At 62.3% G+C, this 57671-nt stretch carries 30 protein-coding genes (2 of these 30 running past the window's edge); 15 read left to right on the forward strand and 15 right to left on the reverse strand.

Annotated features, from left to right (window positions below):
- The 5 genes in view from LOY31_RS11615 to pepN are tightly spaced (at most 30 nt apart) and all read left to right on the forward strand, a layout consistent with a single transcriptional unit that may run on beyond the window.
- Positions 1-694 carry the 3' portion of a metallophosphoesterase gene (locus LOY31_RS11615; RefSeq protein WP_169432621.1) on the forward strand. It extends 281 nt beyond the left edge of the window, so the window shows 694 of its 975 coding nt (coding positions 282-975); its start codon lies off the left edge, out of view; its stop codon occupies positions 692-694.
- Positions 691-1560 (forward strand): rhomboid family intramembrane serine protease, encoded by an 870-nt coding sequence (locus tag LOY31_RS11620; RefSeq protein WP_258713296.1) that lies wholly within the window; start codon positions 691-693, stop codon positions 1558-1560. Before LOY31_RS11615 ends, LOY31_RS11620 begins: the two co-directional genes overlap by 4 nt.
- A gap of 30 nt (positions 1561-1590) precedes the next feature.
- Positions 1591-1851, forward strand: a complete 261-nt coding sequence (locus LOY31_RS11625; protein WP_007956913.1) for a YeaC family protein — start codon at positions 1591-1593, stop codon at positions 1849-1851.
- On the forward strand, positions 1848-2678 hold the full coding sequence (locus LOY31_RS11630) for a DUF2797 domain-containing protein (protein ID WP_258713297.1): 831 nt from the start codon (positions 1848-1850) through the stop codon (positions 2676-2678). The genes LOY31_RS11625 and LOY31_RS11630 overlap by 4 nt, the downstream gene beginning before the upstream one ends.
- Positions 2679-2688: 10 nt before the next feature.
- Entirely contained in the window at positions 2689-5346 is a 2658-nt protein-coding gene (gene pepN, locus LOY31_RS11635) for an aminopeptidase N (protein ID WP_258713298.1), read from the forward strand.
- 68 nt (positions 5347-5414) lie between these two features.
- Here the strand turns inward: pepN and katG are convergent, their stop codons facing one another.
- On the reverse strand, positions 5415-7682 hold the full coding sequence (gene katG / locus LOY31_RS11640) for a catalase/peroxidase HPI (RefSeq protein WP_258713299.1): 2268 nt from the start codon (positions 7680-7682) through the stop codon (positions 5415-5417).
- 326 nt (positions 7683-8008) lie between these two features.
- Between katG and LOY31_RS11645 the strand changes: the two genes are divergently transcribed.
- Positions 8009-10045, forward strand: a complete 2037-nt coding sequence (locus tag LOY31_RS11645; protein ID WP_258713300.1) for a TonB-dependent receptor — start codon at positions 8009-8011, stop codon at positions 10043-10045.
- 49 nt (positions 10046-10094) lie between these two features.
- Here LOY31_RS11645 and LOY31_RS11650 read toward each other — a convergent pair whose 3' ends face one another.
- Complete coding sequence (locus tag LOY31_RS11650) at positions 10095-12305, reverse strand: LTA synthase family protein (protein WP_258713301.1); 2211 nt, start codon at positions 12303-12305, stop codon at positions 10095-10097.
- 287 nt (positions 12306-12592) lie between these two features.
- Between LOY31_RS11650 and LOY31_RS11655 the strand changes: the two genes are divergently transcribed.
- Positions 12593-13624: a sterol desaturase family protein gene (locus LOY31_RS11655; protein ID WP_258713302.1), complete on the forward strand. Its 1032-nt coding sequence runs from the start codon at positions 12593-12595 to the stop codon at positions 13622-13624.
- On the opposite strand, the gene LOY31_RS11660 is transcribed toward LOY31_RS11655, so the two are convergent.
- Positions 13605-14048, reverse strand: a complete 444-nt coding sequence (locus LOY31_RS11660) for a GFA family protein (RefSeq protein ID WP_085608947.1) — start codon at positions 14046-14048, stop codon at positions 13605-13607. The two genes, LOY31_RS11655 and LOY31_RS11660, sit on opposite strands and share 20 nt — an antisense overlap.
- A gap of 127 nt (positions 14049-14175) precedes the next feature.
- Between LOY31_RS11660 and LOY31_RS11665 the strand changes: the two genes are divergently transcribed.
- Entirely contained in the window at positions 14176-15066 is an 891-nt protein-coding gene (locus tag LOY31_RS11665) for a LysR family transcriptional regulator (protein ID WP_258713303.1), read from the forward strand.
- 103 nt (positions 15067-15169) lie between these two features.
- On the forward strand, positions 15170-16183 hold the full coding sequence (locus LOY31_RS11670; protein WP_134022834.1) for an ABC transporter substrate-binding protein: 1014 nt from the start codon (positions 15170-15172) through the stop codon (positions 16181-16183).
- A gap of 60 nt (positions 16184-16243) precedes the next feature.
- Here LOY31_RS11670 and LOY31_RS11675 read toward each other — a convergent pair whose 3' ends face one another.
- The 4 genes from LOY31_RS11675 to LOY31_RS11690 all read right to left on the reverse strand — a co-directional run bounded on the left by LOY31_RS11675 (position 16244) and on the right by LOY31_RS11690 (position 17988).
- On the reverse strand, positions 16244-16441 hold the full coding sequence (locus tag LOY31_RS11675; protein WP_085608944.1) for a helix-turn-helix transcriptional regulator: 198 nt from the start codon (positions 16439-16441) through the stop codon (positions 16244-16246).
- Positions 16438-16812: a hypothetical protein gene (locus LOY31_RS11680; RefSeq protein ID WP_007956899.1), complete on the reverse strand. Its 375-nt coding sequence runs from the start codon at positions 16810-16812 to the stop codon at positions 16438-16440. The genes LOY31_RS11675 and LOY31_RS11680 overlap by 4 nt, the downstream gene beginning before the upstream one ends.
- A gap of 82 nt (positions 16813-16894) precedes the next feature.
- Positions 16895-17356, reverse strand: a complete 462-nt coding sequence (locus LOY31_RS11685; protein WP_085608943.1) for a MarR family winged helix-turn-helix transcriptional regulator — start codon at positions 17354-17356, stop codon at positions 16895-16897.
- Positions 17357-17535: 179 nt separating this feature from the next.
- Complete coding sequence (locus tag LOY31_RS11690) at positions 17536-17988, reverse strand: Ohr family peroxiredoxin (protein ID WP_007956895.1); 453 nt, start codon at positions 17986-17988, stop codon at positions 17536-17538.
- A 265-nt stretch (positions 17989-18253) separates the two neighbouring features.
- On the opposite strand from LOY31_RS11690, the gene LOY31_RS11695 reads away from it, so the two are divergent.
- Positions 18254-18670, forward strand: a complete 417-nt coding sequence (locus LOY31_RS11695) for an organic hydroperoxide resistance protein (protein ID WP_007956881.1) — start codon at positions 18254-18256, stop codon at positions 18668-18670.
- Positions 18671-18753: 83 nt separating this feature from the next.
- Here the strand turns inward: LOY31_RS11695 and LOY31_RS11700 are convergent, their stop codons facing one another.
- The 5 genes from LOY31_RS11700 to LOY31_RS11720 all read right to left on the reverse strand — a co-directional run bounded on the left by LOY31_RS11700 (position 18754) and on the right by LOY31_RS11720 (position 22761).
- Positions 18754-19230 carry a copper chaperone PCu(A)C gene (locus LOY31_RS11700; protein ID WP_007956880.1) on the reverse strand — a complete coding sequence of 159 codons (477 nt, stop codon included), beginning with the start codon at positions 19228-19230 and terminating at the stop codon, positions 18754-18756.
- Positions 19230-19835, reverse strand: a complete 606-nt coding sequence (locus LOY31_RS11705; RefSeq protein WP_039770777.1) for an SCO family protein — start codon at positions 19833-19835, stop codon at positions 19230-19232. Before LOY31_RS11705 ends, LOY31_RS11700 begins: the two co-directional genes overlap by 1 nt.
- Positions 19836-20018: 183 nt before the next feature.
- Complete coding sequence (locus LOY31_RS11710) at positions 20019-20339, reverse strand: hypothetical protein (protein ID WP_221533113.1); 321 nt, start codon at positions 20337-20339, stop codon at positions 20019-20021.
- A 149-nt stretch (positions 20340-20488) separates the two neighbouring features.
- Positions 20489-21904: an AdeC/AdeK/OprM family multidrug efflux complex outer membrane factor gene (adeC, locus tag LOY31_RS11715; protein ID WP_221533114.1), complete on the reverse strand. Its 1416-nt coding sequence runs from the start codon at positions 21902-21904 to the stop codon at positions 20489-20491.
- A gap of 62 nt (positions 21905-21966) precedes the next feature.
- The gene (locus LOY31_RS11720) at positions 21967-22761 is read right to left on the reverse strand and encodes a helix-turn-helix transcriptional regulator (protein ID WP_085608940.1); all 795 of its coding nucleotides are present in this window, start codon (positions 22759-22761) and stop codon (positions 21967-21969) included.
- A gap of 492 nt (positions 22762-23253) precedes the next feature.
- On the opposite strand from LOY31_RS11720, the gene LOY31_RS11725 reads away from it, so the two are divergent.
- The 5 genes from LOY31_RS11725 to LOY31_RS11745 all read left to right on the forward strand — a co-directional run bounded on the left by LOY31_RS11725 (position 23254) and on the right by LOY31_RS11745 (position 54318).
- Positions 23254-29664, forward strand: coding sequence for a non-ribosomal peptide synthetase (locus LOY31_RS11725; protein ID WP_258713304.1), 6411 nt, complete (start codon positions 23254-23256; stop codon positions 29662-29664).
- Positions 29665-29849: 185 nt separating this feature from the next.
- Entirely contained in the window at positions 29850-42848 is a 12999-nt protein-coding gene (locus tag LOY31_RS11730; protein WP_258713305.1) for a non-ribosomal peptide synthetase, read from the forward strand.
- Entirely contained in the window at positions 42845-51145 is an 8301-nt protein-coding gene (locus tag LOY31_RS11735; protein ID WP_258713306.1) for a non-ribosomal peptide synthetase, read from the forward strand. The genes LOY31_RS11730 and LOY31_RS11735 overlap by 4 nt, the downstream gene beginning before the upstream one ends.
- 66 nt (positions 51146-51211) lie before the next feature.
- Positions 51212-52360 (forward strand): macrolide transporter subunit MacA, encoded by a 1149-nt coding sequence (gene macA, locus LOY31_RS11740; RefSeq protein ID WP_085608936.1) that lies wholly within the window; start codon positions 51212-51214, stop codon positions 52358-52360.
- A 2-nt stretch (positions 52361-52362) separates the two neighbouring features.
- The gene (locus tag LOY31_RS11745) at positions 52363-54318 is read left to right on the forward strand and encodes a MacB family efflux pump subunit (RefSeq protein WP_221533118.1); all 1956 of its coding nucleotides are present in this window, start codon (positions 52363-52365) and stop codon (positions 54316-54318) included.
- A 65-nt stretch (positions 54319-54383) separates the two neighbouring features.
- On the opposite strand, the gene LOY31_RS11750 is transcribed toward LOY31_RS11745, so the two are convergent.
- The 3 genes from LOY31_RS11750 to glcE form a co-directional block, all read right to left on the reverse strand.
- The gene (locus tag LOY31_RS11750; RefSeq protein WP_221533119.1) at positions 54384-55154 is read right to left on the reverse strand and encodes a helix-turn-helix transcriptional regulator; all 771 of its coding nucleotides are present in this window, start codon (positions 55152-55154) and stop codon (positions 54384-54386) included.
- Between the two features lie 959 nt (positions 55155-56113).
- Positions 56114-57346 carry a glycolate oxidase subunit GlcF gene (gene glcF / locus LOY31_RS11755; protein WP_221533120.1) on the reverse strand — a complete coding sequence of 411 codons (1233 nt, stop codon included), beginning with the start codon at positions 57344-57346 and terminating at the stop codon, positions 56114-56116.
- Positions 57347-57349: 3 nt separating this feature from the next.
- Positions 57350-57671, reverse strand: the final stretch of a protein-coding gene (gene glcE, locus LOY31_RS11760) for a glycolate oxidase subunit GlcE (protein WP_221533121.1). Its footprint extends 743 nt past the window's final position; the window shows 322 of its 1065 coding nt (coding positions 744-1065); its start codon lies off the right edge, out of view; it ends in the stop codon at positions 57350-57352.

Below are 57671 nucleotides of genomic sequence, written 5' to 3' on the forward strand. Positions count from 1 at the left end.
CGGCAGCGGCAAGCAGTTCGTCCGTGAACACACGCCGCGCCATGCCCGTCTGCTGCATGAAACCTTGACTCAGTTCGAAGACCATCCGGGCGACTGGCACGACTTCCAGCAGTGGTTCTACCAACTGCCGCTGTTCGTCGATGCCGGACGTTTCCGCGTGGTGCATGCCTGCTGGGATGCCGGCCTGATCGAGCCGCTGCGCGCGCTGTTCCCCGATGGCTGCATCGATGAGCACTTCCTCCAGGCCTCGGCCGTGCCCGGCAGTTTCGCCTGCACCGTGTTCGATCGCCTGCTGCGCGGCACTGACATGCGCCTGCCGGATGGCCTGACCATGACCAGCGGCGATGGCCTGGTGCGTTCGTTCTTCCGCACCAAGTTCTGGGAAGACGACCCGCAAACCTATGGCGACATCGTGTTCCAGCCCGACGCACTGCCCGAACCGGTGGCGCAAAAGCCGCTGACCTCCAGCGAAAAGAATTCCCTGCTGCGCTACGGCGTCGATGAGCCATTGCTGTTCGTCGGCCACTACTGGCGCAGCGGCAAACCGGCGCCGATCCGCCCGAACCTCGCGTGCCTGGATTACAGCGCGGTGCTCTACGGCAAACTGGTGGCCTATCGTCTGGATCAGGAAACCCGCCTCGATCCGCATAAATTTGTCTGGGTCGACGTCGAGCGGCCGGAGGTGCTGCGATGAGTGCCATAGCCGTCTTGCGTGTGCCGTTGGCGGCGGACCTGAGTGGTTTCGTCAAACTGCTGCAACGCATGCAAGTGCCCCATCGCGTCAGCGAAGAGGCGGGCGAGCAGGTGTTGTGGGTGCCCTCGGAAATCAGCGACGACGTACGCTCGCTGTACGAGCGTTTCCCGGCGGGCGACCCGGATCAGCAACTGGAAATTCCGGTGGCGCCGACGTTCAAGCGCCCGAGCTTTGCCGAGCAACTGAAACACGCCAAGGCCACCGGGTTCATTCTGCTGCTGAGCCTGATCGTCGGCGGGTTGACCTTTCTCGGCGATAACCTCGAGACGATGCGCTGGCTGACCTTCCTCGATTTCCGCGTAATCGGCGACTACATCCATTTCACACCGCTGGCCGACAGCCTGGCGGCGGGGCAGTGGTGGCGCCTGTTCACGCCGATGCTGATTCACTTCGGCATCCTGCACCTGGCCATGAACGGCATGTGGTACTGGGAACTGGGGCGGCGCATCGAGTCGCGCCAGGGCAGCGTCAACCTGATCGGCCTGACGCTGCTGTTCGGCCTCGTTTCCAACTATGCGCAGTTCGCGTGGGGCGGCCCGAGCCTGTTCGGCGGCCTGTCTGGCGTACTTTACGGGCTGCTCGGTCACTGCTGGATCTTCCAGCTGCTGGCGCCGAACCCGGCCTATCGCCTGCCGCGCGGCGTGCTGGTGATGATGCTGGTGTGGTTGCTGGTGTGCATGTCCGGGCTGATCTCGATGATCGGTTTCGGCGAAATCGCCAACGCCGCCCACGTCGGCGGGTTACTCATCGGATGCTTCACCGGTTTGTTGGGCGGTTTGTACAACCGCCGTAAACTGGCCGCCTGAATTTTTTGAATAAAGAGCACGGAGACCCTGATGTCCTCTTTTAACGATTTGATCAAGAACATCACCCCGGATATCTACCAGAGCCTGAAGCTGGCGGTAGAGATCGGCAAATGGTCGGACGGTGGCAAACTCACCGCCGAACAGCGTGAACTGTCGTTGCAGGCGATGATCGCCTGGGAAATGCAGAACCTGCCCGAGGAAGAGCGCACCGGTTACATGGGCCCGCAGGAATGTGCGTCGAAGTCGATCGAAGTGCCGAACATCCTGTTCAAGTCGGACGCCATCCATTGATCGAGATCGGCCGCGGTGCAATCAGCAAAATGTCGGCGCGCCTGGACGGGCCGAACGTGCAGTACGCGTTTCGTCTGGATGACGTCGAGGTGCCGGTCAACCCGTTGATCGGCAGCACGGTGCGTCTGGAATACCTGGGGGCGATTCACTGCACCCATTGCGGGCGCAAGACCAAGACCAGTTTCAGTCAGGGTTACTGCTACCCGTGCATGACCAAACTGGCCCAGTGCGACATCTGCATCATGAGCCCGGAACGCTGCCACTTCGAGGCCGGCACCTGCCGGGAGCCTGAGTGGGGCGAGAAGTTCTGCATGACCGACCACGTCGTCTACCTGGCCAATTCGTCGGGGATCAAGGTCGGCATCACCCGCGCCACTCAACTGCCGACCCGCTGGCTCGATCAGGGGGCCAGTCAGGCGTTGCCGATCATGCGCGTTTCGATGCGGCAGCAGTCGGGTTTCGTCGAAGACCTGTTCCGCAGTCAGGTGGCGGACAAGACCAACTGGCGCGCCTTGCTCAAGGGCGACGCGGCGGCGGTGGATCTGGCGCAGGTGCGCGATCAACTGTTCGAAAGCTGCGCCCCGGGTCTGCAAGGTTTGCAGGAGCGATTCGGTCTCCAGGCCATTCAGACCATCGCCGATGTCGAGCCGCTGGAAATCCGCTACCCGGTCGAGCAGTACCCGGCCAAGATCGTCAGCTTCAACCTGGACAAGAACCCGATTGCCGAAGGCACGCTGCTGGGGATCAAGGGCCAGTACCTGATCTTCGACACCGGCGTGATCAACATTCGCAAGTACACGGCCTATCAGCTCGCCGTGCATCAATAAGGACTTCAGCATGCGCACCGAACAACCGAAGATGATTTACCTGAAGGACTATCAGGCGCCCGAGTACCTGATCGATGAAACACACCTGACCTTCGAGTTGTTCGAGGACCACAGTCTGGTCCACGCGCAACTGGTGATGCGCCGCAACCCGGCCCGTGGCCCGGGCCTGCCGCCGCTGGTGCTCGATGGCCAGCAGCTGGAACTGCTCTCGGTGACCCTGGCAGACCAGGAACTGAGCGCCGACGATTATCAACTGACCGAGAACCACCTGACCCTGCAACCGGCCAGCGAAACCTTCACGGTCGACACCAGCGTCAAGATCCACCCGGAAACCAACACCGCACTGGAAGGCCTGTACAAGTCCGGCACGATGTTCTGCACCCAGTGCGAGGCCGAAGGCTTCCGCAAGATCACCTATTACCTCGACCGCCCGGACGTGATGAGCAAGTTCACCACTACCGTGGTCGCCGAGCAGCACAGCTATCCAGTGCTGCTGTCCAACGGCAACCCGATCGCCAGCGGCCCCGGCGAAGACGGCCGGCACTGGGCGACCTGGGAAGACCCGTTCATGAAACCGGCGTACCTGTTTGCGCTGGTGGCCGGTGACTTGTGGTGCGTTGAAGACAGCTTCACCACCATGACCAATCGCAACGTGGCGCTGCGCATCTATGTCGAGCCGGAAAACATCGACAAGTGCCAGCACGCGATGAACAGCCTGAAGAAGTCGATGCGCTGGGACGAAGAGGTCTACGGTCGCGAGTACGATCTGGACATCTTCATGATCGTCGCCGTGAACGACTTCAACATGGGCGCGATGGAGAACAAGGGCCTCAACATTTTCAACTCCAGCGCCGTGCTGGCTCGCGCCGAAACCGCCACCGACGCCGCGCACCAGCGGGTCGAGGCGATCGTCGCCCACGAATACTTCCACAACTGGTCGGGCAACCGCGTGACCTGCCGCGACTGGTTCCAGCTGTCGCTGAAAGAAGGCTTCACCGTCTTCCGCGATTCCGGCTTCTCCGCCGACATGAACTCGGCCACGGTCAAGCGCATTCAGGACGTGGCGTACCTGCGTACCCACCAGTTCGCCGAAGATGCCGGCCCGATGGCCCACGCCGTGCGTCCGGACAGCTTCATCGAGATCTCCAACTTCTACACCCTGACCGTGTACGAAAAGGGCTCGGAAGTGGTCGGCATGATCCACACCCTGCTGGGCGCCGAAGGCTTCCGCAAGGGCAGCGACCTGTACTTTGAACGCCACGACGGCCAGGCCGTGACCTGCGATGACTTCATCAAGGCCATGGAAGATGCCAACGGCGTCGACCTGACCCAGTTCAAGCGCTGGTACAGCCAGGCCGGCACACCGCGTCTGGCGGTGAGCGAGTCTTACGACGCCGCTGCGAAAACCTACAGCCTGACCTTCCGCCAGAGCTGCCCGGAAACCCCGGACAAGGTTGAAAAGCTGCCGTTCGTGATTCCGGTGGAGCTGGGCCTGCTCGACAGCCAGGGCAACGAGATTGCCCTGCGTCTGGCCGGCGAAGCCTCGGCCCAAGGCACTAGCCGAGTGATCTCGGTGACCGAAGCCGAGCAGACGTTCACCTTCGTCGACATCGCCGAACAACCGCTGCCGTCCTTGCTGCGTGGCTTCTCGGCGCCGGTGAAACTGAGCTTCCCGTACAACCGCGATCAGTTGATGTTCCTGATGCAGCACGACAGCGATGGTTTCAATCGTTGGGATGCCGGCCAGCAACTGTCGGTGCAGGTGCTGCAAGAGTTGATCGGCCAGCAGCAGAAGGGCGAAAGCCTGGTGCTCGACCCACGTCTGGTTTCCGCGCTGCGCACCGTGCTGTCGGACGAGTCGCTGGATCAGGCAATGGTCGCGGAAATGCTCTCGCTTCCGGGTGAAGCCTATCTGACGGAAATCAGCGAAACGGCTGACGTCGATGCGATCCATAACGCCCGCGAGTTCGCCCGCAAGCAACTTTCGGAAGGTTTGTTCGAAGCGCTGTGGTTGCGTTACCAGGCCAACCGTGACCTGTCCAAGCAAACTGCTTACGTGGCCGAGGCCGAGCACTTCGCCCGTCGCGCGTTGCAGAACATTGCCTTGTCGTACCTGATGCTCAGCGGCAAACCGGAAGTGTTGGCGGCGACGCTGGAGCAATTCGACAGCGCCGACAACATGACCGAACGCCTGACCGCACTCGCGGTGCTGGTCAACTCGCCGTTCGACGACGAGAAGGCCAAGGCGCTGGCCAGTTTTGCCGAGCACTTCAAGGACAATCCGCTGGTCATGGATCAGTGGTTCAGCGTGCAGGCGGGCAGCACCTTGCCGGGCGGTCTGGAGCGCGTGAAAGCGCTGATGCAGCACCCGGCGTTCAACATCAAGAACCCGAACAAGGTGCGCGCGCTGGTCGGTGCGTTCGCCGGGCAGAACCTGATCAACTTCCATGCGGCGGACGGTTCGGGTTATCGCTTCCTCGCGGATCTGGTGATCGAACTGAACGGCTTCAACCCGCAGATCGCTTCGCGTCAACTGGCGCCGCTGACACGCTGGCGCAAGTATGACGGCGCTCGTCAGGCGCTGATGAGGGGGGAGCTGGAGCGGATTCTGGCTTCGGGGCAGCTGTCCAGTGATGTGTACGAAGTGGTCAGCAAAAGCCTTGCCTGACGCTGTTTCAGGGCAATAAAAAAACGCCGCTCAATGAGCGGCGTTTTTGTGCCCAGATGAAAAAGCCCTTATTGCCGCAAATCAAACCGATCCAGATCCATCACCTTCGCCCAAGCCGCAACGAAGTCCGTGACGAACTGCTCCTTCGCATCGGAACTGGCATATACCTCGGCCAGCGCCCGCAGTATCGCGTTGGAACCGAACACCAGATCGACCCGGGTCGCCGTCCATTTCACGCTGCCGGTTTTGCGATCCCGGCCTTCGAACTCGGTTTTCGACGTCGGTTTCCATTCCACACCCATGTCCAGCAGGTTGCGGAAGAAGTCGTTGGTCAGTGAACCGGGCTTGTCGGTAAACACCCCGTGTTTCGTCTTGCCGACGTTGGTGTCCAGTACCCGCAGGCCGCCGATCAGTACGGTCAGTTCCGGTGCCGAAAGGGTCAGCAGTTGCGCCTTGTCGATCAGCAATGCCTCCGCCGGTACGCGATAGGTGTTGGGGGCGTAATTGCGGAAGCCGTCGGTGTGCGGTTCGAGGAAACCGAACGATTCGACATCGGTTTGCTCCTGAGTCGCATCGGTGCGCCCCGGATTGAACGGCACGGTCACCGTGTGCCCGGCGTTTTTCGCCGCTTGCTCGACACCAGCGTTACCGGCCAGCACGATCAGGTCCGCCAGCGAGACTTGCTTGCCTGCCCCCCCGGCGTTGAACTCGTTCTGAATGCCTTCGAGGACTTTCAGCACCTTGTCCAGTTGCTCCGGTTGGTTGGCCTGCCAGAACTTTTGCGGTGCCAGACGCAGACGTCCGCCATTGGCGCCGCCGCGTTTGTCCGAACCCCGGAAGGTCGATGCGGCCGCCCACGCGGTGGAGACCAGCTCCGAGACGGACAGCCCCGACGCCAGTACTTTGCCTTTCAGCGCCCTGATATCGCTGTCATCCACCAGTGGATGTTTGGCTTCGGGAATCGGGTCTTGCCACAGCAGCTCTTCCTGCGGCAATTCCGGGCCGAGATAACGCGAGAGCGGGCCCATGTCGCGGTGAATCAGTTTGTACCAGGCCCGGGCGAAGGCGTCGGCCAGTTGATCGGGATTGGCCAGGAAGCGCCGCGAAATTTTCTCGTAGGCCGGGTCGAAACGCAGGGCCAGGTCAGAGGTGAGCATGGTCGGGTCGATGCGTTTGTTCGGGTCGTGGGCGTGGGGAATGGTGCCGGCCCCGGCGCCGTTTTTCGGTTTCCACTGATGGGCGCCGGCGGGGCTCTTGGTCAGTTCCCACTCGAAGCCGAACAGGTTTTCCAGGTAGTTGTTACTCCACTTGGTCGGGGTGGTGGTCCAGGTGACTTCCAGGCCGCTGGTGATGGTGTCGGCCCCTTTGCCGGTGCCGAAGGTGCTTTTCCAGCCCAGGCCTTGTTCTTCAAGGCCGGCGGCTTCCGGTTCCGGGCCGACGTTATCGGCGGGGCCGGCCCCGTGGGTTTTGCCGAAGGCGTGGCCGCCGGCGATCAGGGCGACGGTTTCCTCGTCGTTCATGGCCATGCGGCCGAAGGTTTCGCGGATGTCCTTGGCCGAGGCCACCGGGTCGGGATTGCCTTCCGGACCTTCCGGGTTCACGTAGATCAGGCCCATCTGCACGGCGGCGAGCGGGTTCTCGAGGTTGCGTTCGCCCTGATTGGTGCGGCTTTCCTCATTGCCGTGTTCGGCGGGCTCCGCGACCAGTGTGCCTTCGCCCGGCGGCTGCATGGATTCCGGATCCTTGCCGTAGCGGTTGTCGCCACCCAGCCATTTGTTTTCCGAACCCCAATACACATCTTCGTCCGGCTCCCAGACGTCCGCGCGGCCGCCGGAGAAACCGAAGGTCTTGAAGCCCATGGATTCCAGCGCGACGTTGCCGGTGAGAACGATCAGGTCGGCCCAGGAAATGTTGCGGCCGTATTTCTGCTTGATCGGCCACAGCAGGCGGCGGGCCTTGTCGAGGCTGACGTTGTCCGGCCAGCTGTTGAGCGGGGCGAAGCGTTGCTGGCCGGAGCCGGCGCCGCCACGGCCGTCAGCGGTGCGATAGGTGCCGGCGCTGTGCCAGGCCATGCGGATGAAGAGCGGGCCGTAGTGGCCGAAGTCCGCTGGCCACCACTCCTGGGAGTCGGTCATCAGCGCCGTCAGATCGCGTTTGAGGGCCTGGAAATCCAGGCTTTTGAAAGCCTTGGCGTAGTCGAAGTCCTTGCCCAGCGGATCGGATGCGGGCGAGTGCTGACTCAGGATTTTCAGGTTCAGTTGATTCGGCCACCAATCGCGGTTCGTCGTGCCACCGCCGGCGGCGTGATTGAACGGGCATTTCGATTCATTTGCCATGTTCGGGTCCTTATCAGGTCTTCTGCGGCCGGCTCGTGCCGACTTCGGAGTAGTAAGGCTAGACCCGACTCGGCGAGTCAGCTAATAGGCCGACTATTGGTGCGTGATAGGCGCAGTCTCTTACGCGAAGTCTCGTGATCCGGTGCCGGGCAGGGCGTTAAAACACCCGTGCTTGAGCGATGGTTTGCAATTTTGTGGCAGAAACGTGATGGCCATTAGAAATGTTATTGTATAACATAAAAATGATTTCATCTGATCGATGCCGGCAACACACCCTCTGTAGCGCCGGCATTGATCCTCACTTTTCTGCCTGACGGATTTCTGAAATGCCTTCCCGTTTCCACACCTTCCAACCCCGCCTGACGCTCATGGCCTCGGCGCTGCTGATCGCTTCGCCCGCATTCGCCGCCGACCCGCTGGAACTGCAACCGCAAGTCATCACCGGCAATCCGCTGGGCAGTCAGACCGTGGCCTCGCCCTCGACCGTGTTGAGCGGCGATGACCTGACACTGCAGCAAAAGGGCAGCCTCGGCGAAACCCTGAACAAGCAGCCGGGCGTGTCGTCGTCCTACTTCGGCCCGGGTGCCAGTCGCCCGATCATTCGCGGGCAGGACGGCGACCGCATCCGCATCCTGCGCAACGGCGTCGGCGCGCTGGACGCCTCGTCGCTGTCCTACGATCACGCGGTGCCGCTGGACCCGGTCAACGTCGAGCGCATCGAAATCGTCCGTGGCCCGGCAGCCTTGCTGTACGGCGGCAGCGCCATCGGCGGGGTGGTCAACACCTTCGACAACCGCATCCCGACCGAAGCCATCGAAGGCATTCACGGTGCTGGCGAGTTGCGCTATGGCGGCGCCGACACCACTCGCAGCAGCGCCGGCAAGCTCGAAGCCGGTAACGGCCAGTTCGCCTTGCACCTGGACGCCAGCGCCCGCGAGTTCAATGACCTGAAGATTCCCGGCTACGCCAAGACCAGTCGTGAGCGGGCGAACGACGATGGTGATTCGAAGAAACATCGGCTGGCCAACAGCGACGGTCGTCAGGACGGCGGTGCGGTGGGCGGGTCGTACACCTGGGATGACGGTTACGCGGGGCTGTCGTACAGCAATTACGATTCGAACTACGGCTCGCCGGCCGAAGACGATGTGCGCATCCGCATGGAGCAGGAGCACTACGCGTTCGCTTCGGAAATCCGCAACCTCGACGGCCCGTTCAGCTCGGTGAAACTCGACGCCGGTTACACCGATTACCAGCACCGCGAAATCGAGGGCGGCGAGGTCGGCACCACGTTCAAGAACAAGGGCTACGAGGCGCGGGTCGAGGCCCGGCATCAGCCGCTGGGGCCGTTCAACGGGGTGATTGGCGCACAAGTCAGTCGCAACGAATTCTCGGCGCTGGGCGAAGAAGCCTTCGTGCCGCACACCGATACCGATGCCGGTGCACTGTTCATTCTTGAAGAGCTGCAAGCCACGGATCGCCTGCTGTTCACCCTCGGCGGACGCCTCGAACACACCACCGTCGATCCGGACGCCAAGGGCAACGAGCGTTTCGCCAATGCCGATCGCTCCAGCAGCTTCACCGCCGGCAGCCTGTCATCCGGTGCGGTGTACACTCTGACGCCGGTCTGGTCGGTTGCCGCCACGCTGGGCTACACCGAACGCGCGCCGACGTTCTATGAGCTTTACGCCAACGGCGCCCACGTCGCCACCGGCACTTATGAAGTCGGGGATGCGGGGCTGTCGAAAGAGAAAGCCGTCTCCAGTGACCTGGCCCTGCGTTTTGACAACGGTACGCACAAGGGCAGCGTCGGCGTGTTCTATAGCCATTTCTCCAACTACATCGGCCTGCTCGGGACAGGGCGCACGCTGAATGACGAAGGGGAGGAGGACGCCGACGGCATCCCCGAATACACCTACTCCGGCGTGCGGGCGCGCTTTAGCGGCATCGAAGCGCAGGATCGCTGGACGCTTGGCGAAAACGCTTACGGCAAGTTTGCGCTGGAGCTGTCGGGCGACTACACCCGCGCCAAGAACCTCGACAACGGCCAGGACCTGCCGCGCATCGCACCGCTGCGGTTGAACACCGGGCTGTTGTGGGAGCTGGATCGCTGGCAGGCGCGCATCGATGTGGAACACGCCAGTTCCCAGCACCGGGTGCCGGACAATGAAAGCAGCACCGACGGCTACACCACGCTGGGAGCGAATGTGGGTTATCACTTTGATGTCGGCCAGAGCAAATGGCTGGCTTTCGTCAATGCCGAGAACCTGACCAACCAGACCGTGCGTTATGCCAGCTCGATCCTGCGCGATATTGCGCCGGCAGAAGGGCGCAGCATTCAGGTCGGTCTGCGCACCACGTTCTGATCGTTCACACCGGACAAGCGCCAGCGTCGTTGCGACGCTGGCGTCGACCTCAACTCGATTGAGCGGTGTCTTCTTCCGGGATCTCGTCCAGCAGATCCTGTTGCCCCGGCAGTTCGGTGATCACGCTGAAATCACTGACTTCCACGGCGCCCAGGCCATACCCCAACAAGTGGAACGAGAACGCCTTGCGCGGTTGCGGGTTGTCGAAGCTGAAATCCATCTCCAGCGGCTGATCCGCCGTGGCGACCATCTCGGTCGGCAGGCCCAGTTGCACGTCCTGTTCGAACTCCTTGGCCTTGAGCTGAATGTACGCCGCCTGCTGCGGATCCACCGAACGCACGGTCAGGCGCACGCGGGTGTGGGAGCCTTTTGGCATCTCCAGGTATTGCGCGCCGATCAGGTTGTCAGCCCAGTCATCCTTGATCTGCGCTTGCAGCGGAATGACGTTGGCGCTGCCGAACTGATAGCGCTGGTTGAGCGGAGTACGCAGCAGCGACAGGTCCAGGGCCGAGGCGCGGGCGGCGATGTCCCGGGCATTCTGGCCGCTGGCGTTGCCCTTGAACGTGGCGCTTTCGGCGATGAATCCTTCACTGGCGTAATTGCGGCAGCGGCGCGGCATGTCGCATTCGGTCAGCAGGCCGCGACCGTCGTGATAGCGCAGCTTGCCGTTGGTGAACGACATGATTTCGCGGCCCGAATCGTAATCGCGAAACAGCGAGCGACCGCTGAGGGCGGAAGGCACGGGAAAGTCGAAGTAATCCAGAATCGACGCGCTCAGATCGACGTGACCGTAGACCCCGGCGTTCAGGCGCGGCAGTTGCGCCTGCTCCGGCGCGAGGGTCAGGTTGAAGCCCCAGGACGACGCGAGGCGCACACCGTCGATGCCGTGGGATTCGTCCGAGGTGATCACCACCAGCGTGTCTTTCAGCACGCCCTGGCGTTCGAGGCCGCTGAGAAACTGTTCCAGCGCATCGTCCAGATAACCGACGGCGGCTTGCTTCGGCGTGTCGTAGCGTTGCAGGTATTCCTCCGGCGCGGAGTAGGGCTGGTGAGTGCCGACTGTGAGCAGCGTGAGCATCCACGGCTGCTTCTGCTTTTTCAGGTCGCCGACGTATTTCAGCGCGCCTTCGAAGAACGCCTTGTCATCCTTGCCCCACGGGAATTCCAGGTAGTTGGCGTTGGTGAACCAGTCCAGGCCATGGGTCGCATCGAAACCGATGTGCGGCATGATCTTGTCTTTGGCCATGAACCGCAGCCCTGCGCCTTGCAGGTAGTGCGTGGCGAAACCGTGCTGACGCAACTGGGCCGGCAGACAGGCCTGATTGCGCTCGTGCTGGGTCAGCATTTCCACGCCTTTGGGCGTGCCGTTGTCGAGTTTGTCGTAATCGCCGCAGAGCATGGCGTACAGACCGCGAATGGTCTGGTGGGTGTGCAGCACGTAATCCGGGGTGTTCATGCCGCGCTCGGCCCAGCGGCTGAGGTTGGGCATCAGGTCTTCCTGATAATGGCTGCCGATGGCTTGGCGATTGGCGCCGATGTAGGCACCGGGAATGCCTTCGAGGGCAACGATCAGCACATTGCGCGCCTGGCCCTTGGCCGCCAGCAACGGGTGACCGTTCAGATCGACATCGGTGAGCCCGGCCATGGGCGGGGGAGCGAATTGAGTGTCGCCGTCCAGCCATTCTTCAGCCTGCATCTGCACGTCGGCGACCTGCGCGGCCAGCAACTGGTGAGGCAGGTTGTACAGACGCCACGGGTCGGCATCGCTCGGGGCCAGATGCTGAGCGCCCCAGTACGCGGAGAACAGCAGCACCGGCGTCGCCCAGGCTGCGCGGGGCAGAGCGGGGGCGGTTGTCGCGCGTCGAGTCCAATGACTCAGCAACCACAAGACCAGAGCCACCAGCAGCGCAACCGCCACGCCGGGGTGGGCGAAGCCGCCGCCGGTGGAGTTCTCCACGAACTGCGGGTCGATCAGGTAATGCAGGTCCGCCACGGTCGGCAGGCGGCCGACCGCGCTGACCAGTTCAGCGGTCGCCACCGCCAGCAGTCCCCAGAACAGCAGCACCGGCAGCGCCAGCCACCAGGGACGACGATGCAACAGCACCACCAGCAGACTGCCGATGGCCAGATCCGACAGGTAACCGAACAGGCTCGACCAGCCAAGTGCCGCCCGCAGGCACACCGGTACAATCAGTACCAGGAAAACCAGAGAAAGAACACGGGCATCCAGACGCCGCAACCGTTGAAAAAGAGCGCTCACAAAAAGACCTTCCAGCCATCAAATCGTCATAAAAGTGTGGGCGATGATACCAAGGGTGGGCTGTCTGATCGCCTTTTTAAACGGCTGGGTGAACCGGTCCCGGAAGGCGCGGTTAGCAACCCGGATGAGCTGGGGCCTTGCTCGGCGACCGTCCTGGCGGTTTTCCGTCCCGAGCGCGGTGACGGTTTTATTGTTTCAGGCTGTTTAACCGGCCTTTGATCCGTTCGTGCTGCATTTGCGAACCAGTGCGATTTACAATGCGCGACCTCTGATGGAGATCAAGCTCCGTGGATGTCCTCACGCAACTCTTTGCGCAGCTCAGCCGCTGGGTGATCGATCCGGTCACCGAGCAGTTCCTTGGCCTGTTCGATTTGAACGGTCGCCTGGGTGTGGTGTTTCTGCTCACGTCCTACGGCGTGGCTTACGGCCTTTATCGCCACCGAAAATCCCGACATCTGACGCAGGCCCGATCCTTCTGGCAATTTGTCGGCGGCGGTCGCGTTCACGGGCATCGTTCGGCCTGGCTGGATTACCGTTATTACTTCATCAAGGCGATTCTTCGGGTGACGCTGGTGTTGCCCGTGGTCGGCCTTGTCGATCCGCACATTCTGCGTTCAGGTGATTACGCGCAGTTTTTCACTCAGCTGTGGGGCGCGCGCGAGCAAGTGCCGGATCACCCGATGATCGCGCTGTTCTACGGACTGGGTGTGTTCCTGTTCAGGGATTTTCTGCATTACTGGATTCACCGCGCCTTCCACTCCCGCTATCTGTGGGAATTTCACAAGGTTCACCATTCGGCGCCGGTTCTGGTGCCGGCCACCGCCAGCCGGATTCACATTGTCGAATCGATTGTTGAACGAACCGTCATCACCGCTGGCCTCGGCGCGTTTGCCGGTGTGGTCTGGTACGCCTGCGGCGGCGAAGTCAGCCGCTATACGCTGTTCGGCGTGACGTGGCTGGTGCTGATCATCAACAGCCTGGGTTCCAATCTGCGCCACAGCCATGTCTGGCTGTCGTTCGGGCCGGCGGTCGAGCATGTGCTCAACAGCCCGGCCCAGCACCAGATTCACCACAGCGACGCACCGCGACATTTCAACAAGAACTTCGCGATCAATCTGTCACTGTGGGACTGGCTGTTCGGCACGCTGTACGTCACCACTCCAAAGCCCGAAGTGCTGCGCTTCGGCACGGGCGAGCAGGACCGCACGCGTTATCTGACGTTGTACAGCCTGATCGTCACCCCGTTTGTGGACACCGCGAAGCGTTTGTCGTCGAACGCCGACGGGCTCAGAACCCGGTTCAACCAGCGTACGCCATGAGGGCTTCACCGAAGGCTTGCGGGGTCGGGCTTTGCGGCCAGCTCGGCAGCCCCTCGGGCAGCGTCAGCCAGGGTTGTTTGTGACTCACCCAGATGTGCGCCATCGGTTGCAGTGAGCGACTTTCATCGAGCGTGCCGGCGCGCAGCACTTTCATCCCCGGCGCGGCCGTTGTGGTGTTGAACAATCGCGTGTGGCAGACGCTGCACAGCTGATGTTCGGCGTGCTGCCCATTGAGATCGTAGGCATAAGTGGTCAGTGGCCCGGTCAACGTCAGGGCGTCGGCGGGCAGCAGGGCGTGCAGGGCAAAGGCGCTGCCGCTCCAGGTCTGGCAATCCGTGCAATGGCAGGCGTAGATCGCCGGCGGCACGTCGGTGTTCAACTGATAGCGGACGGCACTGCAGCGACATTGGCCGGTGAGTGTCATGGGCAAGGCTCCTTCAACTGCGGGTTCGATGCCGGGCGCAAGGCCCGTGCGGTATGCTCGCGCAGCATGCCGCAGACCCCGGTGAATGAACATCGGCCAAAACTGCCCAACCGCTCACAGGAAATGTATGAACGCTCCACAACTTCAATGGGAAACCCAGCGCGCCTTTCTCGCGGTATTGCGCACCGGCAGTCTGTCGGGCGCCGCGCGCTTGTTGGGAATCGCCCAGGCCACGGCGCGACGGCGGATCGAGGTGCTGGAGCAGAGCGTCGGCGTCAGCCTGTTCATTCGTTCGCCCTCGGGGCTGTTGCCGACCGAGACCGCCAGGGAGTTGATCGGCCACGTCGAAGCCATGGCCCTGGCCGCCAACGCCTTCAACCGCGCCGCTTCCGCCGACGTGGCGCAAACCGGCGGCACCGTGCGCCTGACGGCCGGCAAGCTATTGGGCGTCGAGATCCTGCCGCCGATGTTGCGCCGTTTACGTCAACAGCACCCGCAATTGGCGCTGGAACTGAACGTGTCGAATCGTCTGCAAACCCTCTCACGGCAAGAGGCCGACGTCGCCGTGCGCATCCGCCGCCCGACCGAAGCGTCGGTGGTGGCGCGCAAGGTCGGCGACCTGCACGTCGGCCTGTACGCCACGCCGGAATTGCTGGCGGAGCAGGGCGTGCCTGAAACGCCTGAGGACTTGCGCCGTTTTTCGCTGATCGGCCCGGATCGCAATGCGGGCGAGATCGAATTCCTGCGCGAGCGCGGCTTCGATTGTTCAGCCGAGCACACGGCCATCCGCACCGATGATCATCTGGCGCAATGGGCGGCGTTGCGTGCCGGGCTGGGGATTGGCGTGAGTTCCCGGCAACTGGCCGAGCGCCATGGTCTGATACGAGTTCTGCCCGCAGACGTGGATTTTACGGTGGATGTGTGGATCGCCATGCATCAGGACATGCGCCGGGTGCAGCGGGTTTCAGCGGTGTTCGATGGCTTGGGCGCGGACTTGCAGGCGTTTCTGCAAGACTGACATTCAGGTGATATCAATATGCGATAACGGTATTTAAATTTCGTTTTTTATAGCGATAGAGTCCGGCCTCACAGATTTCCCGGTAAATCACTACGAGGTTGTCATGGCCCTACCGTTCAAACGTTCTGCACTGACGCTGCTGGCGGCTTCGCTGGCTGGTGCGCTGCTCGGCAACACTGCTCAAGCCGAAGGCAAGATCAGCATCGCCCAGCAATTCGGCATCGGATATCTGATTCTGGATGTGGTGCGCGATCAGCACTTGATCGAGAAACACGGCAAGGCCCAGGGCCTGGACATCAAGGTCGACTGGAACAGCATTTCCGGCGCCACCGCCATGAACGAAGCGCTGCTCACCGGATCCCTGGACGTGGTCTCGGCCGGCGTGCCGCCGATGCTCACCGTGTGGGATCGCACCAAGGGCAAGCAGAACGTCAAGGCCATCGCTTCGCTGGGCTCGATGCCTAACTACCTGCTGACCAATAACCCGAACGTGAAAACCCTCAAGGACTTCAGCGACAAGGATCGCATCGCCGTACCGGCAGCGGGTGTGGGCTTCCAGTCCCGCACGCTGCAGATCGAAACGGCCAAGGAATTCGGCAATGACCAATACAAGAAATTCGACGACATCTCCGTCAGCCTGCCGCACCCGGATGCCACGGCCGCATTGATCGCCGGCGGCTCGGAAATCAACGCGCATTTCTCCAGCCCACCGTTCCAGTACCAGGCGTTGCAGAATCCCAACGTACATAAAGTGCTGAGTTCCTACGACGTGCTCGGCGGCCAGGCCACGTTCAACGTGCTCTACACCACGGAAAAATTCCACGACGAAAACCCGAAAACCTACAAGGCGTTCTACGACGCCCTGGCCGAGGCCGAGAAGATCATCAAGGCCGACAAACCTGCGGCGGCCCAGGCCTATATCCGTGTCGAGCAGTCGAAACTGCCGTTGGCGCTGGTGGAGAAAATCGTCACCGACCCGGAAATCGATTTCACCGTGGTGCCGCAACGCACCTTTATCTATGCAGAGAAATTGCAGGAGCTGGGTGTGCTGAAGAACAAGGCGGACAGCTGGAAGGATTATTTCTTTGAAGAGGCCCATGGCGGGGCAGGGAGCTAAACACTCGTCTTTTCTGAACAGTCCACCCGGCAGCCCGTGCTGACGGGCGGGCTATTCGTATCAATTCATCGAGTCATCAAAGATGCTCTCAATCGGCATCTCGAACGCCCGGGCAATCTGGAATGCCAGAGGCAGGCTCGGGTCGTAGCGTTCGTTTTCAATCGCATTGATGGTCTGGCGCGAAACGTTCAAGCGTTCGGCCAGATCCACCTGCGACCACTTGCGCTCGGCGCGCAGCTCCTTGAGCCGGTTCTTCATTGGTAGCGGCGCCGCGCGATGCGCAGGCCGATCATCCACATCGCACCCATCACCGGCCAGACCCAGAACCACGGGATATGGGGGGCGCCGACGTTCTCCAGAAAACCGTAGCTGAAGGTCAGCAAGGCCGAGGCAGCGAAGGCGAAGCCGAGGGCTTCGAACTGGATGCGCAGATACATTTCGTCCAGACGCCTCATGTCGCGTACCACGCTCCAGCACACCAGTGCGGCCGGAATCATCGGCGTCAGAACAATGAGCGTGCGCAGGTAAATGTTGGCGTCCTCCAACGACTGCAGCGCAACCGTCGAGGCAATCAGCACGACGGCATACAGCACCAGCGCGCCGCCCATTTCGAGATGGAATCGATTCATGCTTCACTTCCTGTGTAAAAGACCCTTTACATAGTTACTGAAGCCACTAGTTATGTAAAGCACGCTTTCCATCAGGACTCGATCAACCCTCGGCATTCATCGACCGGATCAGGTTGTTGCGCAACTTGACGATCGATTTCTGCATCTGCGTGAACTCTTCCGTGGTCAGTCCCGTCGCCTCGAACAGGCTCGTGCCCGAAGACACGTTGCGCAAGTCACGGCCACTCTGGGTCAGGCTGATCCGCACCTGGCGTTCATCTGCCGGGTCACGCTGGCGTTGCACATAACCCATGGCCTGAAGTTTTTTCAGGATTGGCGTGAGGGTGTTCGATTCCAGGAACAGCTTCTCGCCCAGGCCGCCGACGGTCTGGTTGTCCTGCTCCCACAGGGAGACGATGGTGATGTACTGGGTGTATGTCAGACCGAGTCGTTCGAGGATCGGTTTGTAGGCCTTGCCGAACGCCAGGTTGGTGGAGTAGACGGCAAAGCACAGGAAATCGCTGAGTTTGAGATCGGTTGGTGCGGTATTGGCGGTGGAATTCATGTTCATCCTCGTGGGTCGGGTGACCGGTGAAACGTATGGGGCGAACTATACGTCGGATGCGATTCTATCGGGAGTGTTGATCATGTTGCCTGAGGTAACCGGTTCGCCATTCTCAGCGCGAACCGGTTAGTTATTCCTTATGCGCCTAAATCGCATGCGATGAGTTTTGTACCAAAAAATTACTCGGTGATGACGTTCAGTGCCACCTCGATGTTGCCGCGAGTCGCCTTGGAGTACGGGCAGATCTGGTCAGCGGTGTGGGCCAGGTTTTTCGCGATGTCCTCAGCGATGCCCGGGACGCGCAGGGTCAGGCGAGCCTGAAGGAAATAGGCGGGGCCGGTCTGGCCCAGATCCACTTCGATGTCTACCGACATGTCGGCCGGCAGCACCACGCCCAGGTCATTGGCCACCAGGCCGACGGCGGCGGTGTAGCAGGACGACCAGGCACCGGCGAACAGTTGCTCGGCGGTCGGGTGGGGCAGGACGTTGGCAAACACGTGCGCCGGTTTGGCACTGCCGGGCGTCGAGAGCTGAATGTCCAGATTGCCGTTGTGACCACGGGAGGTGAGACCGGCGCTGCTGGCGGTGGTGTGGGTTTTGCCGGTGGCCAGGACTTTTTCAATTTTGCTCATGGGGGAATCCTCAAGGTGTTGTGATTGGTTGTGATCGTATACGGTTAGATCGTATGCGATGTAATAATAATCCTCTCGCCCTCTGGTTCTGTCAACCCGCTTGGCGGTGCCAATACGACCGGCGGTTATCCGCACGTCCGCCGGCCGGGTGAGCGGCAAACCCGCGTCTATAGTGAGAGGGCTGTGTGAAACGGGTGGCGCACCTCAAGGCTGCGACGGGAGGCGCCGAGTGAACAATCTGCTGTTTTTCATTCAGGAGATCGCCATGAGTCAGATCGAAAAAGTCCTCTACACCGCGAAAACCCACACCACCGGCGGACGTGACGGCGCATCGCGCAGTTCCGACGGGATCCTCGATGTAAAACTGTCGTCGCCCGGTTCCAGTGGCGGCGGGACCAATCCGGAACAATTGTTCGCCGCAGGCTGGTCGGCGTGTTTCATTGGCGCGATGAAAGCGGTGGCGGGGCAGCAGAAAATCAGCCTGCCGGCAGACCTGGCGGTGGATGCCGAAGTGGACCTGGGCACTAATTCGGGAGGGTATCTCCTGCAGGCGCGACTGAATGTAAGCCTGCCGGGAATGGAGCGTGGCGCGGCGCAGCAGCTGGTGGATGCGGCGCATCAGGTGTGCCCGTACTCCAAGGCTACGCGCAACAATATCGAGGTCGAATTGAAACTGGTCTGATATCCAGATGCAAAAGGGGCGGCATGATCATCGATCATGCCGCCCCTTTTGTTTTTTGAAACCGTAGATCTGTCAGTCAGCGATCAATGCATCTTGCTGTGATCGTGGCCTTCCATGGTCAGCGCCTTGACCGGTGCTTTCACTTCAACGGTTTCTTTTTCGCCCTTGGCGTTTTCCACGGTCAGGGTCAGCGGCACGCTGTCGCCTTCCTTCAGCTGAGCGGTCAGGCCCATCAGCATCACGTGGTAGCCATTCGGGTCGAAGTTGACGGCCTTGCCCGCTGGCAGGTCGACCGATTTCACCGGGCCCATGCTCATCACGTCGTTCTTCATGGTCATTTCATGAATCTGCACGTCCTTGGCCGCAGGCGAGGCAACGCTGAGCAGCTTGCTGTCGCTGTCGGCGGTGACGGTCATGAACGCGCCGCTGGCCGACTGGTTCGGCACGGTCGCGCGCACCCAGGCATCGTCGACTTTGGTCTGCGCCGATACCTGGAAAGCCAGGCCCAGCAGGGACAGGCCCAGTGCGGCACGTTTGATGTTGTTCAGAAAAGGGTTCATCAGCAGACCTCCATGACGGTAAGCAAATCTTCCGTGCACTCTTGTGCAGAAAGCGATTGAGACAGACCCACGCGCAACGTGCCCCGGGTGTCGTAGACATAGCTGGTGGCGGTGTGGGAGAGGGTATAGGTGTCGCCGGCCGGGACCTTTTCGTAGAACACGTCGAATTCCTTGGCGGTGGCCTTGGTTTCTTCGAGGGTGCCGTACAGCGCGACGAAGCTTGGATCGAAAGTCTTGACGTAGGCGTCGAGGATTTCCGGGGTGTCGCGTTCCGGGTCGAGGGTGATGAACACCACTTGCAGGATGTCGCCGTCCTTGCCCATCAGCTTCTTGATTTTCGCGGCGCGGGCCAGCGTCGTCGGGCAGATCGCCGGGCATTGGGTGAAACCGAAGAAGATCATCGGCATCAGGCCGCGAAAGCTCGAGAGCGTCACGGTGTTGCCTTCGGTGTCCTTGAGCTTGAAGGTGCGTCCGAGGATCTTGTCGCTCAGATCCTTGCCGTACTTGTACGACAGTTCGCCGCGGGTGTCGCAGCCGGCGAGCAGGCCGAGACCGAGTACGCCCATTCCCGCAAGCACCTTGCGGCGAGTCAACAAAGCCGTCATTTCATACCGCCCTTTGGAGCCCGCCAGTCGGCAGGACAGGCAGGCGGGTTAACCGTAAAAGCGGCGCATGATACCAAAATGATCCGCTGCGCCGGTTTTCGATCGCCGGGCAATGTGGGATCTGGCGACAAAAGGTGTAAGAAAAAATGACGCAGGGTAAGGAGTGCGATCTCACTGGTTGTATCAAGGGACGATTTTCATATCGTCAGCGATTACAACTCCGCTGGGCGATGATCGGAACAGGCAGTTGACGACAGCGCCCAGGTTGTTCATCAAAAACCATATGGGAAGTGTGCATTCCATCATCGGAGTACTCAGGAAATTCGTCATGTGCAGATCTACCGAACTGTTAGCTCCCGTAAAGATAAGTCTCTCTATGTTTGAGTCGGCCGGGGCTTGAATCTTCGCTCCGGGCGGGCTAATCCGTGCCACTGAGAGAGTCTTTGTCACAGCATCGAAACCTTCGATGTTGTAGGGCAGGAATTTCGTGATTTTATCCGCCATCGAATGTGCTCCCTTCGTTGATCTCGGCAAATTCCGAGTAAAGGGAGCATATGATTCCACCTATTTACCTTCTACTGTCATTTCTGACAGTTGCTCAGACTGATAGGAAATGGTGGGCAACTCCATTTATTGGCTTCGAATATATAGCGTTACTGATGATTTGATCCCTCACCAGCACTCCAGCCACCACCCAGCGCGGTGTACAGGTTCACTTGCGCCACCAGTTGCGCCAACCGGTCGGTAATCAGTCCTTGCTGGGAACTGAACAGCGAACGCTGGGCATCGAGGAACGTCAGGCTGCTGTCGACGCCGCTTCGATATCGGTGCTGCGCCATGTCGTAGTAGTCCTGGGTCGCCTGCACCAGATCGCGTTGGGCCTGGAGTTGTTGTTCGTAGGTCTGGCGCGCCGCGAGGCCGTCGGACACTTCCTGGAATGCCGTCTGAATGGTCTTTTCGTACTCGGCGACGGTGATGTCTTTTTGCAGCTTCGCGTAATCAAGGCTCGCACGCAGACTGCCGGCGTTGAAGATCGGCAGGTTGATCTGCGGCTGGAACGTCCAGGCCCCGGAGCCGCCCTTGAACAGCCCGGAAAGGTCGCGGCTGGACGTCCCGGCATTGGCGGTCAGGCTGACACTCGGGAAAAACGCCGCCCGCGCCGCGCCGATGTTGGCATTGGCGGCGCGCAGCTTGTATTCGGCCTGGAGAATGTCCGGCCGGCGTTGCAACAAATCCGACGGCAACCCGGCCGGCACGGTTGCCACCAGATCACTGTCCAGCGGACGCGCTGGCAGGTGCTCGGGCACCGGCGCGCCCACCAGCAGCGTCAGGCTGTTCAAGTCCTGGGCAACCTGACGCTGATAACGGGCCAGGCTCGCGCGGGTGCTGTCGACACTGGTCTGCGCCTGAATCTGGTCCAGCGCCGAAGACTTGCCGGCCTCGCGGTTGCGGGTGGTCAGGTGCAGGCTTCGTTCGTCGGCGGCCAGCGTCTCCCGGGCCAGCGCCAGCAACTCCTGATCGGCGCGCCACGTCAGGTAGGCGTTGGCGACGTTGGCCACCAGACTCAATTGCGCACTGCGCCGGGCCTCTTCGGTGGACAGCCAGGTCAGCAGCGCCTGCTCGCTGAGGCTGCGCACCCGGCCGAAGAAGTCCAGTTCATAGGCGCTGATGCCCAGGTTCACCGAATAGGTCGAGGTGATCGCCGCCTTGGTGCGGGTCACGCTGGACGGCACCCGCTGACGCAATTCGTTGGCGTTGGCCGACACCGCCGGCAGCAGATCGGCACGCTGGATGCGGTACTGCGCCTGAAACGCCTCGACGTTCAGCGCGGCCACCCGCAGATCACGGTTGTTGACCAGTGCGCTTTCGATCAATTGCTGCAACGCCGGGTCATTGAACAGCGCGCGCCAGTCCTCGACCCGGGGTGTGACCGGGGATTGCGCGGCATACGCCGGACCTTGGGGATACTGCGCCGCGCTCGGCGATGCCGGTCGCTGATAATCGGGAATCAACGAACAACCGCCCAGCAGCAGCGCGGCGGACAGCAGGGAAATCGGCAACCTGGACATCAAACAGCCTCGTTCACGAATGAGAGCGGACGCCGGGCGCCCGTGATGAGAAAAACGCCGGATCAGGCCCCGGCCATCCATTTCGCCAGACCATGACGGCCGCTGACCCCAAGCTTGGCGGCTGCGCGCTTGAGGTAGGTCTCGATCGAGCTGTTCTTGACCCGCAGCTTTTCTGCCATTTGCGGCACGGTGCCGCCGGTCAGCAGGCCCAGGCAGACCTCTTTTTCGCGCACCGACAAGGTGATGTCGCCCAACGCCAGGCGTTCGTCGAACACCTGTTGCAACGGTGTTTGTGGTTGATCGGCTTGTGGCGCGCGGGGTTGGCGGGCGATGGCTTGTCGACTGATGTGCGCGTGGCGCTCGATCAGGGGCAGCAGGGTGTCGGACAGGCGCTTGAGGAACGACAGCTCCGGCAGGGAAAACACCCGATGCGTGTGGGGACGGTAGAACGAGATGACGCAACGGCGGTTGGACGTGCGGGACACCAGATTGCATTGGTGGACGCTGTGGTGCGGGTGTCGATGCTGGAGCGAGGCTTTCAGTTGAATCAGTAGCGAGTCGTTCATCTCGATCATCTGTTGCAGCAGCGGGTGGTCGTCCGGGTGCTGCAACGGCTCCGGGGGCGGGAAGGTGTCCGGCAAACCGGCACTGCCCAACGCCTTGATCTCGACCACGCTGGCTTCCCGCTCATCCAGGGTCCACTCACTGAGATGGACGCGATTGACCGGCACGAGGTTGTCGACCAACTGGAACATGTTCGTGGCAAAACGCTCGTTGCCGGTGCTGGCGATCAGTTCACCCAGTTGCCAGTAGAAGTGCGGATTTTCCATGTTGCGAAGACTGCCGGTCAGATTCATATCCTTGTCATCCTTGATTTAGAGCCATTGCCGAATCGTCTGCCGTGCATGCACCCGTGAAACGCCCACCCAGTCTTTTCTCCTTGAAATCGATCTGGAGCGGGATTTAAGCCTATGCATTTGTCCTACGTCTGTAGGGGAAAACAGGGACACAAAGTGCCACCATTTCCGAAAAAATGGCGTCACGTTTCTGTCAGATCAATGTGCAAGCTCTCGTAGTCCATGACTGTACGGTCTAGTGCGAACCCCGAAATCCGGGGCTCGGACCGACGCGCCCTACAATTGCGAGGCGCTAGTCGGTAGCAGCGAGTGGCGATTGTCCTACAGAATTTTCAGCCATTTCTTTCCGAACTTTTAGGGGGATCGCTGACTTATCCGGCCCTGTTGGCTCGCAGGACTGTACGAAGTGGGCAGGGTTGTCCGGGTTTCACGTGTCACGCCGATTTCGGGGCCGATGCTTGAATACGCGCCAAATCACGTGAGATGGATCTTATGAACCAATTTGCTGCCGACGCGGCGGACGGTCTGTCCGCGATTTCCGAGGCTTTCCCGCTGACCGCTGCCCAGCGCGACATCTGGCTCGATCAAGTGCGTCAGGGAAACTCGCCGATGTACAACATCGGTGGCTATGTCGAACTGACCGGGCCGCTGGATCCGGCGCTGATGCAGGCGGCGCTTGAAGGGCTCGTGGCCCGGCATGACGCCATGCGCACCAGCCTGCTGCCGGGGGCCGGCGAGCATGGGCTGCCGTTGCAGCGTTTCGCGCAATCGATGCCGGTGCCGATGCCGGTGCACGATTTTCGCAGCCATCCCGACCCTTATTCCGCCGCACGCCAACTGACTCAGGAATGCATTGAGCAGCGGTTCACACTGAACGGCGGGCCGTTGTTCCGGTTTTGCCTGATCTGCCTCGATGACGACTGCCATTGGCTGTCACTCCAGGCACATCACCTGATCGTCGATGGCTGGGGTTTCGGCGAGATGCTCAAATCCCTCGACGAGATTTACAACGCGCTGGCGCTCGGGCAGCAGCCGCCCGATTCGGCACCGTCCTATGTCGATTTCATCCGTGATGATGCGCGGTATTTTCAGTCCGCCCGTTATGCCCGTGACCGTGCGTACTGGCTGGACAAATACCAGCACCGTCCCGAGCCGCTGTTGTTGCCGCGTTATCAGGAACGCTTTGCCGGCGCTGCGGCACCGACGCGGATTTTCTCGCAAGTCTTTCCGGCACGCCTGCATGAACGCATGAAGCAGGTGGCCCGAGAGTACGGCGCGTCGGCGTTTCATGTGCTGCTGGCAGCGATCCATGTGTACTTCAGCCGCAGCGCCCAGCGTGACGAATGGGTGGTGGGCGTGCCGCTGCTCAACCGTTCCGGCGCCCGGTTCAAATCGACCCTGGGGCTGTTCACCCAGGTCAGCGCGGTGCGCATGGGGTTCGGTCGCGAGTTGTCGTTCAAGGCACTGGTCAAGGCGATTGGCGATGAACTGAAACAGGATTTCCGCCATCAGCGTTTCCCCCTCAGCGAGATGAACCGCGCACTCGGTCTGCTGCGCGAGGATCGCTCGCAGCTGTTCGAAGTGACCGTGTCCTATGAGCGCGACGCGCATGAATACCGCTATGGCGATGCGCAGGGGCGGGTGGTCAAAGTGTCGAACCACGAAGAGGGCACGCCGCTGTCCGTGCACCTGCTGAGCAGCCGGGGCGACGACGAGGACAGTTTGTACATGGTGTACAACGAAGCCTACTTTGACGCCGACGAAATCGCGGCGCTGAGCGGGCGCTTGCTGTGGGTGCTGGAGCAGGGGCTTGAAGAGCCGGCGCTGGCGGTGGGCGATTTCAGCCTGAGCCTGCCGGCTGAAACGGCGCTGTTGCAGCAGTGGAATGACACACGCGTTGAATTCCCCAATGACCTGACCATCCACCAGCGCATCGAAGCGCAAGCGGCGATGCGACCGGATGCGGTGGCGGCAGAGTTCCAGGACTTGCGGCTGACCTATGCCGACCTGAACCGACAGGCCAACGCTCTGGCCCATCATTTGATCGGGCTCGGCGTGCGACCCGATGACCGCGTGGCGCTGGTCGCCCGCCGAGGGCTGGACACACTGGTCGCGCTGCTGGCGATCCTCAAGTCCGGCGCCGGTTACGTGCCGGTCGATCCGGCCCATCCGGCGGAACGTTTGAGCTATTTATTGAGCGACAGCGCTCCGGTTGTGGTTCTGACCCAGCGCGATCTGCGCGAACGCTTGCCGGTGCTGGACGTGCCGGTGATCGAAATCGATTCGCGCGGCTGGCCGATCAACGATCTCAACCCCGACGTCTCGGGACTGACCACCGCGCACCTGGCCTACGTGATCTACACCTCCGGCTCCACCGGCCAGCCCAAAGGCGTGATGGTCGAGCATCACACGTTATCGAACCTGGTCGACTGGCATTGCACAGCCTTCGATCTGTGTGCCGGTCGCCACACTTCAAGCCTCGCCGGCTTCGGCTTCGACGCCATGGCCTGGGAAGTCTGGCCCGCGCTGTGTGCCGGCGCGACCCTGCACCTGGCGCCTTCCCGCGACGGCGGCGAAGACATCGACGCGCTGCTCGACTGGTGGCGCGCGCAGCCGCTGGACGTGAGTTTCCTGCCGACCCCGATTGCCGAGTACGCCTTCAGTCGTCACCTCGAACACCCGACCTTGCGCACGCTGCTGATCGGTGGTGATCGCCTGCGTCAGTTCAATCGCGAGCAGACGTTCGCGGTGATCAACAACTACGGCCCGACCGAAGCGACGGTGGTCGCCACCTCGGGCCGAATCGAACCGGACCGGACGCTGCACATCGGCAAACCCGTGAGCAATGCCACGGCCTATCTGCTGGATGACCGACAGCGTCCGGTGCCGATTGGCGTGGCCGGCGAGCTGTACGTCGGTGGCGCCGGCGTGGCGCGGGGTTACTTCAACCGTCCGGAGCTGACCGCCGAACGCTTTCTCGACGATCCATTCAGCCGCCAGCCAAACGCACGTATGTACCGCACCGGCGACCTCGCACGCTGGCGCCAGGACGGCACTATCGAATACCTGGGCCGCAACGACGATCAGGTGAAAATCCGTGGCGTGCGCATCGAGCCCGGCGAAATCGAAGCCGCGTTGAGCAGCCATGAGTCGGTGCGCGATGCGGTGGTGCAGGTGCGCGACGGGCAGTTGCTGGCCTGGTTCACCGAACGCCAGCCGCTGGATATCACGCAACTGCATGCTCACCTCAAGCCCCGTCTGCCCAGCGCGATGCTGCCATCGGCCTACGTGCGTTTGACGGCGTTGCCGCTGACGGCCAACGGCAAACTGGATCGCCAGGCGTTGCCGGCACCGGGGCCTGAGGCGTTGATCCGCCGCGAATATGAAGCCCCGCAAGGCGATGTCGAAATCCTCCTGGCGCAGATCTGGGCCGAGGTGCTGCAAGTCGAAAAGGTCGGGCGTCACGATCACTTCTTTGAACTGGGCGGGCACTCGTTGCTGGCGGTCAACCTGATCGAACGCATGCGTCAGCTCGGCATGAGCAGCGATGTGCGCGTGCTGTTCGGCCAGCCGACATTGGCGGCGCTGGCCGCGTCGGTGGGCAGTGGCCGCGAGGTCGAAGTGCCGGCCAACCGCATTCCGCAAGGTTGCACGCGGATCACGCCGGACCTGTTGCCGTTGGTTGAACTGGATCAGGCCACCCTCGACCGGATCATCGCCACGGTGCCGGGCGGGGCGGCCAACGTGCAGGATATTTATCCATTGGCGCCGTTGCAGGAAGGCATTCTTTATCACCACATCACTGCCGCGCAGGGCGATCCGTACCTGCTGCAATCGCAGCTGGCGTTCGACAGCGTCGAGCGGGTCGAGGCCTATGCGGCCGCGTTACGTCAGGTCATGGCGCGCCACGACATTCTGCGTACTGCGGTGGTCTGGGAAGGTTTGACCACCCCGGTGCAGGTGGTCTGGCGCGAAGCCGAACTGCCGGTGCAGGAAATCACCCTCGATCCGGCCGAGGGCGATGTCCTCGCGCAACTGCACGCGCGCTTCGATGCCCGACGTTATCGCATCGACGTCAGTCAGGCGCCGCTGATCCGGCTGATGTATGCCCGCGACCCGGCTCATGGGCGGATCGTGGCGATTCTGTTGTTCCATCACCTGGCGCTGGATCACATCGCGCTGGAAGTCTTGCGTCAGGAAATGCGCGCCAACCTGTTGGGGCTCGATGAACCGCTGCCGCCAGCGGTGCCTTATCGCAATTACGTGGCCCAGACCCGGCTCGGTGTCAGCGAACAGGAACATGAAGCGTTCTTCCGCGAGATGCTCGCCGACATCGACGAGCCAACCTTGCCGTTCGGCTTGCAGGATGTGCAGGGCGACGGGCGCGGTATCGACGAAGCCGTGCGCACGCTTGCGCCGGAACTGGATCGGCGTTTGCGCCTTCAGGCGCGGCAGGCGGGCGTCAGCGTGGCCAGCCTGATTCACCTGGCCTGGGCGCAGGTGCTGGCGGCGACCTCGGGGCAGGAACGTGTGGTGTTCGGCAGCGTTTTTATGGGCCGGATGCAAGGCGGCGAGGGTGCCGATCGAGCGCTGGGGGTGTTCATCAACACCTTGCCATTGCGGGTGGACATGGACCGGGGCGCGCGCGATGCGGTGCTGCTCACCCACGCCCGACTGACCGAGTTGCTCGGGCATGAACACGCGTCGCTGGCGCTGGCCCAGCGTTGCAGCGGTGTCGCGTCACCGGCGCCGCTGTTCAGTGCGTTGCTCAACTATCGGCACACCGACCTTGAGGCGCAGGAATCGGCGTCGGACCAAGCCTGGCAAGGCATTCAGACCCTGGAGAACGAAGAGCGCACCAACTACCCGATGACCCTGAGCGTCGATGATCTGGGCAGCGCTTTGCAGATCACCACGCGGACCCTGATGAGCATCGGTGCGCAGCGCATCGGCGACTACGTGCAAACCGCGTTGCAGGCACTGGTCGATGCCCTGGAGCAAACCCCGCAACAGCCGCTGAATCGCTTGCCGATCCTGCCGGCGGCGGAGCTTGAACAACTGCTGGTCGAGTTCAATGCCAGCGAAGTCGATTGCCCGCTCGATCAGCCGCTTCAGGTGCTGTTCGAGCAACAAGTGCAACGCAAGCCCGACGCCATCGCATTGCAGGCTGGCGAGCAACAGCTGACCTATCGCCAGCTGAACGAACAGGCCAACCGTCTGGCGCATCATTTACGCGAGCACGGCGTGCAACCCGATTCGCGGGTGGCGATCTGCGTCGAGCGAAGTCTGGATCTGATAGTCGGCCTGCTCGGCATTCTCAAGGCCGGCGGCGCGTATGTGCCGCTGGATCCCGACTATCCGCTGGATCGATTGCATTACATGTTGCAGGACAGCGCGCCGGTTGCGGTGCTGGTACACGAAACCACCCGCAATCTGTTGGGCGATCCGGGTGTGCCGGTCATCGATTTCGACCGTTGCATCTGGCAGGGCGCATCGACTGAAAACCTACAAGTACCGGGTCTGAGCGCTTCAAACCTGGCCTACATGATCTACACCTCGGGCTCCACCGGCACGCCGAAGGGCGTGATGGTCGAGCACCGAAGCGCCTGCAACATGGTCCACTGGGGCTCGCAGATCAGCCCGCCGACCGAGCACGGCGCGCTGTTACAGAAGGCGCCATTCAGCTTCGACAGTTCGGTGTGGGAGATTTTCTGGCCGCTGTGTTCCGGCCTGCGGCTGGTGCTGGCGCGCCCCGACGGCAACCGCGATTCGGCCTATGTGACTCAGGTGATTCGTGAACGGCAGATCACCGTGGTCAAGTTCGTGCCGGCGCTGCTGCAACAGTTCATCGAACAGGATGATGTCAGCCAGTGCACCAGCCTGACCGACGTGCTCAACGGTGGCGGTGAGCTGACCGCCGCACTGGCCCGGCGTGTCCGCGAACGCCTGCCGTGGGTGCGTCTGCATAACGTCTACGGCCCGACCGAAACCACGGTCGACAGCACCGGCTGGACGCTGGAACCGGATCAACCGGTGCCGGAAACCGTGGTGCCGATCGGCAAGGCCCTGAGCAACACCCGGCTCTATGTGCTGGATGCCCACGATCAACCGGTGCCATTCGGCGTCAGCGGTCATTTGCACATCGGCGGGGTCGGGGTTGCGCGGGGTTATCGGGGATTGCCGGATATGCAGGCCGAGCGCTTCATCGACAGCCCGTTCGTGGCCGGTGATCGCCTGTACCGCACTGGCGATCTGGTGCGCTACCGGGCGGATGGCAACATCGAATTCCTCGGCCGCAACGACTTCCAGATCAAGCTGCGCGGCCTGCGTCTGGAGCCGGGGGAAATCGAAGCGCGGCTGATCGAGCACCCGGCGGTGCGTGAAACGGTGGTGCTGGTGCGGGACGAGCGACTGGTGGCGTATTTCACCGTGCGCGAAGGCTTCGACGCGCCCCCCATCGAAACCTTGCGTGCCCATGTGCTGGAGCGTTTGCCGGAGTACATGGCGCCGGGCGCTTACGTGAAACTCGACGCATTGCCCCTGACCCCCAACGACAAGGTCGACCGCAAAGCCTTGCCGGCACCGGGGGCAGAGGCGGTGCTCAGTCGCCGCTATGAGGCGCCCGAGGGCGAAGTCGAAATCCGGCTGGCGCAGATCTGGGCCGAGGTGCTGCAACTGGAGCAGGTCGGGCGCAACGACCACTTCTTTGAGCTCGGCGGGCATTCGTTGCTGGCGGTCAGTCTGGTGGCGCGCATGCGTCAGGCCGGGCTGCACGTCGATGCGCGGACGCTGTTCAGCCAGCCGACCCTGGCCGCGCTGGCGGCGCAGACCTCGGCGCAGGCAAAACAGGTGGAAGTCCCGCAAACCACCATACCGACGCTCAATCGCAAACGCCGGCTCTGAGGCGACATCGGCGTCGATTCGCGGTTCCCGCGGATCGACGCCATGACTGTCCGGTCACGGGGCTTGTCCCTGCTTCCCATGTCAGACACCCAAGCCCCGATGTTTTAGCTTTTCCAGGCTGCGCGCGGCCGCACGGACTCGCCGCTGCGCGCTCCTTTTTCCCGAATTTACAGCAGGTTACCCCCATGCAATTTCGCGAGCTGATGGCTGTTATTTCCACCCATGCGATCCGCCTTCAACAGGACGATGAAGACCTGGTCATTCTGGGCAACGACGACGCGCTGGACGACGCGTTGTGGGACAGCCTCGCCAAACACAAGGCGCAGTTGCTGGAACTGGTGGCGAGCCACGGCGGCGACTGGTCGAGCCCGGCGCTGCGCATCACCCCGGACATGCTGCCGCTGGTGCAACTGGATCAGCCGGCCATCGACCGCATCGTCGCCACCGTGCCGGGCGGCGTGGCGAACGTGCAGGACATTTATCCGCTGGCGCCGTTGCAGGAGGGGCTGCTTTATCACCATCTCTCCGCGCCGGAGGGGGATCCCTACGTGTCGCAGGCGCGGTTCACGTTCGACAGTCGCGGACGGCTGGATACATTCACCGACGCGCTGCGTCGGGTGATCGGGCGCCATGACATTTTGCGCACCGCCATCCTCTGGGAGCATCTGGACGATCCCGTGCAGGTGGTCTGGCGTGAAGCCCCGCTGGTCTGTGAGGAAGTCGATTTGAATGACCGCGAGGACGTACTCGCGCAATTGCTGGCACGCCACGACCCGCAGTACTTTCGCCTCGACCTGCAACAGGCCCCGTTGTTGCGGTTGGTGTTCGCCGAGGATCCGGCCAACGACCGGGTGGTCGCATTGTTGCTGTTCCATCACATGATCATGGATCACGTCGCGCTCGATGTGGTACGCCGGGAAATTCAGGCCTACCTGTCAGGCCGCGATGCCGAAGTAGCGAGGGCGGTGCCGTTTCGCGACCACCTGGCGAGGGCACGTCTGGGCTCGGATGAGCAAGCGCACCAGGCATTTTTCCGCGAGATGCTCGGCGACATCGACGAGCCGACGCTGCCCGGTGGCTTGCACGATGTACAAGGTGGCGGTCAGGGCATCGAGGAAGTCTCGTGCATGCTCGACAGCGATCTGAGCCAGCGCCTGCGTACCCAGGCGCGACAATCAGGCGTGAGCGTGGCGAGCCTGATGCACCTGGCCATGGCACGCGTGCTGGGGCAGTTGTGCGGGCGCTCGGCGGTGGTGTTCGGCACCGTTCTGCTGGGACGGATGAACGCGGCTGACGGTGTCGAGCAAGCATTGGGGATGTTCATCAATACGCTGCCTTTGCGGGTGGATGTCGGCGGGTCGAGCGTTCATGACGGCGTGCTGGCGACGCACCGGCGTCTGACCGCGCTGCTCGCCCATGAGCAGGCGTCCCTGGCACTGGCCCAGCGTTGCAGCGCCGTGGCGGTGCCGACGCCGCTGTTCAGCGCCATGCTCAACTACCGCCACAGCAGCGTGGAGGAAGTTGCCGAGGTGATCGAGCTGTCTCCGGGGGTGCACGTGTTGGGCGCCCGCGAGCGCACCAATTACCCGTTGACGGTCAACATCGATGACCTCGGTCAGGACCTGCGCATCACGGTGCTGGCCGACGCGACGCTTGGCGCCTCCCGAATCGCCGGATACCTGCGCACGGCACTGGACAGTCTAGTCGATGCGCTGCAGAACAACCCGCAAGCCGCATTGCACAGCCTCAACATCCTGCCGCCCGCCGAGCGTGAGCACTGGTTGTATGGCGTCAATACACCGAGGGCGAGTTTTCTCGACACGCCGTTGATCCATCAGCAATTCGAAGCGCATGCGCACACCCGGCCCGAGGCAGTCGCGTTGCTGTTCGAGGGCAGGACTTACAGTTATGAGGCACTCAACCGACAGGCCAACCAGGTGGCCCATCGTTTGCTCGCCCTCGGCATTCGTCCGGATGACCGGGTAGCGATCTGCGTTGAGCGCGGCCCGCAAATGATCGTCGGCCTGCTCGGTGTGCTCAAGGCGGGCGCCGGTTATGTGCCGATCGATCCGGCTTATCCGCTGGAGCGGATCACCTTCACCCTGCAAGACAGTGCGCCGGTGGCGGTGCTGATGCAGGCAGCGACTCTGGATCGGATTGCCGGGCTATCCGTGCCGCAGATCGACCTCGATAACGACGGTTTGCAGACCGAACCTGAATTCAACCCGCAGATCCCGGACTTGAATCCGGCGCATCTGGCCTACGTGATCTACACCTCTGGCTCCACCGGGCTGCCCAAAGGGGTGATGGTCGAGCACCGCAACGTGGCACGCCTGTTTGGCGCGACCCACGATTGGTTCCGGTTCAATGCGCAAGACGTCTGGGCGTTGTTTCACTCGTTTGCCTTTGATTTCTCGGTCTGGGAAATCTGGGGCGCGCTGGCTTACGGCGGTCAGTTGCTGGTGGTGCCGCAACACATCAGCCGCTCGCCGGACGAGTGTTATGCGTTGCTCTGCCGCACGGGGGTCACCGTACTCAACCAGACGCCGAGCGCTTTCCGTCAGTTGATCGCCGCCCAGGGCCGCAGCCCGTTGCAACATTCGCTGCGCGAAGTGATTTTTGGCGGTGAAGCGCTGGAGCCAGGATCGCTCAAACCCTGGTATGCGCGGGTCGGCAACGCCGGCACCCGGCTGGTGAACATGTACGGCATCACCGAAACCACGGTGCATGTGACCTATCGACCGTTGGTGGCGGCAGACGCGCAATTGACCGCCAGCAGCCCGATCGGCGTGCGCATTCCCGACCTGCAGCTATACGTCCTCGATGCTCGGCGGGAGCCAGTGCCAGCCGGGGTGACCGGTGAGTTGTATGTGGGTGGCGCCGGGGTTGCCCGTGGTTATCTGAATCGTGAGGCGTTGACCGCCGAGCGCTTTATCGCCGATCCGTTCAGCGAGCATGCCGAAGCGCGTTTGTACAAGACCGGCGATCTGGCTCGGTGGACGGTGGAGGGCGAACTCGAATACCTGGGACGCAACGACGATCAGGTGAAAATCCGCGGTTTCCGTATCGAACTTGGCGAGATTCAGGCACGTCTTGCAGCCTGCGACGGCGTGCGCGATGCGCTGGTGATCGCCCGCGAGGACAGCCCCGGCGACACGCGTCTGGTGGTCTACTGGCTGGCCGCCGAAGGTGTCGAACCGAGCGTTGCGCAATTGCGAGATCACCTGCTGGCATCGCTGGCCGAGCATATGGTGCCGGGCGCGTTCGTGCGCCTCGATGCCTTCCCGCTGACGGCCAACGGCAAACTCGATCGCCGGGCGTTGCCGCAGCCGGACAACGAAGCCTTCGCCCGGCGGGCATTTGAAGCACCGCTCGGCGAAATCGAAACCCGCATCGCTGTGATCTGGCAGACCTTGCTCGGACTGGACCGGGTGGGCAGGCATGACAATTTCTTCGAGCTGGGCGGGCATTCGTTGCTGGCGGTGAAGCTGATCGAGCGCATGCGTCAGCAAAACATGCAGTGCGACGTCCGTGTGCTGTTCGGCCAGCCAAGCGTGGCGGCACTCGCCGCGACGCTGGGAGGGGACGCCACGATCAGCGTGCCGGCCAACCGCATCGAACCCGGTTGCACCCGCATCACCCCGGACATGCTGCCGCTGGCCACGCTGGATCAAGCGGCCATCGACCGTATCGTCGAGACCGTCGATGGCGGTATCGACAACGTGCAGGACATCTACGCCCTGGCACCGTTGCAGGCGGGAATCCTCTATCACCATCTGGCCATCGCCGACGGTGACCCGTACGTGCTGCAAGCGCAATTCGCCTTCGACGGACTGGCGCAGATCAAGGCGTTCGTTCGCGCGTTGAACAGTGTCATCGCCCGGCACGACGTCCTGCGTACCAGCGTGGTAAGGGAAAACCTTGACGAGCCAGTGCAAGTTGTTTGGCGTTCGGCGCCGCTGGCACTGGAGCGGGTGGATGCCGATCCGCAGGACGGTGATGTGTTGCAGCAAATGCAGGCGCGCTTCGATCCGCGACACTATCGCCTGGACTTGCAGCGTGCGCCGTTGATGCGCTTCGCCTACACCGAAGACCCGTTGCAAAACCGCTGGGTCGGAATCCTGCTGTTGCACCACATCGTGCTCGATCACACCGCGCTCGAGGTGTTGGTGGCCGAGATGAGCGACGCACTTGACGGGCAAGTCGGCGCGCTGCCGCCCCCCGTGCAATACCGCAACTATGTCGCTCAGGCCCGTCTCGGTTCGAATGCCCAGGCACATGAAGCGTTCTTTCGCGAGATGCTCGGCGACATCGTCGAACCGACCCTGGCGTTCGGCCTGCGAGACGTACTCGGCGATGGCACAAACATCGTGGACAGCGAACTGGCACTGGATGAGGGTCTTGCCGGGCGCCTGCGCAAACAGGCCCGCACGCTGGGCATCAGTGTTGCGAGTCTGGTGCATCAGGCCTGGGGTCAGGTACTTGCGCAGGTCTGCGGGCGCGAGGAGGTGGTATTCGGTACGGTGCTGCTGGGGCGCATGCAGGGTGGAGAGGGCGCCGACCGTTCGTTGGGTATGTTCATCAACACACTGCCGCTGCGGGTCCATGTCGGGGCAACGACGGTGGAGGCGGGTGTCAGGTCTACCCACGAGCGTCTGGCGCAACTGCTGGTGCATGAGCAGGCGCCGCTGATACTGGCTCAACGTTGCAGTGGCGTGACGGGTTCGGATCCGCTGTTCAATACCTTGCTCAACTATCGCCACAGTGCGCAACAGACGGCTACGCCGGGATGGGAAGGCATCCGGATTCTCGATTCTCGTGAGCGCAGCAACTATCCGCTGGTGGTCAGCGTCGACGACCTTGGACAGGGCTTCCGGCTTTCTGTGCAGGCAGTGCCCGAAGTGGATGGCATGCGGGTCTGCGACTACCTGCAAGCGGCATTGCACAATTTACTGAGCGCGCTGGAACAAGACCGCAATGCGCCATTGAATCAGGTGTCGATTCTGTCGGCGGCCGAACGCCAGCGCGTGCTGGTCGGTTTCAATGTTACCGGTCGCGACTTTGCCCACGGCCATGTGGTGCACCAATTGTTTGAAGAGCGAGCAGCGACCCAACCCGACGCTGTAGCAGTGGTGCAGGGCGGGCAAAGTCTGAGCTACGACGGGTTGAACCGCCGCGCCAACCGCCTGGCCCATCACCTGATCGGCCTCGGTGTGCAACCGGACGATCGCGTCGCGCTCTGCGTGCAGCGTGGTCCGCAGATGCTGGTCGGGCTGCTGGCGATTCTCAAGGCTGGCGCCGGTTATGTTCCGGTCGATCCGGCACATCCGGCAGAACGGATCACTTATCTGTTGCAGGACAGCGACCCGGTGGCGGTACTGGCACAGACAGTCACCCGCGACCTGCTGGGCGCCGTGCCGGTGATCAATCTTGACAGCGACGCCTGGCAGCACCTGCCGGACAGCAATCCACAGTTGCCGGAACTGACCCCGGCACATCTGGCCTACGTGATCTACACCTCCGGCTCCACCGGCCAGCCGAAGGGCGTGATGGTCGAACACGCGACCCTGGAAAACCTTGTCCACTGGCACACCGAAGCCTTTGACCTGCACGCCGGCAGCCACACCGCCAGCGTGGCCGGGTTCGGTTTCGATGCGATGGCCTGGGAAGTCTGGCCGGCGCTGTGCGTCGGCGCGACCCTGCACCTGCCGCCGGGATCGGTGAGCAACGAGCACCTGGACGAACTGCTCGACTGGTGGCGGGCGCAGCCGTTGCAAGTGAGCTTTTTGCCGACTCCGGTGGCCGAATATGCGTTCAGCCGCGAACTGCAACATCCGACCCTGCGCACCTTGCTGATCGGCGGCGACAAGCTGCGTCAGTTCAATCGCGAGCAGACCTTCTCGGTGATCAACAACTACGGTCCGACCGAGGCTACGGTGGTCGCCACGTCCGGGCCGGTCGAAGTCGGCCAACCGCTGCACATCGGCCGGCCGATGGCCAACGCCCGAATCTATCTGCTCGATGACCAGCAACGTCCGGTGCCCGTGGGTGTGACGGGCGAGTTGTACGTCGCCGGCGCCGGCGTGGCGCGGGGTTACCTGAACCGTCCCGATCTGACCGCTGAACGCTTCCTGAATGATCCGTTCAACGAAGGACGCATGTACCGCACCGGCGACCTCGCACGCTGGCTGGCGGACGGCAACATCGAGTACCTGGGCCGCAACGACGATCAGGTGAAACTGCGCGGCGTGCGAGTTGAACTGGGGGAAATCGAAGCGGCGCTGGCCAGCCATCCGGCAGTGCAGGACGCAGTGGCGCTGGTGCGCGACGGGCAGTTGCTGGTGTGGTTCACCGAGCGTGCGCCGACCGATATCGAAACCCTGCGCAATCATCTGCAAACCCGATTGCCGCAAGCGCTGATCCCGGCGGCTTACGTGCGCCTCGACGCCTTGCCGCTGACCGCCAACGGCAAACTCGACCGCAAGGCCTTGCCGGAACCGGATCAGAACGCCTGGCTCAGCCGCGAATACGAAGCCCCGCAAGGCCCGGTGGAAACTGCGTTGGCGCAGATCTGGGCTGACGTGTTGAAACTGGAGCAGGTCGGACGCCACGCCAACTTCTTCGAACTGGGGGGGCACTCATTGCTGGCCGTCACCCTGATCGAACGCCTGCGCCAGATCGGCCTGAGCACCGACGTGCGCGTGCTGTTCAGCCAGCCAACTCTGGCAGCCCTGGCCGCGGCGGTGGGCAGCGGTCGCGAAATCGAAGTGCCGGCCAATCGCATTCCTGCCGACTGCACCCGCATCACTCCGGAGTTGCTGAGCCTGACCGAACTGGATCAGCCGAGCATCGACCGGATCGTTGCCACGGTGCCCGGCGGCGCCGCCAACTTGCAGGACATTTACCCGCTGGCGCCGTTGCAGGAAGGCATCCTCTATCACCACTTGAGCGCGGAGCAGGGCGATCCGTATCTGCTGCAATCATGTCTGGCCTTTGCCAGCGTCGAGCGCCTGCGCGCTTTTGCCAACGCCTTGCAAAAGGTGATTGCGCGCCACGACATCCTGCGCACCAGTCTGGTTTGGGAAGGATTGCCGAACCCGCAGCAAGTGGTATGGCGAGAAGCCGCGCTGGCGGTGCAATCGGTCGCTCTGAGTCCGCTGGAGGGCGATATCCTCGATCAGTTGCGCGCACGCTTCGATGCCCGGGATTATCGCCTCGACCTCGGTCAGGCACCGCTGATCCGTCTGGTGTATGCCGAAGATCCGGTGCATGACCGGGTGGCAGGCGTGCTGTTGTTTCATCACGTCGTGCTGGATCACACCGCGCTGGAGGTGGTTCGCCGGGAAATGCAGTTGTATCTGCCGGGGCAGGTTGAGTCGTTGCCGCCTGCCGCGCCCTACCGCAACTACGTCCATCAGGCTCGCCAAGGCATCAGCGAGGAAGAACACGAAAGCTTCTTTCGCGATATGCTCGGTGATATTGACGAGCCGACCCTGCCATTCGGATTGCAGGACGTACAGGGCGATGGTCGCAACATCGAGGAGCACTCGCTGGCGCTGCCGGTGGAATTGAATCGGCACCTACGCAGCCAGGCGCGGCAATACGGGGTCAGCGTCGCGAGCCTGTTTCATCTCGCCTGGGCACGGGTGCTGGCGGCGACCTCCGGACGCCGGGACGTCGTGTTCGGCACGGTGCTGCTGGGCCGCATGCAAGGCGGTGAGGGCGCGGATCGGGCATTGGGGATGTTCATCAACACCTTGCCGCTGCGCGTGGAGGTTGACGGGCAAAGTGTGAGCGAAGCGGTTCGAACGGTTCATGAGCGGTTGGCGGCTTTACTGGGACATGAGCATGCGTCGCTGGCACTGGCTCAGCGTTGCAGCACCGTGGCCGCCCCTTTGCCGCTGTTCAGCGCGGTACTCAACTATCGGCATGGCGGCCACGACGCTGCACGAGAGCCTGTTGATCCGGTCTGGCAAGGCATCGAATTCCTGGCCCAGGACGGGCGCACGAATTATCCGCTGACCTTGAGCATCAACGACCGGGGCGATGGCTTCAATCTGTCGGTGCTGACCCCGGATCATGTGGGGGCGCAGCGGGTCTGCGAGCTGATGCACACCGCTCTGACGGAGCTGGCGACAGCGTTGGCTGACAACCCCGGACAAGCCTTTGAACGTCTCAACGTCCTGTCAGCGGCGGCGCGCAAGCAGCTGCTTGGCGACTTCAATGCGAGCTCCGCCGTTTACCCGTCAGCGCAAGGTGTTCATCGTCTGTTCGAAGCGCAGGTTGCCCGCACGCCGGATGCCGTGGCGGTTCAGGCGGGCATGCAGCGTCTCACTTTCAGGGAATTGAACCAGCGCGCCAATCGGCTGGCCCATCATCTGCAGGGGATGGGTGTCACCGCCGACACGCGAGTGGCGATCTGTCTCAAACGCAGCCCGCAAATGCTGGTCGGTTTGCTGGCGATCCTCAAGGCCGGCGCCGCTTATGTACCGGTCGACCCGGCTTATCCGCCCGAGCGTATCGCTTACATGCTGGCCGACAGTGCGCCGAGGGTGGTACTGGTTCGCGACGTAGCTTTGCCGAATCAGGCTGGCATACCGGTGATTGATCTCGACCATGAAGCCTGGCAAGACCTGTCGGTTGCTGACCCGCAGGTCGCCGACTTTACGCCGGACAACCTGGCCTACGTGATCTACACCTCGGGCTCCACTGGCCAGCCGAAAGGCGTGATGGTCGAACACGCAACCCTGGAAAATCTCGTGCACTGGCACGCCGAAGCCTTTGACCTGCACGCCGGCAGCCACACCGCCAGCGTGGCCGGTTTCGGTTTCGATGCCATGGCCTGGGAAGTCTGGCCGGCGCTGTGCGTCGGTGCGACGTTGCACTTGCCGCCGGAATCGGTGAGCAACGAGCATCTGGACGAACTGCTCGACTGGTGGCGGGCGCAGCCGTTGCAGGTGAGTTTCCTGCCGACACCGGTGGCCGAGTACGCCTTCAGCCGCGAGCTGCAACATCCGACCCTGCGTACTCTGCTGATCGGTGGCGACAAGCTGCGTCAGTTCAATCGCGAACAGACTTTCGCGGTGATCAACAACTATGGCCCGACTGAAGCCACGGTGGTCGCCACCTCCGGCCCGGTAGATGTCGGGCAAACGCTGCACATCGGCCGGCCGATGGCCAACGCCAAGGTCTATTTGCTGGATGAGCAGCAACGCCCTGTGCCAGTAGGTGTGACGGGGGAGTTGTACGTCGCCGGCGCCGGCGTGGCGCGGGGCTACCTGAACCGTCCCGACCTGACCGCCGAACGCTTCCTGAATGATCCGTTCAACGAAGGGCGCATGTACCGCACCGGCGACCTCGCACGCTGGCTTGCAAACGGCAACATCGAGTACTTGGGCCGCAACGACGATCAGGTGAAACTGCGCGGCGTGCGGGTTGAATTGGGAGAGATCGACGCGGCGCTGGCCAGCCATCCGGCAGTGCAGGACGCAGTGGCGCTGGTGCGCGATGGCCAGTTGCTGGTGTGGTTCACCGAACGTGCGCCTGCCGATATCGAAGCCTTGCGTAATCATCTGCAAACCCGTTTGCCGCAAGCGCTGATCCCGGCGGCTTACGTGCGCCTCGACGCCTTGCCGCTGACCGCCAACGGCAAACTCGACCGCAAGGCCTTGCCGGAGCCGGATCAGAACGCCTGGCTCAGCCGCGAATACGAAGCCCCGCAAGGTCCGGTGGAAACCGCGCTGGCACAGATCTGGGCCGATGTCCTGAAGCTGGAAAAAGTCGGTCGCCACGACAACTTCTTCGAACTGGGCGGCCATTCGTTGCTGGCCGTGAGTCTGATCGAACGCCTGCGCCAGATTGGTCTGAGCACTGACGTGCGTGTGCTGTTCAGCCAGCCAACTCTGGCTGCATTGGCTGCGGCGGTGGGCAGCGGTCGCGAAATCGAAGTGCCGGCCAATCGCATTCCTGCTGATTGCGCCCATATCACCCCGGACCTGCTGAGCCTGGCCGAACTGGATCAGCCGAGCATCGACCGGATCGTCGCCACGGTGCCCGGCGGCGGCGCCAACGTGCAGGACATTTATCCGCTGGCGCCGTTGCAGGAAGGCATTCTTTACCACCACTTGAGCGCAGAGCAGGGCGATCCGTATCTGCTGCAATCGCGGCTGGCCTTCGACAGCGTCGAGCGTGTGGAAGCGTTCGCGGCAGCGCTGCGCCAGGTCATTGCCCGTCACGACATCCTGCGTACGGCGGTGATCTGGCAGAAATTGGCCGAACCAATGCAAGTGGTCTGGCGTCACGCAGATCTGCCAGTGCAGGAGATCGTGCTTGATCCGGCGGATGGCGACATCCTCGAGCAATTGCACGGGCGTTTCGATGCCCGTCACTACCGCCTCGACATCAGCCAGGCACCGTTGCTGCGTCTGGTGTATGCCCGTGATCCGGCCCACGACCGGGTGGTCGCGATGATGCTGTTCCACCATGTGGTGATGGATCACACCGCGCTGGACGTGGTGCAGCACGAGATGCTCGCCTGCCTGCAAGGGCGCGAAGCCTCGCTGGGCGCGGCGGTGCCTTACCGCAACTACGTAGCGCAGGCGCGGCTGGGTGTCAGCGAGCAGGAGCACGAAGCGTTCTTCCGCGACATGCTCGGCGACATCGACGAGCCGACCCTGCCGTTCGGATTGCAGGATGTACAAGGTGACGGTAGCGACATCGAGGAAACGCAGCAGGCCCTGACCGATGCAACCGGCCAGCGTCTACGCAGCCTGGCCCGGCAACTGGGCATCAGCGTGGCCAGCCTGTTCCACCTTGCGTGGGCACAGGTGCTGGCCGCGACATCCGGGCAGGATCGTGTGGTATTCGGCACGGTGCTGATGGGCCGGATGCAGGGCGGTGAAGGGGCCGACCGGGCGTTGGGGATGTTCATCAACACCTTGCCGCTGCGGGTCGATCTGGGGGCAACTCCGGTGCGCGAAGGGGCTCGGGCGACGCATGCACGTCTGAGTGCATTGCTCGGTCATGAACACGCTTCGCTGGCTCTGGCCCAGCGTTGCAGCGGTGTGGCCGCGCCGTCGCCGCTGTTCAGTTCGATGCTCAACTACCGGCACAGCGCCGACGAGGCGCAACAGCAAAGCTTGCGTCGGGCCTGGCAAGGCATCGAGACCCTGAGCAGCGAGGAGCGCACCAACTATCCATTGAGCCTGGGTGTCGATGATCTGGGCAGCGGTTTTGTGCTCACCGCCATGACCCCGGCGAGCATCGGTTCGCAGCGGATCTGCGACTACATGCAGACCGCGCTGGAGACACTGGCGGAGGCTCTGGAGCAGGCACCGGATCAGCCGCTGAACCGCTTGCCGATCCTTGACGGCGCTGAACGTCAGCAGGTTCTGTACGACCTCAACGTCACCGGCACCGCAGACAATCTGCAGCAAACCGTTCACGGGCTGTTCGAAGCGCAAGTACAACGCACGCCGCAAGCCGTTGCTTTGCAGGCCGGTGAGCAGCGGCTGACTTACGCCGAGCTCAACGCACAGGCCAACCGTCTGGCCCATCACTTGCGCGATCTGGGCGTAGGGCCGGATTCGCGAGTGGCGATCTGTATCGAGCGCGGGCTGGAACTGATGGTCGGTCTGCTTGGCATTCTCAAGGCCGGCGGTGCCTATGTGCCGCTGGATCCGGCGTACCCGGCGGAACGTCTGGATTACATGCTCAAGGACAGCGCGCCGATAGCGGTGCTGGTGCACGGGGCGACGCGTGAGTTGCTGGGCGAGAGCACTGCGCTGGTGATCGATCTGGATCAGGATCACTGGACATTCAATCCGGACGACAACCCACAAGTACCGAACCTGAGCGCTTCGAACCTGGCCTATGTGATCTACACCTCCGGTTCGACCGGTGCGCCGAAAGGCGTGATGGTCGAGCATCGCGGCGTGGGCAATTTGTTGCACTGGAGTTCTCAGCTGTGTCCTGCCGTGACGGACGGCGCCCTGTTGCAGAAAACCCCGTTCAGTTTCGATGCCTCGGTCTGGGAGCTGTTCTGGCCGTTGAGCGCCGGTTTGCGTCTGGTGCTGGCGCGTCCTGACGGGCACCGCGAGCCGGCGTATCTGGCGCAGGTGATTCGCGAGCAGCGGATCAGCGTGATCCAGTTTGTGCCGGTGCTGTTGCAACAGTTCCTCGAGCAGGACGATGTCAGCCAGTGCAGCAGTCTCACCGACGTGTTCTGTGGCGGTGGAGACCTGACGCCGGCGCTGGCCCGCCTTGTGCGCGAGCGTTTGCCGCAAGTGCGCTTGCACAACGTTTACGGCCCGACTGAAGCCACGGTCGACAGCACGGTGTGGACGCTGGAGCCGTCGATGCCGGTGCCGGACAGCGCGTTGCCGATCGGGCGGCCGATCAACAACACTCGTCTGTACGTACTCGACGCCGCCGAACGGCCGGTGCCGATGGGCGTCATCGGTCAATTGTTCATTGGCGGTGCCGGGGTCGCGCGGGGCTATCTGGGCTTGCCGCAATTGATGGCCGAACGGTTTATCCCGAGCCCGTTCGTTGCCGGCGATCGGCTGTACGCCACGGGCGACCGGGTGCGCTACCGCGCCGATGGCCAGCTCGAATTCATCGGGCGCAACGACTTCCAGGTCAAGCTGCGTGGCCTGCGCCTGGAACCGGGTGAAATCGAAGCGCAATTGTTGAGTCATCTGGCGCTGCGCGAAGCCGTGGTGCTGGTGCGTGATGAGCGTCTGGTGGCGTACTTCACCTGGCACGCCGAGGCCGGCCAGCCGGGGATCGAGGCGTTGCGCGAACACTTGCTCGCACGCTTGCCCGATTACATGGTGCCGTCGGCATTCGTCGCGCTCGACAGCCTGCCGCTGAGCCCTAATGGCAAGGTCGATCGCAAGGCGCTGCCCGCACCGGATTCGGCTGCAGTCAGCATTCGCGAATACGAAGCGCCGGTCGGCGAGATGGAAATCCTCCTCGCGCGACTGTGGTGTGAATTGCTCAAAGTCGAGCGCGTCGGGCGACAAGACCATTTCTTTGAGCTGGGTGGGCATTCGTTGCTGGCGGTCAGTCTGATCGGGCGCCTGCAACAGGAAGGTATCGAAGCCGATGTCCGGACGTTGTTCGAGCAACCGACTCTGGCTGGTTACGCGGCTATCACGGAAAGAATGGAGATCGTCCTGTGAACCTGAATGAACTGTTGGCGACGCTGAAGACAAAAGACATCCAGTTGGCAATCACGGACGGACAATTACGGGTCAATGGCAACAAGCAGGCCCTGAGTGAACAGGCCTTGCTGGCCGCATTGCGCGAGCACAAACCGGCATTGATCGAGCTGATCGAGGCGGGCGGTTACTCGCCCGCACGGGAAGGGCAGATTGCAGTGCCGGTCAATGGCATTTCACCGGGCACAACACGGGTTACCCCGGCGATGCTGACAATGGTTGACCTGAGCCAGGACACCCTCGATCAAATTGTCGCGCATATCCCTGGCGGCGGCGCCAATGTCCAGGACATCTATCCGCTGACGCCGTTGCAGGAGGGCATCCTCTACCACCACGCGAGCGCTGCACAGGGTGATCCGTATGTGATGCAGGCGAAATTCGCGTTCAGCGGACCTGAGCGATTCGGGGCATTCGTCCAGGCCCTGCAGACCGTCATCGAACGCCACGACATTCTGCGCACCGCCATCGTCTGGGAAGGACTGGATACGCCGGTGCAAGTGGTCCTGCGACGTGTCGGGTTACCTGTGGAAGAAGTGCAGCTCGATGTGGCTCAAGGCGATGTTCTGGAGCAGTTGCATGCGCGATTCGACGCCCGGCATTTTCGTCTCGACGTGACACGTGCGCCGCTATTGCAGCTGGCCCATGCCCGGGATGCAAAGACCGGGCGTATCGTCGCGATGTTGCTGTTTCATCACATGGCGATGGATCACTCGGCGCTGGCGGTGGTCAGCGAAGAAATGCAGGCTTGCCTGTCAGGGCAGAGCGCCAGACTGGGAGCGCCCGTACCGTTTCGCAATTATGTCGCCCAGGCGCGGCTTGGCATCAGCGAGTCGGAGCACGAGGCGTTTTTCCGCGAGATGCTGGGTGACATCGACGAACCGACGTTGCCGTTCGGCCTGCAAGGCGTGCATGGCGACGGCAGCGACATCGAAGAATGCAATGTGCCACTTGACCCACTGCTGGGGCAGCGCCTGCGAGCCAGTGCCCGTTCGCTCGGCGTGAGTGTCGCGAGTCTGTTCCACCTTGGCTGGGGGCAGGTCCTGAATGCACTCACCGGCAAGTCTCCTGTCGTGTTCGGTACTGTGCTGATGGGGCGGATGCAAGGCGCGGAATCTACCGATCGCGCGCTCGGCATTTTCATCAACACCTTGCCGCTACGGGTCGAGGTCAGCGCGCTGGCAGCAAGCGAGTCGGTGAAGGCCACACAGGCACGTCTGACGAGCCTGATGCGCCATGAGCACGCACCACTGGCGCTGGCCCAGCGCTGCAGCGGGGTGGTCGGGTCATCGCCGCTGTTCAGTTCGCTGCTCAATTATCGGCACAGCACCTCGAGTGCCAATGCCAGTGCCGAGGCGCTTTCGGCCTGGGAGGGGATCAGCGTCCTGCATGCGGAGGAACGCACCAATTACCCGCTGACCTTGAGCATCGATGACTTTGGCGATCACTTCAGCCTGACGCTGCTGGCCAGCCGTGAGGTCGAGGCGCAGCGGATCTGCGGCTATATGGTGTGTGCCATGGAAAACCTGTTGCAGGCGCTGGCGCTCGCGGCGGATACGCCGCTGAGTCAACTGTCGGTGTTGCCCGCCCCGGAGCGCGAACAGCTGTTGACGGGGTTCAACGCCAGCGATGTCGAATACCCTCGCGGACAGACGATTCATCAACGCTTCGAGGCGCAGGTCGTCGCGCGACCGCAAGCGCTGGCGGCGGTGCACCTGGACAAGCAACTGACGTTCCACGAACTGAACCGCCAGGCCAACCGTCTGGCGCATCGCTTGATCGATCTGGGTGTGCAGCCGGATGACCGGGTCGCAGTCGTCGCCCGGCGAGGACTGGATACTCTGGCCGGATTGCTCGCAGTCCTCAAGGCAGGCGCCGGGTATGTGCCGATCGACCCCGCGCATCCGGCCGAACGCCTGAACTATCTGCTGAGTGATTGCGCACCGGTGGCGATCTTGACTTCACGTGACCTCCTTGCACGGCTGCCGACGCAGGAGCTGCCGGTGATCGATCTCGACCCGCGCACCTGGCGCTCAGGCAATGACGCAAACCCCGTGGTACCGGGTCTGTCCGAGGCGAACCTGGCTTACGTGATCTACACCTCGGGCTCCACCGGTTTGCCCAAGGGCGTGATGGTCGAACACCAGACACTGGCCAATCTGGTCGACTGGCACAGCAACGCGTTTGACCTGTGTGCCGGCCGCCATACGTCGAGTCTGGCCGGGTTCGGCTTCGACGCGATGGCCTGGGAAATCTGGCCATCGCTGTCCGTCGGCGCGACCCTGCACCTGGCGCCTGCGCAGGACGGCGGCGAAGACGTCGACGGGCTGCTGGCCTGGTGGTGCGCGCAACCGCTGGACGTGAGTTTCCTGCCGACGCCCGTCGCCGAATACGCCTTCAGCCGGCATCTCGAGCACCCGACATTGCGTACCCTGCTGATCGGCGGCGACCGCTTGCGTCAGTTTTCGCGCAATCAGCATTTCGATGTGATCAACAACTATGGCCCTACCGAAGCCACCGTAGTCGCCACGTCCGGACGGATCGAGGCGGGGGAGGCGCTGCACATCGGCAAACCGGTGAGCAATACCTCGGTGTACCTGCTCGACGACCAACAGCGTCCGGTGCCGATCGGCGTATCCGGCGAGCTGTATATCGGTGGCGCAGGCGTGGCGCGCGGTTACTTGAACCGTGCGCAACTGACCGCCGAACGCTTTCTGCCGGACCCCTTCAGTGAACGACCGAATGCGCGTATGTATCGCACTGGCGACCTAGCTCGCTGGCGCCCGGACGGGACGATCGACTATCTGGGGCGCAACGATGATCAAGTGAAAATCCGCGGCATGCGCATCGAATTGGGGGAAATCGAAAGCCGCCTGCATCAGCTTCCCGGCCTTCAGGAAGTGGTTGTCCTGGCTCGTGAAGAAGAGCCAGGACAACCACGGCTGGTGGCCTATTTCACCGAGCAGGCCCAGGTGCAGCCACTGGCGGTAGCGCAGCTGCGCGAGCATTTGCTGGGCCAGTTGCCCGAATACATGGTGCCGGTCGCGTTCGTCAGGCTCGACAGCTTGCCGTTGACCGCCAATGGCAAGCTCGATCGCAAGGCCTTGCCGTTACCGGAGCGCACGGCCCTGCTCACACACGAATACGAGGCGCCACAAGGCGAACTGGAGTGCACACTGGCGCAGATCTGGGCCGAGGTTCTGCAGGTCGAACGGATAGGGCGTCAGGATCATTTCTTTGAGTTGGGCGGCCATTCGTTGCTGGCCATGCGCATGGTCGCGCAGGTGCGTCAGCGACTGGGTGTAGAGCTTGCGCTCGGCGAGTTGTTCGCCAATGCCGAACTGGCGTCGGTGGCGCAGTCGCTGACCCTGGCCGGACGCTCTACGCAGCCGCCGATCCTGCCGGTGCCACGGGAAGGCGCATTGCCGCTGTCGTTTTCCCAGCAGCGCTTCTGGTTTCTGGCGCAGATGGAAGGTGCCAACACGGCTTACAACATTCCGATCGGCCTGCGTTTGCGCGGTGTGCTCGACGCCGATGCGCTGCAGCGGGCGCTGGCCCGGATTGTCGCCCGGCACGAAAGCCTGCGCAGCCGCTTCGCTCCCAGCAATGGCGAAGCCCAGGTGCTGATTACCCCGCCCGACAGCGGTGTGCTGCTGCGTGTCGAAGACTTGCGCCAGCACCCGCTGGCCGACGAAGCCTTGCAGGCACTGATTCAGGGGGAGGCCTCAGGCCCGTTCGACCTGCAGGACGATCCGTTGATTCGCGGGCGACTGGTCCGTCTGGCCGACGATCACCATGTGCTGCTGATCACCTTGCATCACATCATTTCCGACGGTTGGTCGATGGAGGTGCTGACCCGCGAGCTGATGGCGTTGTATCAGGCTTTCAGTCAGGGGTTGGCGGACCCTTTGCCGCCGCTGGCATTGCAATACACCGACTATGCCGTCTGGCAGCGACGCTGGCTGAGCGGGGAGGTATTGCAGCGCCAGAGCGAATACTGGCAACGTACGCTGGCCGACGCGCCTGCCTTGCTGACGTTGCCTGCCGACCGACCGCGGCCGGCGCAACAGGATTACGCAGGCAGCAGCGTCGAAGTGTGCCTGGACGAGCGCTTGAGCGCCGGGCTCAAAGCCTTGAGCCAGCGCCATGGCGTGACGCTGTACATGACGATGCTGAGCGCGTGGGCGATGCTGCTCGGTCGTTTGGCCGGGCAATCGGACGTCGTGGTCGGCTCGCCGGTGGCCAACCGTCAGCGGGCCGAAATCGAGGGACTGATCGGGTTGTTCGTCAATACCCTGGCATTACGCATTGATACCTCCGGTGAGCTGAGCGTCGAAGCGTTGCTGGCGCGGGTCAAGGCGCTGACCCTGCAGGCCCAGGATCATCAGGACCTGCCCTTCGAGCAAGTGGTGGAAATCGCCCGACCGGCCCGCAGCCTGGCCCACAGCCCGCTGTTCCAGACCATGTTCAACTGGCGCAACAGCGACGGACCGGTGTTGGCGCTGGGGGATCTGACCCTGGAAGCGGTGGCCGAGCCGAGTCACTTCGCCAAGTTTGATCTGACCCTGACCCTGGGGGAGTCGCCCAACGGGATAAGTGGCTGGATGGAGTACGCCACAGCGCTCTTCGATGAGGCGACGGCACGGCGTTATGTCGGTTACTTCAAGCGTTTGTTGCAGGCCATGGTCAACAACGACCAGGCAGTGCTGGAACACGCGCAGATAATCGAGGATCAGGAACGCACGCAGTTGCTCGACGAATTCAACGCCAGCGCGCGGAACACTCCGCAAATACTGACCGTGCACCGTTTATTCGAGATGCAGGCTGCCAAAGATTCGCAAGCCGTCGCGGCGGTGCACGGAATGCAGGCGTTGAGTTACGCAGAATTGAACCGCCGCGCCAACGGCCTGGCTCATCACCTCATCGCCCAGGGTGTGCAGCCCGGCGATCATGTGGCGATCCTGTTGCCACGCTCGCTGGAGTTGTTGGTCGCACAGTTGGCGATCATCAAGTGTGCGGCGGCCTATGTGCCGCTGGACATCAATGCACCCGCCGAGCGTCAGGCATTCATGGTGCAGGATTGTCAGGCGGTCGCGCTGTTGACCGGCAGCGATCAGGCCATCGAGTACCCGGTACGGCGAATGGATCTGGATACCCTGGCGCTTGCCGGGAGTCCTTCGCACAACCCGGATCTACCTCAGTCCTCGGAGGCGCTGGCGTACATCATGTACACCTCGGGCTCCACGGGCACCCCGAAGGGGGTCATGGTGCCGCATCGCGGAATTACCCGCCTTGTGATCGATTGCGGCTACGCCGATTTCAACCCGAGTGACCGGGTGGCATTCGCTTCGAACCCGGCGTTCGATGCGAGCACCATGGATATCTGGGGCGCCCTGCTCAACGGTGGCCAGGTGGCCGTGATCGATCATGCGACCTTGCTCGACCCGCAGGCATTCGGTCGGGAGCTTGATCGGTGCGGGGCGACGATCCTCTTTGTCACCACCGCGTTGTTCAATCAGTACGTGCAATTGATTCCCGAGGCGCTAAAAAGGCTGCGCATCCTGCTGTGCGGTGGGGAGCGTGGCGATCCGGCGGCGTTTCGAAAGCTGCTCGCCGAAGCGCCGGACCTGCGCCTGGTGCATTGTTATGGCCCGACCGAAACCACGACGTACGCCACCACCTTCGAAGTGCGTGAGGTGGCGCCGGATGCGGACAGTGTTTCGATTGGCGGCCCCATCGGCAATACCCGCGTGTATGTGCTGGATAACCGGCAACAACCGGTGCCGTTCGGCGTCACCGGTGAGTTGTACATCGGTGGTCAGGGTGTTGCGCTGGGTTATCTGAATCGGCCTCAACTGAGTGCCGAGAAATTCCTCCGGGATCCGTTCAGCGACAATCCGCAAGCCTTGATGTATCGCACGGGTGACCTGGTGCGCTGGCAGGCGCCGGGGCGACTGGAATGCATCGGCCGCAACGATGACCAAGTGAAGATTCGCGGCTTCCGGATCGAGCTCGGAGAAATCGAAAACCGCCTGTTGAGTTGTCCGGGAGTCAAGGAAGCGGTGGTCCTGGCCCGACGCGACGAACAGGAGCCAACGCGGCTGGTGGCCTATTACACCGCGCACAATTCGGAATTGCAGAGCGCTACTCTGCGCGCGCTGCTGCAAGCAAGGTTACCGGAGTACATGGTGCCGACCGCCTGGGTGGCGATGGCGAGCCTGCCGCTGAACAACAACGGCAAGTTCGATCGCAAAGCCCTGCCGGCGCCGACACACCAAGCGCTAGTCATGCGTGACTATGAAGCGCCGGCCAATCCTCTTGAGGAATCACTGGCCGGGCTATGGGCTGAAGTGTTGCAAGTCGGGCGGGTAGGGCGCCATGACAACTTCTTCGAACTGGGCGGGCATTCGCTGCTGGCGGTGCGGCTCGTCGATCTGATGCAAAAGGCCGACATGCCGGTTTCGTTGGCCGAGCTGTTCCAGCATCCCACTGTCGAGGGGACTGCCACGCTGCTGTGCCAGCGCAGTGACGCTGTGCCGCTCCATGACGGCGTGGTCGTGGTGCGTGCAAGTGACCAGGGAACGCCGTTGTTCCTGGTGCATGAGTTCAGTGGTCGTGACCTGTATTTCCCGGCGCTGGGCATGCACATCGGCGGTGAGTTCCCGATTTACGGCTTGCCGGGAATCGATTCCGGTATGACGCAACTGCGTACCATGGAATGCCTGGCAACCCGACTGGTCGAGGTGATCCGCGCCAGACAACCCCACGGCCCCTATCGGCTTGCCGGCTGGTCGTTCGGTGGCGTGCTGGCTTATGAAATCGCGGCGCAACTGCTCGGGATGGACGAGTCAGTGGCGTTCGTCGGGCTGATCGATACTTACGTGCCACGCCTGGCCGATCCGAACAAGGCGCAGTGGAACGATGTACATGTGCACAAGCGCCAATTGCTTTTGCATTGCACGGCGCATTGGGCCGGGCACGAGACACAGGGGCAGCAAGCACTGGCGCGTCTGGCCGTGTTGCAGACCGAACTTGAGCAGTGGGCGTTCGCCGATTTGTTCAACCATTGTCACGAGCAGCAGTTGCTCAGACCCGAGCTCGCGGCTGTCTCGCCGGAGGATGCCTGGCATTACCTCGACCGTGAAGTGGCCCACGGGCATGCGTTGGCGCATTACCGGATCAACCCGATCCGTCTGCCGTTGCATCTGCTGCGTGCCACGGAGCGTTCGGCGCCAATGTCGCGACTCAGCCTCACCCGCGGTTGGGCTGAAGAATTGCCGGGTGTGGAGCTGAACTGCATCGACGTACCAGGTGACCACCAGAGCATGATGAAAGCACCCCACGTTCAGGCTCTGGGGCAGGCCCTGACGCAGGCGCTGGAAACGGCAACTGCGCCCGCGCCAACGGCTTATCAGCCGATCCTGACCATTCAGACCGGTCACACCGGGCATGCGCCGATTTTCTGTGTGCCGGGGGCTGGCGACAGTGTCACCGGGTTCCTCCACCTGACCGAGGCACTGGGGCCGGAGTGGCCGATTCATGGGTTGCAACCCCGAGGCCTCGACGGCGCGACGGTGCCGCACAGCCGGGTCGAAAGCGCCGCCACGTTCTACCTGCGGGCACTTGAGCAGTTGTATCCGCAAGGACCGGTGCATCTGATCGGACATTCGTTCGGCGGCTGGGTGGCCTACGCCATGGCGGCGCAGTTGCAGGCCTTGGGGCGCGAAGTCGCGTCCCTGACCCTGATCGACAGCGAATCACCGGGCGGCAACAGCGTCGTGGGCAAGCCTTACACCACAACGGCGGCGTTGTTGCGGCTGATCGAGTCGCTTCAGTTGTCCAGTGGCAAGTCTCTGGGCATCGATGCGCTGGCCTTCGCCGAAGCCGACGGCGCCACGCAAATGCGCCTGCTGCATGACGGGATGGTGCACGCGGGTGTGCTGTCCGAACGCGCGTCAGTCGATGCGATGCAGGGCCCGGTGCGCACCTTCGCCACCGCGCTGCGCACGGTCTATCGACCGGCTCTGGCCTACACCGGGCCGGTGCGTCTGGCGCTGGTGGACGACCCGACCCTGGACGCATCAGGCAACCAGCGCGAACAGGCGGCGATGCTCGAAGGCTGGCAGCGCGAGGCCAGGGATCTGGCGGTGTGGTACGGCCCCGGCAACCACTTCACGATTCTCAAGGCGCCCAACGTCTTCAGCCTCGCGGCGTGGTGGCATGACGGGCTGACGGTGGCGGCGGGTCAAGTGTTGTCCTGAGTGAAGTCTTTATCCTGGAACCCGGCCGCTGGCCGGGCTCAACCCTGAACGGAATTGTGGTCATTTATGGAACAGTCGAAGTTGCGCAAAGTCGGTCTGGGAGTCGCGTTGACGCTGGTGGCCGGGTTGGTGTTCTACACGGTGCAGGCGCCGGCCGAGGCACCGCAATACCTGACCGCCACGGTCGAACGCGCTGACATTGAAAACGCAGTGTTGGCCACCGGTTTGCTGGAGGGCATCAAGCAGGTGGACGTCGGTGCCCAGGTTTCGGGCCAGTTGAAGTCGCTCAAGGTCAAGGTCGGCGACAAGGTCAAGAAGGGCCAGTGGCTCGCAGAAATCGATCCGCTGGTGCTGCAGAACACCCTGCGTCAGGCACAGGTCGATGAGGAGAATCTGCAAGCCCAGCGTCGGGCGACTCAGGCTCAGCTGCGCCAGACCAAGGCGATCTACGAGCGCTATCAGAACCTGCAGGAGGACGCCTCGATTTCGCGGCAGGATTTCGAAACCGCGCAATCGAACTACGAAGTGCAGCAGGCCAATCTGTTGTCGCTGGACGCGCAGATCAAGAGTGCGCATATCCAGATCGACACCGCCAAGGTCAACCTGGCCTACACGCGGATCGTCGCGCCCATCGACGGCGATGTGGTGGGCATCGTGACTCAGGAAGGACAGACCGTGATCGCCAACCAACTGGCGCCGATCCTGCTCAAACTGGCGGACCTGGACACCATGACCGTCAAGGCTCAGGTGTCGGAGGCCGACGTCATTCACATCGCGCCGGGGCAGGAGGTGTATTTCACCATTCTCGGCGAGGACAAGCGTTATTACGGCAAGCTGCGCGGTACCGAGCCTGCGCCGCAGAACTTCCTCGAAACCCCGCCCGCCGGCACGCCGAAGCAGAACACGGCGGTGTTCTACAACGCGTTGTTCGAAGTACCGAACCCCGATCATCGTCTGCGTATTTCCATGACGGCTCAGGTGCGGGTGGTGCTCGACACCGCCAAATCGGTGCTGACGATTCCGGTCGCGGCGCTGGGTCCGCGCAACAACGACGGCAGTTTCCCGGTGCGGGTGTTGGACGCCAAGGGCCAGGCGCAGTCGCGCAATGTGCAGACCGGGATCAATAACAACGTCAAGGTGCAGGTCAACGACGGTCTGGCCGAAGGTGACCGGGTGGTGATCGGTGATCCGGTGACGAAAGTGGCAGGGGCATGAGCATGACCGAACCTCTGCTGCAACTGACCGGCATCAGCCGCAGTTTCACTGCGGGCGACCGTGAATTTCTGGCGCTTAAGAACATCAACCTGACGATCCACGCCGGGGAAATGGTGGCGATCATCGGCGCCTCGGGCTCCGGCAAATCGACCTTGATGAACATTCTCGGCTGCCTAGATTACGCCACGGCCGGCAGCTACAAGATCAATGGCCGGGAAACCCGGGATCTGGACAATCAGGCGCTGGCCGAACTGCGTCGTGACTATTTCGGCTTCATCTTCCAGCGCTACCACTTGCTGCCGCATCTGAGTGCTATGCACAACGTCGAGATGCCGGCGATCTACGCCGGCACGCCGGAGCCACAACGGCATGCGCGGGCCCGTGAATTGTTGGCGCGCCTTGGGCTGGAAGGGCATCTGACGCATCGCCCGAGCCAGCTATCGGGCGGTCAGCAGCAGCGGGTGAGTATCGCCCGGGCGCTGATGAACGGCGGCGAAGTGATTCTCGCGGACGAGCCCACCGGCGCCCTCGATACCACCAGCGGCAAGGAGGTGATGCGGATTCTGCTGGAGCTGCACGCGGCCGGGCACACGGTGATTCTGGTGACTCACGACCCCAAGGTCGCGGCCAACGCCGAGCGCATCATCGAAGTCAGCGACGGCGAAATCCTCAGCGACCGGCGTAACGAGCGCGACACCACGGCACTGACCAATGAGGACGCGGTGCCCAAGTCCACGGCAGCGCGGCGTCTGGTGGCCAGCCTCGGGTTGTTCAAGGAAGCGTTCAACATGGCCTGGGTCGCGCTGATCTCCCATCGGATGCGCACCTTGCTGACCATGCTCGGGATCGTTATCGGTATCACCTCGGTGGTGTCGATCTCGGCCATCGGCGAAGGGGCCAAGCGCTATGTGCTCAAGGACATTCAGGCCATCGGCAGCAACACCATCGATATCTATTCCGGCACCAGTTTCGGCGACAGCCGCTCGGCGGCCATCGAAACCCTGGTGCCGGCGGATGTGGCCGCGCTCAATCAGCTGTATTACGTCGACAGCGCCACGCCGGTGGTCGGGCGCAATCTGTTGCTGCGCTATCGCAACATTGACCTCGATGCCCAGGTCAACGGCGTCAGCGATCTGTACTTTCAGGTGCGCGGAATCAAGATGGAGTCGGGCATTGCATTCAGCGAAAGCGATGCCCGGCGCCAGGCGCAGGTGGTGGTGATCGATCACAACACCCGCCATCGATTGTTCGGCGAAGGAGTCGATCCGCTGGGGCAGGTGATCCTGATCGGCAACCTGCCGTGCACCGTGATTGGCGTGGCGGCGGAGAACAAGAACATCTTCTCGTCGAGCAAGTCGCTCAACGTATGGGTGCCCTATGAAACCGCAGCCGGGCGGCTGTTGGGCCAGCGTTACCTGGACAGCATCAGCGTGCGGATCAAGGACGGCCAGCCGAGCAAGGTGGTGGAAGACAACGTCAACAAACTGATGCTGCAGCGTCACGGCACCAAGGACTTCTTTACCAACAACCTCGACAGCGTGATGCAGACCGTGCAGAAAACCAGCCGCTCACTGGCCTTGTTGCTGTCGCTGATTGCGGTGATTTCGCTGGTGGTCGGCGGCATCGGCGTGATGAATATCATGCTGGTATCAGTCACCGAACGTACCCGCGAGATCGGTATTCGCATGGCGGTGGGGGCGCGGCAGTCGGACATCCGTCAGCAGTTTCTGGTGGAGGCGGTGATGGTCTGTCTGCTCGGCGGGGCCATCGGTATTTCGTTGAGTTACGCCATCGGTCATCTGTTCTCGTTGTTCATCAAGGAGTGGGAAATGGTGTTCTCGCTGACCTCGGTGCTCACGGCGGTGATCTGTTCGACGCTGATCGGCATCGTGTTCGGCTTCGTGCCGGCACGCAATGCGTCGCGGCTCGACCCGATCGAGGCATTGGCGCGCGACTGAAAGGTGGATATGAAAAAACCGCCGTCCCTGGCAGGGCGGCGGTTTATTTACAGGCGCGCGAACGATCAGGCCGCGTTGGACGGATCGCAGGCGGCAGGGCAGTCTTCAGGTGAATACATCCAGCGCATCAGCGAATGGCGGCCGCTGATTCCCAGTTTGATGGCGGCACGCTTGAGGTAGCTCTCGACGGTGTTGACCTTCAGTTGCAACTGTTCGGCCAGTTCAGGCGCGGTGCGGCCGGCAAGCAGGCCGACGCACACTTCCATTTCCCGGTTTGACAGGCTCAGGCCCAGTTGCTGCACGCGCTCGCAAAAACGCAATCGCAGGGTTTCCAGGCCTTGGAGCGATGCTTCGGTCGCTGCGGCTTGCGCCTCGGGATCCGCATTCGCCGGTTGCAGCGCGTGGATGTGCTTTTCCACCATCGGCAGCAATACCGGGGAGATGTCCTGTAACAGGCTGCGCTCCCGGGCGGAAAACCGCTTCGACGGCCCGCAGCGGTACACGGAAATCACATAACGGTAACCGTCCTTGCGTCGGGTCAGGTGCAACTGCGAAGCATCGGTGACCGTGGAGGGTTCAGGGGCGGGCACGTCGCTGCTGCCGGGATCGGTGCTCAGTTCGGAATACACCGTCTCGGCCGTCAGCGTCGCCTCTTTGGCGCATTCAGGATCGGTGCGAGGTTGCGCACGTCCGACCGGCTCCACGCGCATCTGCCGGATATGTGTGGCATCCACGGCCAGTTGGGTGAGGATCAGGTCATGCAGCATCCGCGGAAAATGCCGGCTGCCGGTGCTGGCGATGACTTTGCCGATGTGAGGGAACAGATGTGAGTTCATGTGTTTCATCCATGAGTAGCAATGGGGGAATTGCGCTTTCCCGACTCTCCGGCTGATGTCCTTGGCCGGCGACCACAAATCGGGAAATTTGGATCCTATCCTAGTACAACGTTTGAGCGACCGTTTAATGAAGGGGTTATTAGCTCATAACCAGGCTGAGTGGCGTGGCGCGAAGGGTGCTGCCCGTGTCGCGGTAATAAGTTCGTAGGTCTTCGAAGTGATTAATGAAATGTCCTACAGAGGTTTTCAGGTAAGTCCTATTTATGACAGCTATTAACGCGCATAAAAAAGCCCGTTTCAGCCGAAACTGAAACGGGCTTCTTCCCGCATCAACGACCGGTTACTTCAGATCGTTGAAATGGTCTCGCAGGAATTCGTAGAAGCGGAACGCTTGAAACAATCTCCATACGAGGCTCAGCGTACGCAGCAACAGCTTCATACGTTTTGGCCTCCAGGTCGGGGGCCAAACCTCCAGCGCACTTACCGGATCATGTGTGCCTTCGGACAGACAGGTCAGTGCTGTCCGTGAGGCGGCCGGTTGTGATCCCTCCGAGCCATCATTCCGGCACGGGTGCAAAACCGTGTCGAAGGGCATGAAACCGTTATGGTTCCAGCCAAACCTCACGTATGCACTGTCGAGTGAGCGTCCGCATACTAACCTGTCTTATGACGGGATTTTGAGGATCCTGGATAAAGGCCTGACAAGTTTTGTAATTCGTTATTTCTGTCAGCATGATCAGGCCTTCTGAATGCCCGTCAAGACCGCCCTTGGCTTCACATAATGACATTCAATACACATGCAAAATAACGTTGCAACGAACGCCAAAGATAAATAGTATTCCGCTACGTCAGTGCTGTCCGTGAGATGCATCAAGCCCAGCCGCAAACTAAGGCTTACCGAAAAACCGCCCCGCAAAGGCGGTTTTTTTTCGCCCATCGTTTGGCCCTCGCCAGCGATCCTACGCCTCGGTCAGCGAAGGCAGCGCGGCATCCACCAATTCGATCCAGTGCCGGACCGGCGTGCGCCCCGCACCGTCGAGGTGCGCCTGACAGCCGATATTGGCGGTGACGATGACGTCCGGATGGCCGCTTTCCAGGGCATTGAGTTTTTGCTCGCGCAACTGCCGGGCCAGTGTTGGCTGAGTCAGTGAGTAGGTGCCTGCCGAGCCACAGCACAGATGTGCGTCCGGCACAGTCGTGAGGTTGAAGCCCAGTCGAGTCAGCACCGACTCCACCGCACCGCCCAGTTTCTGCGCGTGTTGCAAAGTACAGGGACAGTGAAAGGCCAGGCGCTGATCGGCGTGGATGCCGAGGGATTCGAGCGGTTCGTCTCTTAGCACTTCCACCAGATCCCGGGCCAGCGTGCTGACACGTCTTGCCTTCTCGGCGTAGACCGGATCGGCACCGAGCAAATGCCCATAATCCTTGATGAACGCACCGCAACCGCTGGCGGTCTGCACGATCGCCTCTGCACCCCGCTCGATGGCCGGCCACCACGCATCAATATTGTGACGGGCGCGGTCAAGGCCGGTGGCCTGGGCGGCGAGGTGATAATCCACCGCGCCACAACAACCAGCCTCGCGGGCCGGGATCACGCTGATGCCCAGACGATCCAGCACCCGTGCCGCTGCTGCATTGGTATTGGGTGACAAGCCCGGCTGCACGCAACCCTCCAGCATCAGCACTTGCCTTGCATGTGAGATGACGGGACGTGATGCAGGCATCACCGCGTTGCGTGGCAGTTTGTCTTGCAGGGCATCGGGCAGTAGCGCCCGTAATATCTGACCGCCATTGACCAACCCTTTGAACAACCGCGGATTGGGCACGATGTTTCGCAACCCTTCACGCAACAGGCGCTGCCCGAGCGGCCGCGGGACGGCGGCGTCGACCACCGCTCGGCCGATGTCGAGCAGGTTGTGATAATCCACGCCGGAAGGGCAGGTGGTTTCACAGTTGCGGCACGACAGGCAGCGATCCAGGTGTTGCTGGGTTTTCGCCGTGACTTCGTTGCCTTCAAGCACCTGTTTGATCAAATAGATGCGTCCGCGCGGGCCGTCCAGTTCATCGCCGAGCAATTGATAAGTCGGGCAGGTCGCGTTGCAGAATCCGCAATGAACGCATGTGCGGAGGATGCTTTCGGCCTCTTCGGCGCGGGGCAGTTGTCGGGCTTGCGGGCTGAGGGTGGTCTGCATGGCTCAAAGCTCCGCGTACAGACGCCCGGGGTTGAAAATGCCCCGGGGGTCGAGTTGTCGTTTGAGTTGGCGGTGATAGTGCAGCAGGGCGGGCGTCAGAGGATGGAACGGTTCATCGATCAGGCCGTGGCTGTAGCAGGTCGCATGTCCGCCGACTTCGCCGACCACTTTGCGAATGGTCGCCGCTTCGGCTGTCGATTTGAGCCAGCGTTGCGCGCCGCCCCAGTCGAGCCACTGCTCGCCGGGCAGGTTCAGCGGCGGCGTATTGAGCGGCACGGACAGGCGCCAGAGCGGTTGGTCTTCATCGAAGAAGCCCAGGCGTTGC

The organism is Pseudomonas sp. B21-021, assembly GCF_024749205.1.
GTDB classification, from domain to species: Bacteria; Pseudomonadota; Gammaproteobacteria; order Pseudomonadales; family Pseudomonadaceae; genus Aquipseudomonas; species Aquipseudomonas paraglycinae.

Excerpts from the sequence above, each read along its gene's own strand:
- LOY31_RS11660 (WP_085608947.1), bottom strand. The coding sequence starts at position 14,048 with ATGACACTCACCGGCCAATGTCGCTGCAGTGCCGTCCGCTATCAGTTG.
- LOY31_RS11620 (WP_258713296.1), top strand. The coding sequence starts at position 691 with ATGAGTGCCATAGCCGTCTTGCGTGTGCCGTTGGCGGCGGACCTGAGT.
- LOY31_RS11680 (WP_007956899.1), bottom strand. The coding sequence starts at position 16,812 with ATGAATCGATTCCATCTCGAAATGGGCGGCGCGCTGGTGCTGTATGCC.
- adeC (WP_221533114.1), bottom strand. The coding sequence starts at position 21,904 with ATGTCCAGGTTGCCGATTTCCCTGCTGTCCGCCGCGCTGCTGCTGGGC.
- LOY31_RS11695 (WP_007956881.1), top strand. The coding sequence starts at position 18,254 with ATGAGTCAGATCGAAAAAGTCCTCTACACCGCGAAAACCCACACCACC.
- LOY31_RS11730 (WP_258713305.1), top strand. The coding sequence starts at position 29,850 with ATGCAATTTCGCGAGCTGATGGCTGTTATTTCCACCCATGCGATCCGC.
- LOY31_RS11665 (WP_258713303.1), top strand. The coding sequence starts at position 14,176 with ATGAACGCTCCACAACTTCAATGGGAAACCCAGCGCGCCTTTCTCGCG.
- LOY31_RS11670 (WP_134022834.1), top strand. The coding sequence starts at position 15,170 with ATGGCCCTACCGTTCAAACGTTCTGCACTGACGCTGCTGGCGGCTTCG.
- LOY31_RS11725 (WP_258713304.1), top strand. The coding sequence starts at position 23,254 with ATGAACCAATTTGCTGCCGACGCGGCGGACGGTCTGTCCGCGATTTCC.
- glcF (WP_221533120.1), bottom strand. The coding sequence starts at position 57,346 with ATGCAGACCACCCTCAGCCCGCAAGCCCGACAACTGCCCCGCGCCGAA.
- LOY31_RS11675 (WP_085608944.1), bottom strand. The coding sequence starts at position 16,441 with ATGAAGAACCGGCTCAAGGAGCTGCGCGCCGAGCGCAAGTGGTCGCAG.
- LOY31_RS11690 (WP_007956895.1), bottom strand. The coding sequence starts at position 17,988 with ATGAGCAAAATTGAAAAAGTCCTGGCCACCGGCAAAACCCACACCACC.
- LOY31_RS11745 (WP_221533118.1), top strand. The coding sequence starts at position 52,363 with ATGACCGAACCTCTGCTGCAACTGACCGGCATCAGCCGCAGTTTCACT.
- LOY31_RS11625 (WP_007956913.1), top strand. The coding sequence starts at position 1,591 with ATGTCCTCTTTTAACGATTTGATCAAGAACATCACCCCGGATATCTAC.
- katG (WP_258713299.1), bottom strand. The coding sequence starts at position 7,682 with ATGGCAAATGAATCGAAATGCCCGTTCAATCACGCCGCCGGCGGTGGC.
- LOY31_RS11720 (WP_085608940.1), bottom strand. The coding sequence starts at position 22,761 with ATGAATCTGACCGGCAGTCTTCGCAACATGGAAAATCCGCACTTCTAC.
- LOY31_RS11710 (WP_221533113.1), bottom strand. The coding sequence starts at position 20,339 with ATGGCGGATAAAATCACGAAATTCCTGCCCTACAACATCGAAGGTTTC.
- LOY31_RS11705 (WP_039770777.1), bottom strand. The coding sequence starts at position 19,835 with ATGACGGCTTTGTTGACTCGCCGCAAGGTGCTTGCGGGAATGGGCGTA.
- pepN (WP_258713298.1), top strand. The coding sequence starts at position 2,689 with ATGCGCACCGAACAACCGAAGATGATTTACCTGAAGGACTATCAGGCG.
- LOY31_RS11700 (WP_007956880.1), bottom strand. The coding sequence starts at position 19,230 with ATGAACCCTTTTCTGAACAACATCAAACGTGCCGCACTGGGCCTGTCC.
- LOY31_RS11685 (WP_085608943.1), bottom strand. The coding sequence starts at position 17,356 with ATGAATTCCACCGCCAATACCGCACCAACCGATCTCAAACTCAGCGAT.
- LOY31_RS11750 (WP_221533119.1), bottom strand. The coding sequence starts at position 55,154 with ATGAACTCACATCTGTTCCCTCACATCGGCAAAGTCATCGCCAGCACC.
- macA (WP_085608936.1), top strand. The coding sequence starts at position 51,212 with ATGGAACAGTCGAAGTTGCGCAAAGTCGGTCTGGGAGTCGCGTTGACG.
- LOY31_RS11645 (WP_258713300.1), top strand. The coding sequence starts at position 8,009 with ATGCCTTCCCGTTTCCACACCTTCCAACCCCGCCTGACGCTCATGGCC.